Below are 57671 nucleotides of genomic sequence, written 5' to 3' on the forward strand. Positions count from 1 at the left end.
TAAAGGCAAAATTAAAAATGAGCCCGGTGCAATACCGGACTCATTTGGATCAAGCTGCCTAATGAAATAACCGTGTCTAACTTTTAGGGGTCACTTCAATACTATAGTTCGTTTTTCATCATGCTAAGCCTGATAAAGTCTCATTAACATTTTCTTTAATTTTTTGATGATACGATTTTTTAACATCTTCAATTATAGATTTGTACCCTCATTCCATATCCTTTAACCATTCTTCACGTAGAAATATACTCGTGCCTTTCGTCCGTCTGATGGGTTTGATTTGTCCCTTTTTCAATAGCGCATTCATACGAGCCATTGAAATCCTCAATATTTCAGTCACTTCCGAAGTCAATAAAATTTCTGTTTTGGCAAATTCCCTTTTATCGAATGGTTGCATTATATATACGTCGATCATAGCAATTACTCCTTATAAAAAATGGGCCTATGTTAAACATAGACCGTTGTATACCATTGTGCTGAGTAAGTGCTTGGGTTACCTCGTGAGATATGTTCAATTTGCTCAGCGGATTGAAAATCAAACAATTTTATTACATGCAGTAAATCACAGCATCTCGTTTCCTTGAGAATTTCCGCTACCAAACTTGCATCTTCTAACAGCCCCATTTCTACATAGCGCTCCATTGTTCTGATTCCTATTTCTGTATCTTGATGCACCTAAATATGGCCATCAAAGCATACACATTCATTTTTTAATCAATAAACCCAGTCATAAATAAAATTTGTTGTAATATCGGTCATATAGAATATTTGAGCATTTTGTGTTCCATGAAATGCTTTTATACTATTAAACATAAGAAGGAATTGATTCAATGATTTTGGGGCGTGAATTCTGTTTTACTTTACTATCAATAAATCTTTCGAATACGCGTTCAACAGAATATTCTTTTGAAATTTTGCTAGTTTTCCGTTTGTGGGGTTGTCGTTTTTTTACGATTTCTTTTTCTGTGAAGTATGTTAAAGACATAAAAAAAACTCCTGCATTCTCATTTAGAGTTAAAGGAGGAGTTTCGATCAAAACTTGAGCGGTACTCACCGTTAGTTTTGCTCAAAATATGAAATTATCAACAGTTGATACAAAAGGATATGATCCCGGAGAGGCTCGAACTCACGACCTCCACCCTGTCAAGGTGGCGCTCTCCCTGCTGAGCTACGGGATCTTCAAAATACGTATGTAATAGCATCTTTAATAATAATGCTAAAGCAATTATATATAATTAACTGAAATTTTACAATGTTCACACAGGAAGTTTTTAAAGATGGATCTTGTACAATCATGCTAGAAGTGAATAAAGGAATAATTAATAAGAAGGAAACTGAATAGAAAGTAGGTTTTAAATGTAGAGGTTATATTATTTACAATATTTATCCAAAGGGTTTTCATCGCTTAAATCAACAAGTAAAGGACATAGGAATAGCAAAGGTAAAGCAGCATTAGCATGATGAAAGGTATCGTTAGAAAGGTATTGCCTTCCAAAACAATACGGACAATCTTTTTCAAATGTCACAAGTATCGACCATACATCTTTTATTTTCCACTTCGTCTTACAATATGTACAATGTGCCATAGAATTCCTCCTCATTTTTAGTTTTTTTAATATATTCCATTTAATTGTACGAAAGCAAAGTGTATTTGATGTGATAAAATGTAAGTTGTGTTGTTTTTATACGGATGTATTTAGTAATGTATGACAAATTGTATAACGTGTGATGGCTATGTAGAATAAGGGATTTTCACTTTCGATATTCAAATTGGCCAATATATCCTTTTTACAATTTACTTAAAATCATGTATAACAGAAGTACAAGATTTTTTTACCCCGCATTAACGGGCAGTAAGATCCCCGCTCAAAATTCGGCGAAAGCAAAGAAGTTAGGTGGGAGATCAACTGCCCGTAAAAGCCCGATTGGTGAAGGCTAATAATCCGTGGGGGATGAAGAAAACCCCCACGGATTAAAGTTTCACTTTATAAATATTCAAGAGTAGAGGGAGAATTATTGTAATGGTAAGAAAAACGTTCAAGATGCGTGTTTCTAGAAATAGAACGATTTCGATTAATGGCTCGATTCTTGATGTAGATGTTACGCATGATGAGTTTTTGCAAGAGCTTGTTGAGTGGGTCGATTCTAAAGGTTGGTCATTTATGGGGATGACGGATGAGATTACGCCTGAGGAAGCAAGTCAGAAGTTAATAGATTCGTTGATTGATGAGAAGGATAAGAAAGAGTAATTCCTTCTTATTTTTTATTGTATAATTATGTCCTTCATCGTAAAAATATGATATAGTAAAAAATAGTGATTTTTCTTCCAATTTAATACAAATTACATATAGATTGGTAGATTCATTTTTTATTTGTAGGAGTAAAGTGAAAAGGGAGAGTCATATGGTAAATTTTAAGAAGATTTTGGCTTTTATTACAGTTATTAGTTTGTTTTTATTGACACCTATGACGTTGCGTGCTGAGACGAATATTGGAGTGAATCCGGAGCAAGTGGCACCACCACCTAAGGAAGGGCCAAATGTTTTTAGTCAGTTTGCAGCTACGATTGATGCGAAAACAGGTGATTTGTTGTATGACAAAAATGCACATCATCGTGCGTATCCAGCTAGTGTGACGAAAGTGTTAACAGCGATTTTGTTAATGGAGCATACGAAGCCAGAGGATCAGTTTACATTTTCGCAATTAGCATTAGATCAAGAGAAGAGCAATTATCAAATTGAGTTTCAACCCGGTGAGACGGTGAATAGAAATACCGCGCTTATGATTTTAATGGTGTTAAGTGCGAATGATGTGTCGTATGCGATTGCAGAGCATATTGGTGGAAGTGTTGAGAATTTTGCTAATATGATGAATGAAAAGGCAAAACAGTTAGGTGCTACAGATAGTCACTTTGTAACACCAAATGGACTGCATGATCCGAACCATTATACGACGCCGTATGATATCGCTATGATTACGAGAGGTGTGCAAAAGTATCCTGAAATTTTGCAAGCCATGAATACGAAAAGAACGACAGTTACTACATCTAGGCAGACGGTGTCTATTTTTAATAAATCTATTTATTTTGAGAACCCATATAGTATCGGCGGTAAGACGGGGTTTACGAATGAGGCACGTAATACGCTCGTTTTATTAAATGAGAAAGATGGAAATCGTATTATAAATGTAGTAATGGCTTCTCAAAGACCTGAAATCTATGAGGATTTAAAGCAGATGGCGGAATATTCTTTTGGGCAATTTACGAAACAAACGGTGCTAGATAAACATAGTTGGCATCAAAAGACAACGTATTTAAATAAAGATATTGATAGCGAACTTGAAAAAAGTGCAGAGCTTGTGCTTAAGAAAGATGAAGGGAAAAATGTGAAAACTATTTTTCGGGCCGCTTCATTAGATAAAGACTCTTTGTATCATAAGGGAATCCATCGTGGTGAGGTAGTTGGTGCAGTTGATATTACGAAAAATAATCAAACAATTGCGACGATAAATGTTCTTTCAAAAGAAGATGTTACTTTTGCGATGCCTAAAAAAGATACAATTGAGCCTGAAATAAAAGAGTCAAATGTGAAAGTGATAAGTATTGGGATAGGTGCGATTGTATTAGTTGGAGTCATTTTATATGCTGTGGTGCGCCATAATAGACAAGGAATAAAATCAGAAGAAAAGTAAAAAAAGCATGAGGACTGTGAAGAGATTTTGTCACAGTCTTTTTTATATACGGAAAAGAAGTTTAACTAATAATTGTAAATTTTCTTATTGCAATAACTCAAAGTTCGTTATATCATTTACTTGTGTTCTTGTTAAAGAACAAACGAAACATTGCATACTTCAAATAATATAAAACAACGGAGAGGGAGAGAGACGATGAAATTAATTTGGAAGATAATTAGCAACGCGATCTCATTTGTTTTATTTGCATTGATGGTTTTCTTAGCTTTTGTAGTCATTTCTTCAAAAGCGAGCGGTGGGGATCCGACAGTGATGGGATATCAGTTTAAGAGCGTTCTTTCAGGATCGATGGAACCGACGTTTTTAACAGGATCAATCATTGCAATAGAACCAAAGAAAGATGGTTCTAAATATGAAAAAGGTGATGTTATTACCTTTAAAGAGAAAGATCAAAAAATTATCACTCACCGTATTATCGGTGTGAAAGATACAAATGGAAAAGTAATGTATGAAACAAAAGGAGATAACAACAACGGACCAGATTTAGAACCAGTACTTGCAGAAAATGTAGTTGGGAAATATGCAGATATTACAGTTCCGTACGTTGGTTATTTACTGAATTATGCGAATTCAAAAGCGGGAGCAGCATTACTTCTTATTATTCCAGGTGTCTTTTTACTTGGTTATTCTGCGATTTCTATTTTTGGCGCTATTCGTAGCATTGACGGAGAAAAGAAAGATAAAAAAGTAGAACAATCCGTCTAGTTCGTTTGGTTATACTTTCCGTTTAGGAAGTTAACAAATATATATATTAAGGGGATATGGACATGACTTTAAAGAAAAAGTTAGGAATGGGTATCACATCAGCAGTACTAGGAGCAGCATTAGTTGGTGGAGGAACATTTGCGTTTTTCAGTGATAAAGAAGTGTCAAACAATACATTTGCGGCTGGTACACTTGATTTAGCATTAAATCCATCAACAGTTGTTAATGTATCGAATTTAAAACCTGGTGATACAATTGAAAAAGAATTTAAACTAGAAAATAAAGGCTCTTTAAATATTAAAAAGGTTCTACTGAAAACAGATTATAATGTAGAAGATGTAAAGAAAGATAATAAAGATGATTTTGGTAAACATATTAAAGTAACATTCTTAAAAAATGTAGATAAGCATGAGACAATTGTGAAACAAACTACATTAGATAAATTGAAGGGTGACACACTTACAGCCGTAGATAATGATTTAGCTGCTTGGTTCTGGGATGAAAAAGGTATTTCTGCAGGTAAATCTGATAAATTCAAAGTTAAATTTGAGTTCGTTGATAATGGAAAAGATCAAAATCAATTCCAAGGCGATAAGTTACAATTAAATTGGACGTTTGATGCACAACAAACAGCAGGTGAAGAAAGATAATAATAAAAAAAGGGCTATCATATGGATAGCCCTTTTTCTATTTTTCTAGTATATAGCTATCATTTTATATAGTTCTTTATTATAATAAAGATAATGTTCTGTATAAAGAACGGAATGTTCGATGGGAGAGATTAAGATGCTGAAAAGACCACGTAATTTAAAAAAGATGCTTATATTGCCGTGTATGTGCTCTATTACGTTTTATTTAGGATCTCAAGTTATGACGCATACAGAAGCGGCATTCATTCATGAAACGAAAGTAGAAGCGAGTATTTCTACAGCAATTATATTTCCGAAAACAGTTACTACATTAAAAGAACAGGCTGAGCAACATAAAAAGTTTATTGAGCATGAGTATGGAACAATGAAGGGGAAACTGAAAGTAACTTCTATTGAAGAAATAAAACAGGCAATTTCTGTATGGCAACAAGGTCGTGAGAAAATTGTTTCTGAGAAGGAAGCCTTGCAAAATGTATATACTGAAATAGAAGCTCCTTACAACCAAATACAGGAAGAATTAAAAGTAACTAAAGATGAGTCGATTCAAAAAGTAGCCTTATATGTGAATGAAGGCTTTCAGATTATAAAAGAGAAGCGAGATTATATTGAGAAAGAAGTTAGTTTGAAAGCTATTGATGAGCAAATTCAGGCTCTACAGCAACAATTAAACGTTGCACTTGAAGCAGAAGAACAAAAGAAAGTAGAAGAACAGAAGAAAGCAGAAGAACAAAAGAAAGTAGAAGAACAGAAGAAAGCAGAAGAACAAAAGAAAGCAGAAGAACAAAAGAAGGCAGAAGAACAAAAGAAAGTAGAAGAACAGAAAAAGCTAGAAGAGCAGAAGAAAGCAGAGGAACAGAAAAAATAGAAACAGATAAAAGCGGGGTAACTGCTTTAGTGAAACAGCTGGAAAACAAGAATGTGGTGCAAGAGATAACGAGCGAATAAGCAAAACGATTAATGTTTTATAGGAGTGTGAGGGAACGTTAGCCCTCACCTCTTTGTCTTTCTTTTTTCTTATAATATGAAATGTATTTGCGTGTGAAAAAAGTTATAAATTAGCATATATTATTTTCTGAAAAATCAAAACAATATTGAGAAATAAAAATAATTGAAAATACTAAAAAATGTTGTTGTATTTACATAAGTTTGTTCGTTATAATGAACTTAAGGTTTTTGAAAAAGAACAAATATTAGCTTCGCTAATATAGTTTTAGTTACACCTCTTATTTTGAAATAAGAGATAAAAATACAAAAAAACAGCTAGGGGGAATTGATTGTGAGTCTGAAAAAGAAATTAGGTATGGGAGTTGCATCAGCAGCATTGGGGTTATCTTTAATTGGTGGAGGAACATTTGCATTCTTTAGCGATAAAGAAGTGTCAAATAATACATTTGCAGCTGGGACGTTAGATCTTACATTAAACCCTAAAACGCTTGTAGATATTAAAGATTTAAAACCAGGGGATTCTGTTAAGAAAGAGTTCTTATTAAAGAACGACGGTACGTTAGCAATTAAAGATGTTAAATTAGCGACAAAGTACACTGTTACAGATGCAAAAAAAGATAATGCTGGCGAAGACTTCGGTAAGCATATTAAAGTGAAATTCCTTTGGAACTGGGATAAACAAAGTGAGCCTGTATATGAAACAACTTTAGCAGATTTACAAAATGTGGATCCAGACGTTTTAGCTAAAGACATCTTTGCTCCAGAGTGGGCAGAGAATGGTGGTCTAGCACCGAATTCAGAAGACTATCTATGGGTACAGTTTGAATTCGTAGATGACGGTAAAGATCAAAACAAATTCCAAGGCGATACATTGAACTTAGAATGGACATTCAATGCAAGCCAAACAGAGGGCGAAGAGAAATAATAAATAAAAAAAGCGGGAGATACCCGCTTTTTTTTATAAAGAAAAAAGGAGCGCTAGTCTTATGCGCTCCTTCCTATATATGTTATTTTTGATTTTTCTTCCACTGTGTAAATTCAAGAAATTCACGAAACTGTTCTTTAGAGACACCAGAGTTCATTGCGTCTTTAACGAGCTGTGTCCATTCGGAGTCTAGGCGAGCTTCCTTTTCTGTTTCGTCATGAAGTAAAGTATCAACTGGAATTTGTAGAACTGCTGCGATTTTTTCAAGAAACTGAATGGAAGGGTTTTTTTGTAAATTTCGTTCTATAGAACTAATGTAAGATTTAGCAACACCAGCTTTTTCGGCAAGTTCAGTTAATGAAATACCTTTTTGTAAACGAAGGCGTTTTATACGTTCTCCAATCATGTTTGCGCACCTTTCTATCAATATGTCGTCGTCTTATGATGTCATTATTATAACATAAACTTCGTTAAAAAGAACAAGGCTATTGAGCTTGACTTGATGGCTTCATACGTTGGAAAAAGTGTTCGATATCTTGTAGGGCGATACCAGCATCTAGAGCTTCAAGTATTAAATCAATCCATTCTTGATCCAGTGTGTCCGTCTTATCTTTGTACAATTGTAATTCCTCCCTAATTATCGGTCATAACTGCTGCTACAGAATAAATGATAATAAAACCGAATTTTTTATTTTATGTATCGAATTATCAAATATTGTGTAGGTAAAACAAAGATAAAATCCCCATTAAACTCCCTCGATGGAAATAATTATAAATTGTTCGATAAAAACTTTCAATATTTTCAGAAAACATTGTTGAATTGTGATATATCCGTATACTAACTATGAAATTTTTACAAATATATTAAAAAAATTACATAATATAACTAAATATTGAAAAAATATTGAATTTTTAATAAAATTCAAATTGTAATACATATTATTTATTAGGGGAGGAAATAAGGGATGAACAAGAAACCATTCAAAGTATTATCATCAATTGCTTTGACAGCTGTATTAGGTCTTTCATTTAGCGCGGGCACTCAGTCTGTGTACGCTGAAACGCCTGGGAATAAAGCAGCTACGAGCCCAGTTGATGACCATTTAATTCCAGAAGAGCGTTTAGCAGATGCACTGAAAAAACGTGGGGTAATTGATTCGTCAGCTTCAGAGAAAGAAACAAAGAAAGCTGTCGAAAAGTATGTAGAGAACAAAAAGGGTGAAAATCCTGGAAAAGAAGCAGCGAATGGGGACCCACTTACGAAAGAAGCATCTGACTTTTTAAAGAAAGTGAAAGATGCAAAAGCAGATACGAAAGACAAAGTAAATCAACCAGCAGCGGGTACACCTGCAGCGACAGGCCCAGTTAAAGGTGGACTAAATGGTAAAGTACCAACTTCTCCAGCAAAGCAAAAAGCATATAACGGTGAAGTTCGTAAAGATAAGGTACTTGTTTTACTTGTAGAGTACGCTGACTTTAAACATAACAATATCGATAAAGAGCCTGGATACATGTATTCTAATGATTTTAACAAAGAACACTATGAAAAAATGTTATTTGGTAATGAACCATTCACATTAGATGATGGAAGCAAAATTGAAACGTTTAAACAATATTACGAAGAACAATCCGGTGGTAGTTACACAGTGGACGGAACAGTTACAAAATGGTTAACAGTTCCTGGTAAAGCTGCTGATTACGGTGCAGATGCTGCTACAGGTCATGATAATAAAGGACCAAAAGGACCGCGTGATCTAGTAAAAGATGCATTAAAAGCAGCTGTAGATAGCGGCCTTGATTTATCACAGTTCGATCAGTTCGATCAATACGATGTAAATGGTGATGGAAATCAAAATCAACCGGACGGTTTAATCGATCATTTAATGATTATTCATGCGGGTGTTGGACAAGAAGCTGGCGGTGGTAAATTAGGTGATGATGCAATTTGGTCACATCGCTGGACAGTTGGACCAAAACCATTCGCAATTGAAGGTACGCAAGCGAAAGTTCCATATTGGGGCGGAAAGATGGCAGCATTTGACTACACAATTGAACCAGAAGATGGCGCAGTTGGTGTATTCGCACATGAATATGGTCATGATTTAGGCCTTCCAGATGAGTATGATACACAATATAGCGGTCAGGGTGAGCCGATTGAAGCTTGGTCTATTATGAGTGGCGGAAGCTGGGCTGGTAAAATCGCTGGAACGACGCCAACGAGTTTCTCACCACAAAATAAAGAATTTTTCCAAAAAACAATCGGTGGTAACTGGGCAAATATCGTAGAAGTAGATTACGAGAAATTAAATAAAGGTATCGGCCTAGCGACATATTTAGACCAAAGTGTTACGAAATCAGATCGACCAGGTATGATTCGTGTTAACTTACCAGATAAAGATGTAAAAACAATTGCACCAGCATTTGGTAAACAGTATTACTACAGCACAAAAGGTGACGATCTTCATACAAAGATGGAAACGCCACTGTTCGATTTAACGAATGCAACGACTGCAAAATTCGATTTCAAATCATTATATGAAATTGAAGCAGAGTACGATTTCCTTGAAGTACATGCTGTAACAGAAGATGGACAACAAACGTTAATTGAAAGACTTGGTGAGAAAGCAAATAGCGGAAATGCAGATTCGACAAATGGAAAATGGATTGACAAATCATATGATTTAAGTCAATTCAAAGGTAAGAAAGTAAAATTAACATTTGATTACATTACTGATGGTGGTCTAGCATTAAACGGTTTTGCGCTTGATAATGCTTCACTAACAGTGGATGGTAAAGTGGTATTCTCTGATGATGCAGAAGGTACACCACAATTTAAATTAGATGGTTTCGCGGTTTCTAACGGAACTGAGAAGAAAAAACATAACTATTATGTAGAGTGGAGAAACTATGCTGGGGCAGATAACGCATTGAAATTTGCTCGTGGTCCAGTATTTAACACTGGTATGGTTGTATGGTATGCGGATTCAGCTTACACTGATAACTGGGTTGGTGTACATCCAGGACACGGTTTCCTTGGCGTAGTTGATTCTCATCCAGAAGCAATTGTAGGAACTTTAAATGGTAAACCAACAGTGAAAAGTAGTACACGATTCCAAATTGCTGATGCGGCGTTCTCATTCGACAAAACGCCAGCTTGGAAGGTTGTATCTCCAACGCGTGGAACATTTACGTATGATGGCTTAGCGGGTGTACCGAAGTTTGATGATTCTAAAACGTATATTAATCAACAGATTCCAGATGCAGGACGTATTTTACCGCAGCTTGGTCTGAAGTTTGAAGTAGTAGGACAAGCTGATGATAATTCTGCAGGTGCTGTTCGTTTATACCGTTAATACCGTAAAACTACCGAGAGATTTTCTTTCGGTAGTTTTTTGTGAGCAATGAATTTTATATAAAAGAAAAAATTATATATAATGTAATTTTACGAGTAAAAAAGTTCTATATAAATAATGAAAGAATTGGATAAAAATAGTGGGAGAAGGTGAATAGATGAGCATTTCTTCTATTGTAAATAAACAAAAGCAATATTTTTATAATGGATATACGAGAAGTATAGAAACAAGAAAAAATAATTTAAAAAAGCTTTATGATGGAATTCAGCGTTTTGAAGAAGAGATATTTCAAGCATTGAAATTAGATTTAAATAAGTCAGTTCATGAGTCGTTTACAACGGAAGTGGGATATGCATTAAAAGAAATTTCTTTTCAATTGAAACATATGTCATCGTGGAGTAAACCGAAGCGAGTTCGAACAGCATTAACTCATTTCGGATCGAAGGGGAAGGTAGTACCAGAACCGTATGGTGTGACGCTTATTATTGCGCCATGGAACTATCCGTTTCAGTTAGCAATTGCACCTCTAGTAGGAGCGCTGGCAGCTGGGAATACAGTTGTTTTAAAGCCGTCAGAGTTAACGCCTAACGTTTCAAAAGTGCTTACGAGAATGTTAGAGGAATTATTCCAAGAAGAGCTTGTAGCGGTAATAGAAGGCGGGATAGAAGAGAGTACGGCATTGTTAAAGGAAAGGTTTGATTATATTTTCTTTACAGGTAGTGTTGGTGTTGGAAAAGTTGTGATGGAAGCAGCAGCCAAAGAGTTAACGCCGCTTACGTTAGAACTTGGCGGAAAAAGCCCATGTATTGTACATAAAGATGCAAAAATAGATGTAACAGCAAGGCGGATTGTTTGGGGTAAGTTTTTAAATGCAGGGCAGACATGTGTAGCACCGGATTATATGTACGTTCATTCTTCTGTGAAAGAACAGTTAATCGAGGCGTTAAGACATGAAATTACGGAGCAGTATGGAAAAGAGCCACTGAACAATGACAATTACGTAAAAATTGTGAGCGAGCGTCATTTTGAACGATTATGTCGATTCTTACAAGATGGTCAAGTCGTAATTGGCGGGAACTATAAAAAAGATACATTACATATTGAGCCGACAATAGTAACAGATATCACGTGGCAAGATGCTGTTATGGAAGATGAAATTTTTGGTCCGATTTTACCGATTATAGAGTATGACAAAATAGAAGATGTTATTGTCACAATTCAGCAACATCCGAAGCCGTTAGCGCTATATGTGTTTTCTGAAAATAAAGAAGTGCAAAAGAAAGTGACGAGTAATATTTCATATGGCGGAGGGTGCATTAATGATGTTGTCTATCATCTTGCAACGCCATATTTACCTTTTGGGGGCGTTGGAAGTAGTGGATTAGGTAGTTATCATGGGGAAGAAAGTTTTCGGACTTTTTCACATTATAAAAGCATTTTAGCCCAATCTACGGCATTCGATATGAAAATTCGTTACTCTTCTACAAAAAGTGCTTTAAAATTCATACGAAAGTTGTTAAAATGATGATGGTGTTTATCAGTAGGCGTAGCCGTATGATAATAGCCCCTTCGCAATGGAAGGGGTTTTTCTGTTCGACATTATGTATCATGAAAAAATGAATCAAACATACTACATAAAGAATAGAAGTGAACGCTTGCTAAATAACCATTTTGTTTGGATCGAAACAAAAAATAGTCTATAAAATATAAATATTTATTCATGAATATAAAAATTAAAATTTAAGGTAGATAGGACGGGAAAATGAAAAAAATTATTAAAGTTGAAGCAGTAGAAAAACATTTTGGAAATCAAGTGATTATCCCACCGCTTTCTTTAGATATTAAAGAAGGAGAGTTTTTAACAATTTTAGGGCCGAGTGGTTGCGGGAAAACGACGTTACTTCGTATGATCGCAGGATTTGAAACTCCAACTAAAGGGAATCTTTTATTAGATGATGAAAAGATTAACGATTTGCCGCCATATAAGCGTCATATGAACTTAGTGTTCCAACATTATGCACTATTCCCGCATATGAATGTGGAGAAAAATATTTGTTTCGGTATGAAAATGCAAAAAGTACCAGCGGCAGAACAGAAAGAACGTGCTGAAGAGGCAATGCGTTTAACGCAGTTACTAGAGTTCCGTAATCGTAAACCTATGAAGCTGTCTGGTGGGCAGCAGCAGCGTGTAGCAATTGCGAGAGCGATTGTAAATAACCCACGTGTATTACTATTGGATGAGCCACTTGGAGCGCTTGACTTTAAGCTAAGAAAAGATTTGCAACGTGAATTGAAAAACTTACAACGCAATTTAGGAATTACGTTCATATACGTAACGCATGATCAAGAAGAAGCGATGAGCATGAGTGACCGTATTGTCGTTATGAATAAAGGACATATTGAACAAATCGGAACACCGAAAGAAATTTATAATAAGCCGAAAACGTTGTTCGTTGCGACATTTATCGGTGAAAATAATATTGTGAAAAACGGGGAAGACTACGTAGCAATTCGCCCTGAAAATGTAAAGGTACGTTCGGTTGAAGAACCAATTTTAGAAGATTACCATCTTGGACATATTGAAGACATTGAGTTTGTTGGAAATATGGAAAAGCTTTATGTACGTGATGAGAAAACAGCAGAATTATTGATGGCGTATCAAACAGCTGAAGAAGCAGCACAGTGGAGCATTGGAGATAATGTATATGTAGGATGGGAGCAAGAGGACGAGGTGACCTTAAATTGAAAAAAGGGAAATTACTCGCACTACCTACAGTCGCGTGGCTGTTAATCTTCTTCCTAGTTCCACTTGTATTCGTATTGGGTTTTGCCTTCATGCAGCGCGGAGCATACGGAACAGTGGAAATGCAATTTACGTTAGATAATATAGTACGTGTGTTTGACCCATTGTATATGGGAACATTATGGGAAACAGTAAAGATTGCTGTTATTACAACAGTACTTTGTTTATTAATTGGTTATCCATTTGCGTATACAATTACAATTGTTGATCGTAAATATCGTTCTATTCTTTTATTATTGGCAACGATACCGTTTTGGATTAACTTCCTTGTTCGTTCATATGCGTGGATTGTTATTTTACGTTCACAAGGTCTTGTGAACACACTGTTATTAAAATTAGGTATTATTAGTGAACCGTTAAATTTACTATATAATACGCCTTCTGTAATACTTGGAATGGTATATTCTTTATTACCATTTATGATTTTACCAGTGTATGCAGCAATTGAGCAGCTGGATAAGCGTAAGCTAGAAGCAGCTTATGATTTAGGTGCAACACCAGTAAAAGCATTTTGGAATGTAACAGTACCAATGACGATGTCAGGAATTGCTACTGGTTCTATTTTAGTATTCGTTTCTTCTATCGGAATGTTTGTTGTATCAGACGTGATGGGTGGATCGAAAGTAGCATTGATCGGAAACGTAATCCAAAACCAATTCTTAGGTGCGCGTGACTGGCCGTTTGGATCTGCGTTATCTATGATTGTTGTTCTATTCTCTGTTCTGTTAATTTACTTATATTATCGTGCAACGAAAGTATATAAATATGATGGGAACGGAGGGGAATAGGCAAAAATGAAAAAGTTTTTAGTTTCTTATTCTTGGTTAATTTTATTGTTCTTGTATTTTCCAATGATGGTTTTAATGGTATATTCCTTCAATGATTCTCGAATTAATGCGGAATGGGAAGGCTTTACATTCCATTGGTATACAGATTTATTTCAAAAACAAGATGTTATTGATGCGTTTGTAAATAGTATGACGATTGCAGTTATAACAACAGTTGTAACAACGGTACTTGGTATGTTTTTTGCGATAGCATTACATCGTTACAAATATCGTTTTGAAGGGGCCATTAATGGTCTTGTATATTTACCTATTTTAATTCCTGATATATTAATGGGATTATCTTTACTTATCCTATTTAGTCAATTAGGTATGGAACTTGGACAAACAACAATTATTATCGCACATATTACATTTAGTATTTCATTTGTTGTTGTTATTTTAGCGGCCCGTCTTTCTAGCATGGGACGTGATTTAGAAGAGGCTGCAAATGATTTAGGAGCAACGCCATGGCAAACGTTTCGCCATGTGACGTTTCCGGCAATTGCACCGGGAGTTGTTTCAGCAGCGTTATTAACATTCACATTATCAATTGATGATTTTGTAATTAGTTTCTTCGTATCAGGACCAGGATCAACAACATTGCCATTATACATTTACAGTATGGTTAAGCGCGGAGTATCACCTGAAATTAATGCCCTTTCTACAATTTTAATTGTTGTTATTGTAGGATTAATGGTGCTATCGGAAATCTTCCGTAACAAAGGTGCAGATGGTGAAGAAAACTCTGGAGGACACCTTCCTTTATAATACGAACGATATAAAAAGTACGAGGGGGTAAAACCGATGAAATTAATGAAAAGAATAGCTGGCGCAGCAATTAGCTTTAGCCTTGTTGCTGGTGTACTTGCCGGTTGTGGTGAAAAGAAAGAAGAGTTAAACATTTATAGCTGGGCTGACAATTTTGATGAGCAAGTGCTAAGAGATTTTGAAAAGAAATATAACGTAAAAATTAACTATGATAAGTATGCAAGTAACGAAGAAATGCTTGCGAAATTACAAGCTGGTGGCGCAAAGTATGACTTAATTCAGCCGTCTGATTACATGGTTAAGACAATGGCGAAAATGGATTTATTAGCGCCGTTAGATAAGAAGAATATCCCGAACATCGAAAATATGATTTCTAATTTCAAAACGCCAGCATTTGACCCAGAGAATAAATATTCTTTAGTATACACTTGGGGCGTAACGGGGATTGCATACAATAAAAAGTATGTGAAAGAAGCACCTACAAGCTGGGCTGACTTATGGAACGAGAAATATAAAGGACATGTAACATTACTAAATGATTCTCGTGAAGTATTAGGAATGGGTCTTAAGAAGCATGGATTCTCAAACAGCACGAAAGACGATGCAGAGTTAAAGACAGCAGCTACTGATTTACAGAAGCTACTTCCAAATTTATTAGCATTTGATACAGATAACATTAAACAAAAGTTCATTACAGAAGATGCTTGGATCGGAACAGTTTGGTCTGGAGATGCAGCATTTATCGCAAAAGATAATAAAGATGTAGAGTACGTTGTACCAAAAGAAGGCGGCACAATTTGGGCCGACACGTTAGCAATTCCAAAAGGTGCAAAAAACAAAGAGCTTGCAGAGAAGTTTATGAACTATTTATTAGATGAGAAAGTAAGTGTGAAAAACTACGAGTCAATTGGGTACAGTAATCCAAATGAAAAAGCTCACCCTCTTCATAGTAAAGAATATCGTGAGAACCATATGATCTTCTTAACGAAAGAAGAATTAGATCGCACAGAATGGCTTGTTGATGTAGACGATAAGTTAAAAGACTATGATCGTTACTGGACAGAATTAAAAACAAAAGGTAAATAAGTAAGGAAATGCGGTTTCTAAAGTAGAAATCGCATTTTTTCATAGTAGGAGGAAATCGTTTGAAGAAGAAGTTACATCAGTATGAGGTAATATGTGTTATTTTATTACTTACGGTATTTAGTATTATTGCTTGGCGCGTACATGCAGGTGGCGTTACAGTGATGGATACATATGTCCGCGGATTAGTAAAGGGGTTACAAACGGAGAGCTCACTTACTTTTTTCTCATACTTTACAAAGTTAGGATCAGCAATTGGAATTGTAACTATACTTATTATAAGTTTGCTTGTTTTTTGGCAGAAACGTTATTATGCTGCAATGATCGTGTATCCAATGGGGATTTTGATCACACATCTCGTTAATAAAGGAATAAAAGAAATTGTGAAAAGGGAGCGTCCGTCGTTAAATGAAGCATTAGATGCACTTGGGTATAGCTTCCCTAGTGGGCATGCAATGTTATCTATTATGACATTCGGTTTTCTTACTTATATCATTGCGGCAAATTTGAAGAGTGTAACTGGGAAATATGTTATAACCATTTTGATGGGTATATTAATTGTATCGATTGGATTAAGTAGAGTTATTTTAAATGTACATTATCCAACTGATATTTTAGCAGGTTATTGCATAGGTGGTATTTTGTTAATTATCGCGATTTATTATCATCGTTTACTTACTAAGAGGCTTCAGCTCAATAAAGAGAGATAAAAAACGTCTGGAAAAACTATCATTATAGTGTTTCCAGACGTTTTTTGTTTGTATGAAGATGTGATACAGTATAAGTGATAATTGAATTATTTAAAGTAGGTGAAAATGTGTGAAGACAAATGTACATAAAGTGGATAAGTGGGGGAAGTTAGGAACTTTTTTGTATCAGTTTCGTTATACAGTAATTGTAGCGCTACTATTGCTTGCGATAGCACTCGGTATTTTTGCTCCAAAGCTACCGGGAGTATTAGGTGGTGATGGTTTTCAAACGGAAGGGGACTATCAAAAGACGAAAGAAATTTTAGATAAAGATTTTAAGAGGTCTCAAGATACGCTCCTACTCGTTTTTGAAAGGAATAAGGATGCTTCACATGAGGATTTTAAAAAGCAAATAGAGGGCATTGTAAAGAAGATTGAAGAGAACGAGAAATATGAATCTTTCCATCATCCAGTGCAAAATAAAGAAATGTTACAAGATAATATCGGTTATGCGACAATATTATTTTCTGGGAAAACAAATAAAGAACGTATGGAAAAGACATTACAGTTCGCTGATACTATTGAGAAGGAAAGTAATACAGCATTAAAAGTAACACCTACAGGATTTCCAAAAATTAATCAAGAGATTAATGAAAGAACACAAAATGATTTAAAAGTAGCAGAGATGATTGGTTTACCAATTGCATTTCTCGTATTACTATTTTCATTTGGTAGCCTTTTGGCATCTATTTTACCGATTGTAAATGGCGCGCTTAGTGTCATTAGTACGATGGGGATTTTATATTTTATAGGTAGCGACAAAGAGTTATCTATTTTCGTATTAAATGTTGCACCGATGATTGGACTTGCACTATCCATTGATTTTGCACTGTTATTTGTGAATCGTTTTCGAGAGGAAGTTGCGAAGAGAACGGTGAAAGAAGCGATAGCGATTACGTATCAAACGGCAGGACGTGCGATCGTATTTTCAGGATTATGCGTATTCGTTGGTTTATCAGGCTTATTTTTCTTTAAAATTGATTATATTCAGTCTGTTGCCATAAGCGGGATGATTGTTGTGATTATGAGTATTTTATTCTCACTTACACTTCTTCCAGCACTATTATCTTTAATTGGAAAACGAATATTAAAAAAGAATCAAGTAGCACATACACCGGCAAAGGCATGGCGTAAATTTGCACAATTTGTAATGAAACATCCAATCATAATGATTATTGCTGTTACAACATTTATTGTTATTTGTTTATTACCGCTACGTACAGCTAATTTGCAGTTTCCTGGTGTTGAAGCGTTACCTGAAAAGAGTGACACTAGAGTTGCTTATGAGAAATATGAAGAAGCATTTAATAAAACGGTCCAAACACATGCTGATGTTACATTAGTAGTAGAGACGAAAAAAAATATAAAAGAAAAAGAGAGTTTACAAAAGATAGAAGAAGTTGTTCAAAAGTTAAAAGATGATGAGAAAGTATATGAGGTAAGAAGTTTATACGATGGGTTAACCGGAATGAAAGCAGATCAAGTGGCTGGTATATTGCAGTCGCCAGAAGCGGCAAAAATAGCTCCTGTATTTGAAGCGTACTCAAAAGGAAATAAGACAATAATAGAAGTCTTTTTGGATACGAAGCCTCGTACAGAAACTGCGAAACAGTGGGTTCGTGATTTCAAAAGTAATTATAAAGAAAATGATGTTACGTACTACCTAGGCGGAATGACGACGTTCCAAAAAGAGTTAGAAGATGAAATTAAAGATAAAGTTGCAATTGGTATGTCAGTTATATTCGGATCAACCTTTGTCATTTTATTATTCGCATTCCGTTCTATACTCATTCCAATTAAGGCAATTATTATGAACGTACTTAGTTTAAGTGCAACAATTGGAATTGTCGTTTGGTTATTTGAGGGTGGTCATTTTGGTTTAGAAGCGAGTCCTGTTTTATTTGTATTACCAATCTTCATTTTCGGCCTTGTATTTGGGCTTAGCATGGATTATGAAGTATTTCTTATTTCACGTATTCATGAGCTTTATGAAGAAACAGGAGATAATGATCAAGCAACGTTAGAAGGGCTCGTTTCAACGAGTAGAATTATAACGTCAGCTGCTTTAATTATGATCGTTGTAACGGGTGCGTTCGCATTTACTGATATTTTACCAGTAAAGCAAATGGGTCTTGGCGTGGCATTAGCGATATTCCTTGATGCAACCGTTATTCGTCTTATGCTTGTACCAAGCTTAATGAAGTTGTTTGGAGACTGGAATTGGTGGCTGCCATTTCGGAAAAAACGAGAAAAATCATCATAAAAAATACTCATCATATAGATGAGTATTTTTTTATGAATAGCAAGGCCTACATTTTGCAAATAGTATGTGATAAGAACATTACATATAAGTAGGTGAAGGCAATGTTTCGTTATTTCAAATTTAAGCTAAATGATACAGTACAATTTTCAGAAAACGATGGGCATATGTATCGCATTGTCGGTTATCGATTAGAAAAAGGATTTTATCCAAAAGATGAATGGACTCATATCATTTATGAACTGCTTAGAGAGTTTGATGGATATACGATGGACGCGGAAGAGGAGGAACTTGTAAAGGTTATTCAAGTAGAGGATGAGTATTACAAAATACAAGAGCTATCGGGCTATCGGTATCCAGTAAAAATGAAGCAAAAGCAGCAAGTTATGAAAGGAGAGAAAATAGACGACTTATTAGATACATACAACGACTATAAACGATTGGCGGATTTCTTCAAAGATTTATCGTATGAGCAAAAAGCTGAAGAAGTATTGCAGGAAATGAAAAGGCTTAGAGCGTGAGGGGCAGTCGATTATAAGGCTGTCCTCTATTTTTGACGATGCATCAAAGCGTGTTTTCCGTTACAATGAGAGAATCAATAGAAATAAGGTGATATAGTATGGAAACAAAGAAGAAGGGCGAATGGTGCGAAATTACTGTACCGGCTAAATGGAATGGTATAAGTATCGAATCGTTATTAAAAGTAGAATGGGAACTACCGAAAAAGTTATTACATCAGCTTCGTATGGAAAAAGGTGTTACTGTTAACGGTGAACAGAGAAGATGGAATGAGCTTTTAAAAGAGGGCGATAAATTCCAAGTTCACATGTTTATGGAGGAAGAGTACGGTGTAGAGCCAGAATATGGTGAGTTACATGTAGTATATGAAGATGATCACGTACTTATCGTAAATAAACCAGAGAAAATGGACACGCACCCTGCCGAAAAAGGTGGAACGGGAACACTTGCAAACCTTGTTGCTTTTCATTTTCAAATGCAAGGTTTAGAGACGAAGGTTCGCCATATTCATCGTTTAGATAAAGATACGACAGGTGGTGTCGTGTTTGCTAAACATAGAATTGCTGGCGCGATTATGGATCGTTTATTAATGGAACGAAAAATAAAAAGAACGTATGCTGCGCTTGTTGAAGGGAAAGTGAAAAAGAAGAAGGGTACAATTGACGCTGCTATTGGAAGGGATCGACATCATGCTACGAGACGTCGTGTTTCCCCAAAGGGTGATGAAGCTATTACATACTATAAAGTAGAAAAGTATTTTAAAAAGCACAATACAACCTTTGTAACCTTACAATTAGAAACAGGTAGAACGCATCAAATTCGTGTGCATATGAGCCATAATGGTAATCCGCTAGTTGGGGATGTGTTATATGGTGGACAAACAACATATATGTCAGGGCAAGCGTTACATGCAATGAAAATTAATTTCTTGCATCCAATTACGAAAGAAGAGATCGAAATTGATGTACCGTTTCCTACAAAATTAAACAATATAATGAAAGAATTTCAAAGGGAAAATGTGTAAAGTGTAAGTTTTAATTTGAGAAAAGTAAATTTTTGCAGGAATTTCTCTAAAAGAAGCGAAGCCGTAAAGAGAAAAGAGAGGTGAGAATTACTTGGTCAAATATAAATATATACTAGGAATATTTTTCGCTTGTCTTTTATTTACCCTATGCATCTATCCATATTTACCAGAACGTTTGGCAGTACATTGGAACGAAAATGGTGGGCCGAACGAATTTATGAGTAAACAAGTTGTTGTTGCATTTATTCCGGTTCTTATTATTTTTTTACATGGATTTGTGTATATTATTTCACATAATATATATAAGTTTAATGGAGGAGAGCATTTCATTATAGGCGGATTTATAAAGACGATTACTTTATTTATGTTGTTTATTCATATGCTTATTCTCGTTATTAATTTTGGAAGTTTTATATCCTTTCAGACAGGATTAACGATCGGGATTAGTATGTTTCTTTTTATGCTTAGCAAAGATTTTAAAAAGATAAAGGGTAAAGAAAAAGATCCAATTAAATTACAAAAAATTCGTTTAGTGAGTAGACGAATTTTTCAAGTGATGACATGTGGTATACTGTTTTCCTTGTTTTTGAACTTGAAGTGGGGATTTTATGTATTGCTTAGCGTAATAAGTTGCGGATCTATTTTGTTTATGTCCTACATTTTATATTCATATATAATAGAAAGTTACGAAACTTAAAAAGAGTCTTCTCATTATGAGAAGACTCTTTTTATCTATTTACTTCGTAATAAATTGTTGTGTCCAGTAGTTACCGCTTTCTACATAACCAACACCGATGTGAGTGAAGCCGTTATTTAAGATGTTTGCACGGTGTCCAGCACTGTTCATCCAAGCTTGTACTACCTCTTCAGGTGTACGTTGGCCTTGAGCGATGTTTTCACCTGCAGATGTATAAGAAATACCAAATTTCTTCATCATGTCAAACGGAGACCCGTATGTAGGGCTGTTATGATCAAAGTAGTTATTTTTTTGCATATCTTCAGATTTAACACGGGCTACTTTGCTTAATTCAGTATCGATTTTTAGTGCTGGTAAGCCTTGTTTTGTACGCTCAGCGTTTGTTAATTCAACAACACGTTGTTCGAACTCGCTTAAAGATTTTGCTTCTTCAGCAGGCTTTTGCTCAGCTGGTTTTTGTTCTGTAGGTTTTTGCGTATTGTTGTTTTCAGCAGGCTTTTGAGTTTCTGGTTTTTGAACCTCTTCAGCAGGTTTTTGCTCAGCTGGTTTTTGTTCAACAGGCTTTTGAGTTTCTGGCTTAGCTGTTGGTTGCTCAGTTACAACATTTTCAGTAGGTTGTTGACCAGGAACGAAGCAATTTGGTTGGAAGTTTCCTTGTTGCCATTGTGCTAATGATTCAACTCCCATAGATTGTAAGAATGCTTGTAACTCTTGTTGGTTCATTTGCTTCATCATCACTTTTGAATGCTGAATATTTTGAACCTTTATGTTAGATGGTTGTACTGTTGCAGCTTGTGCATCTAAAGAAGATACTCCTAAAGTAAGAGCTGTTGCAGCAGCTACAGATAATAAAACACGCTTTTTCATGATGTGTGTCCCCCTATATAAAGTTTTAATTTGTTTTCACACGATTTGTTTTTGACAGCCTGTCTGACTGACAAATCCATCGTAGCATACAATTTACGAGAAAAAAGATGGAAAAAAATTCATAGACTTAAAATTTACCTAATTTATCCTAAGGAGAGAAAAGGAGAGAAATAAGAGAAACGTAGAGTGTAAAAGGAATTTTCAGCATTTTTATACTTCGTTTTAATAGGAGGTTTTTGGATAAATGTACCTATATTGAAAATGAAGAATCCTATTGTATCAATGGTTTGAACGTTTTTTTAAGGAATATACTGGATTGTTTTTTACAAAACTGTAATGTTTCTGTTGTTCTTTTTTATAATAAAGTAACATATTTTTAATGTTGTAGCAGACAAAAAAGCGGCTATCTCTTTACATAGACGAAGGAGATAGCCGTTTTCCTATTATTACGTATGTTACGAGTTATTACGAGTTAGTTTCAATTGCTTCTAATAATAAATCTACAATGTGAATTCCTCTCATTTTATGAGAAAGACCTTCACGTTCAATACCTAGTTTCATTTGTAATAGGCACCCTGGATTTGCAGTGACAATTGTTGCTGCATCTGTTTCATGTACACGGTCCATTTTATAATCTAGAAATTCCATTGATAATTCTGAGTGTACAATGTTGTATATACCAGCCGAACCACAGCAGCGATCCGCATCTTTCATTTCACGGTATGTTGCGCCTTGAATGGCTTCTAGTAGCATACGAGGTTCAGAAGATGTTTGCATAACGTTACGTAAATGGCAAGAATCTTGATACGTAATAATTTGCGGCGTGAGTCGTAAGTCAGTTCGTTTATGGAAATCTAGTTCTACTAGAATCGCGGTAATGTCTTTAATTTTAGAAACAAACTGCTTTGCACGTTCAGCCCATTCTGGATCATCTTTTAGAAGATAATCATAGTCTACGAGGTAAGCCCCGCAACCACCTGCATTCGTAATAATATAGTCGATGTTTAAGTCTTCGAATGCTTTTATATTTCGTTTCGCTAATTCTTTTGCTCCACTCTTTTCACCAGCATGTCCATGTAATGCACCGCAGCAACTTTGTGTTTGCGGGATAACGATATCACAACCGGCTAATTGAAGAAGTTTCATCGTTGCGTTATTTGTTTCTAAAAACATCGTATCCATTAAACAGCCTGTGAAGAATGCAACTTGTTTTTTCTTTGTACTTTCAGCAGATAAAAATGTAGGACGATCTTTCATTGCTTTCATTTTAGGGACTTTTGGTAAAACGAGATCCATCGTTGCAAGTGTTTCAGGGAATAACTTTATAATACCTGTTTTATGAGTTAACATTTGTAAGCCGGAACGTTGGTAAAATCCGATAAGTCCAGTTAAAGTTCTCATTCGATTTTGATGTGGGAATAATCCTTCAAAAACGATTTTACGAACGGCTTTCACTGGCATAGAGAATTTTTTATTTTGATTAATAATATCACGAGCTTCTTCTAATAAATGTCCATAATTCACACCAGATGGACAAACAGGTTCACAAGCACGACAGCCAAGGCAAACGTTTAAAGTATTTTCAACATCTTCATCTGGCTCGATTAAACCATCAACGACAGCTTTCATTAATGCGATACGTCCGCGCGGCGAATGTGATTCTTTATACCCAGATTGAATGTAAGTAGGGCAAGTAGGTAAGCAGAACCCGCAGCGCATACAGTTTAGTAGCTCATCTTCACTTAATCGTTCTTTAAATTCCTTTTGAATGTTTTCTTTATTTAATGTTGTCATCGCTCAACCACCACTCTTTTACGAGTGTCTTTCGCGAACATCTTTCCAGGATTCATAATGTTATTTGGATCGAAGGCTTGTTTAATCCCTTGCATAGCGGCAATACCTTCTTTACCTAATTTCATTTCTAAATAGGGAGCTTTCATCGCACCAACACCATGTTCACCAGTAATCGTACCACCAAGCTCAATTGCTTTCGCAAATATTTCAGCAAAAGCTTGTTCAGCACGGTGCATTTCTTCTTCATTACGGGCATCTGTCATACAAGTTGGATGTAGGTTTCCATCACCAGCGTGTCCAAACGTACAAATAGGAATATTAAATTTTTTTGCGATGGCATTAATAGCTTCAACCATCGGAGCAATTTGTGAACGAGGTACTGTTGCATCTTCTAATATTGTCGTCGGTTTTAATCTTGCAAGTGCTGATAGTGCGCTACGGCGTGCTGTACGAAGTGCATCTGCTTCCGCTTCATCTTTTGCAACGCGAACATCAACTGCATTCATAGAGTGGCAAACGTTAGCCATTTTTTCAATATCTCGATCGACCACTTCGGGTGGACCATCTTGTTCAATTAATAAAATTGCTTTTACGTCAGTTGGTAAACCGATTTGTGCAAACTCTTCTACAACTTCAATTGTCGGTTGGTCTAAAAACTCAAGTGTCGCTGGAATAATTTTATTTGCAATAATAGAAGAAACAGCACGTGCAGCTTCATTAATATCTTCGTAGAGTGCCAGCATTGTTTTCTTCGTTTCAGGCATAGGAACAAGTTTTAATATGGCTTCTGTTACTACTCCAAGTGTTCCTTCAGAACCGATAAATAGACGAGTTAAATCGTAACCAGCAACATCTTTTGCTAATTTACCACCAGTACGAATGATATCACCATTTGGTAAGACAAGTTCAAGACCCATTACATAATCACGTGTTACACCATATTTTAACCCACGTAATCCGCCTGAGTTTTCATTAATATTACCGCCGATTGTAGAAATTTTCATCGAGCTTGGATCTGGCGGATAAAATAATCCCTTTTCTTCTACTGCTTTAATAATATCAAGTGTAATGACACCAGCTTGTACGGCAATTGTTAAATTTTCTTCATCAATCTCTAAAATATTGTTCATATGGCGGAAAATAAGGACGATACCGCCTTCTAGTGGACAAGTTCCTGCGCAAAGGTTTGTTCCAGAACCACGAACATACACAGGGATTTTGTGAGAGTTACATACTTTTAACACTTCAGCTACTTCATTTGTATTACGAGGAGCAATGACTGCATCAGGCATTGCTTGGAAGTTTGGAGTGGCATCATAACTATAAGTTAAGCGCCCCATATTGGATGTATCTACATTATCTTCGCCAACAATGGATACGAATGAATGAATAATTTGCTTTTCTAACATTGGAAATCCCCCTCAAACTGTTAACGTGTTTAGTCATAATAAAAACGTTGTAACAGTGCTTTCATTATAATGATAAAAAAGTTGGAGGATTCTTTCTATGTATAATCATCTGAAGATTAATCTGTTTTATCGTTCTTTTTTGTATGATTATCTAATAAAAGGAGTGCGAAGTATAAAACATTTAAATCTTTGAATTGTTTCGGATCAAGTCCGGTATGTTCTTCAATTTTTTTTAGTCGGTAATGCAATGTATTAATGTGTATATGTAATTGCTCAGCTGTCTGTTTATAAGATTGGTTATAATCGATAAATAAACGTAAAGTGTGCATGAGCTCAGGAGATTGTAATAAGTTTTCAATGGTACGCTCTAGAAACTGTTCTCGCGTTTCGATAGAAATATCTTGTAAGCACATTTCTAAACGTAAATCTTCATTAAATACAATTTTTTTCGTTTCAAGTGACACAGAAAGCGCTCGTAGTGCTTGTTCATATGATATGTACATCTTGCTTGGCGTAACGGTTTGCCCAATCCCGATATATAAAGGGATAGAAAATAAAGTTTCACAGTCATGTTTTAACCGTTTTAAAAATAGGTAAGTTTGTTCTTTAGAGCTCATCGCTGAAAATAAAATAAATCGATCATTCCCCCAGCGAACAAATAGATGTTCTTTTGCTAATAGATTGCGAATATGTTGCCAAACTTTACGCTGGAGCATCGTATCATTTTGATCAATCGAAAACAAAATAAGTTGTTTCTTCTTATATAAATCAACGCCAAGTGTTTTTGCACGATCGAGAAAACTTGAAGACCAGTCTGTATTTTGAAGCCAATCAAAGACAAATGCTTCATAAGAACGGTGTTCAAGTTCTAATTGCTCTAAAAAGTAGTTTTCATGAATTAATAATTCGGTCATCTTCCGTAATATTTCTCCGTATTGTGAAATATTGTCGGGTTCTCCTGTAATTCCAATAACACCAATTACTTCGTCATGAAATAGTAAAGGAAGATTCATCCCGGCTTTTACACCTTGCAACCGTCGTTCATCTTCTTTTGTAATGATGACGGTTTTCTTTTGTTTCGCGCAGCGGAGTGCTCCCTCATGAAATTGACCGATTCTTTTTGCATCTGTACTGGCGATAATAACACCTTGTATATTAATGATAATAATATTTTCTGTAATTAGTCTGCGTACTTCCCGTACAATTTTATTCGCTAAATCAGGAAAAAGCATAATTTGCACACCTCAAATTCGATTTGTTGTACATTATATATGTAAGTTGAATAAGAAAGGAAGATTTCACACTTTCCACACATTTATTTGTTATTTTACAATTATAACGAAATCATTCGAAAATGGAGGGAATCTTTTGAGAAATTATGTTTTTCTTCTCTGTTTTTTATTTCTATTAGTAGGGTGTCAAGGAAGTTCATATACACCAATTACTGAAGATAAAAGTATTATTATAACAACGAATATAAAAGAAGGCAGTATTAGTTTTATTGATAAAAAAACTAATAAATTAATTACGACATGGGAATTAAATGAACCGATGGCAGGAATTGCACTACTTCCAAACGGCGAGGACATACTTGTATATGGTAAGCAGTTAGAATACATGTATGTATATTCACTAGCAGAAGGAAGGCAAGTGGAAAAATATAAAACTGGAAAAGGCATTGTAAATGTGGTTGTATCAGAAGATAAAAAACAATTGTTTGCCGCCGATCAAAATGCACAAAAGGTAAGGTTCTTTACGATAGAAGGGAAAGAGACAGGAAGTGTTTCAACAGGAAAAGGACCGATAACCCTGGTAGAGTATCATAACCAGTTATCTGTACTAAACTTTTATGATACGAAGCTAACGACAATTGATACAAAGAAAAAAGAGGTTATACAATCCTTTATGATTCCACCAGCATCAACAGGAGCAACGATTAGTCCGGATGGAAAAGAGATATGGATTGGCGGACATGGTGATGGAAATCAAGTGAATGAGAAAGTATTAGTGTATTCTTTACAGAGCGGCGAAATGGTACGTTCTTTACACGCCCCGTTTATGCCTGTGAACATAACGAAAGATAATAAGTACGTATATGCATTAAGCCATGGTTCGAATACGCTTAGAAAATTTGATATTAGTACGTATAAAGAGGTAGCTTCCGTTGAAGTAGGCTCAAATCCATTTGCATTTTTGAAAAGCAGGGCAGAAGGATATGTAGCAAGTTATGATAGTGATGAAGTGTGCGTCATGGATATGAAGAGTATGAAAATAAAACAAACAATTAAAGTCGGAAAAGGACCATTTCAACTCATAGAGAGGGAAGGGAAGGACAATGGGTAAATATAGAGTGCTAGTTGTAGATGATGAAAGTGACATGAGGCAACTTGTCGGAATGTACTTAGATAACTTCGGATACGAGTGGGGAGAAGCTGAAAATGGAAAAGAGGCTCTTAAAAAATTAGAGTCAGATCATTATGATTTCGTTGTATTAGATATTATGATGCCAGAGATGGATGGACTTTCAGTTTGCAAAGAGATTCGAAAAACGTCAGATGTGCCAATTATATTTTTAACGGCAAAAGGTGAAGAGTGGAATAGGGTGAACGGTTTACGCATGGGAGCAGATGATTATATTGTAAAGCCGTTTAGTCCAGGTGAATTAATTGCTCGTATGGAAGCTGTACTAAGACGTTATACAAAGCAAGAACAGCAAGAGGAGATTCAATTTGGTCCCATTCTTATTAATGAAAAAAGTAGGAGGATTGAGGCAGATGGCGATCCGATTTCTCTTACAGTAAAGGAGTTTGATTTACTATATTTCCTTTGCCAACATACAGGACAAGTATTTAGCCGGGAACAATTGCTTGAAAAGGTGTGGGGGTATGATTATGCGGGAAGTACAAGAACAGTAGACACACATGTGAAAACGATGCGTTTGAAACTTGGAGAAAGTGGAAACTACATTCAAACTGTTTGGGGTGTAGGCTATAAATTTGAGGTGTAACGTATGTTTACGATGGTACAAAAGCTTTGGCTTACAGTAGTATGTGCAGTATGTGTAACAGTTTCCTTTCTTTATTTTGTATCTTTATACTCGTATGAAAAGTTATACGTTGATAATTTAAAAGACTCATTAGTAATGGAAGGAAAGCGTCTTGCAACGCAATATGATAAGAATGAAGGAATGTCAACTTTTGAAGAGAAAGTAAGAGCATTTGATCAAATATCTAGTTCAGACGTTCTTTTCGTTTCCAATCCACGTGATCTAAGCGCATGTTTGCCTTTTGATGTGCATCATCATTCTCTTATAAGTGAAGGGGATAGACAAACACTACTAGATGGTAAAACGGTGACAAAGGTAGGATATGAAGAACATTTTGATCGGAATATTATGGGTGTTGTTATCCCTGTTTTAGATAATAAAAAGTTAGTTGGAATTGTATATTCTTATATTCCTTTAAAAAGTATAAAAGACTTAATATATGATATGGGTCTTATTTTAGCCCCGCTAGCAATTGCTATGATTTTAATTACGATATGGATTGGGAGAAAAATTATTATAGCGATTACGAAGCCGCTTTCGCAAATGGAGCGGGTTGCCAATCATTTCGCTACTGGAGATTTCTCGGAGCGGATTACCATTTCTTCAGAAGATGAAATTGGACGATTAGGAAAAGCATTTAATAAAATGGCGCATTCTTTAGAAACAGAAGATGTAAAGCGTAAGGAATTTTTGGCTAACGTTTCGCATGAACTTAGAACACCGCTTAGTTATATAAAAGGATATAGTGAAGCTATCTTAGATGGTGTAGCAAAGGGACCGCAGCAAGAAAAAGTGACGCAGCTTATTCATAAAGAAGCGGATCGTATGCAGCGTCTCGTTCATGATTTATTAGATTTAGCGCAACTAGAAGGTGAACATTTTCCTCTAAAGAAGCAACCTATTGTGTTCTCGCAGCTTATTGAAGATGTGTTAGATACGTATGAACTAAAGTTTATAGAAAAAAAACTTCGTATTTCAACGAATTTAAATCCTGAAATTATCGTAATGATTGATGAAGATCGTATGCAACAAGTTCTTCATAACGTGTTAGATAATGCGATACGGTATACAAATCAAAACGGGAATATCATAATAACGCTAGAGCAAATAGACGATTACTGTGAGTTGAAAATAAAGGATACAGGAATAGGTATTGATGCAGAGCATTTAGAGAATCTTGGTGAGCGTTTTTACCGAGTTGATAAAGCGAGAAGTCGCCAACATGGTGGAACAGGTTTAGGTCTTGCGATTGTAAGGCAAATTGTTCATATACATGATGGTGAGTGGAAAATAGAAAGTGAAAAAGGTAAGGGAACAACAGTATTTATTAAATTAAAAATACAAGATGAAGAAAGCATGTTCTAATGTGAAGGACATGCTTTTTCAATTGAATGTAAATGAATATAGGAATAGATATAAATTAATAGCAAATAAATATTAAAAATTTGACTATTTTATGAACAAAACATTTGTACTTCTTACCAATTCGTTCTAAAATAGGTATGGATGCTAAGTTCTTATAAATCGTTTCAATTGTTGTTTGGAAGATACTGAGGTGATTTAACTGGAGTACAAATCTATTAAACCGAAAAAAATTTACGAAGAAGTATCTGAAGCTATTTTAACAATGATTAAAAATGGTACGTTAAAACCTGGTGACAAGCTACTTCCTGTGCATCAATTAGCTGAGCAGTTTCAAGTTGGCAGATCTGCTGTTCGTGAAGCGTTAAGTGCGCTAAGAGCGATGGGCTTAATTGAAATGAAGCAAGGAGAAGGCACATATGTGAAGAACTTTGATTCTTCTTCATTAACAAAATCATTAAACAATAGATTATTAATGAAGAAAGAAGATATTTTGAATTTATTAGAAGTGCGAAAGGTGCTTGAAGTGGGGGCAGTTCGAGCAGCAGCGGCAAAACGTACGGAAGATAATTTGCAAAATATGAAACATTGGTTAGATGAAATGGCAAAGAGCATTGGAGATGAAAAGGCTGGCGAAAAAGCAGATTTTCAGTTCCATATGGGAATTGCAGAGTCTTCGCATAATAGCATTTTGCTTGAACTCATGAATCATGTTTCAGAGATGATTGCTGAAACGATTGGTGAATCAAGACGCATTATTTTATATGGTGAACAAACGACATCAGAACGACTTATAGAAGAGCATCAAGTTATATATGATGCGGTTTTAAAACAAGATGTAGAATTAGCGCAGCAAGCAATGCTAGATCATTTAACAAATGTAGAACATATTGTCACAGGTAGAAACGATATAAATTCGTAATTTAATCTTTAAAAAATCTAATTTTCTGATAAAATAGAGAAAGATTAAGTAAGCGTTTTCTTTAGAAAAGGGAGAGGATAGGTCATGGTTGAGCCTATTTCTTTTCTCTTAAGTCATCTGATGACCATATGTTTGTTGGCGAAGTTGTAAAGAGGGGGAGTAATAATTATGAAAGTTACTTTATTTGTTACTTGTTTAGTCGATATGTTTGAAACAAATGTCGGTAAAGCAACAGTTGAAGTATTGGAGCGTTTAGGTTGTGAAATTGAATTTCCGGAAGCACAAGTTTGTTGTGGTCAGCCTGCTTATAATAGCGGCCATGTAGAAGCAGCAAAAGAAGCGATGAAACATATGATTGAGACTTTCGAAGATGCAGAATATATCGTTACGCCATCTGGCTCTTGTGCGACAATGTTTCATGAGTATCCGCATGTTTTTAAAGATGACCCGAAATGGGCTAAACGTGCACAAAAGGTTGCTGATAAAACATATGAATTTACACAATTTATTGTAGATGTTTTAAAAGTGACAGATGTGGGTGCAAGTTTACCAGGAATAGCTACTATTCATAAGTCTTGTCATATGACACGCCTGCTTGGAGTAAAAGAGGCACCAGGAATTTTATTGTCTAATGTAAAAGGATTAACTGTGAGAGAACTGCCAAACGTGCAAAATTGTTGTGGGTTTGGGGGAACGTTTTCAGTTAAGATGACTCCGATTTCTGAGCAAATGGTAGATGAAAAAGTAGATAGTGTAATGGAAACAGGTGCTGATTATTTAATCGGTGCAGATTGTGGGTGTTTGTTAAACATTGGCGGACGAATTGAGCGTTTAGGAAAAGAAGTAAAAGTAATGCATATTGCTGAGGTACTGAATAGTCGCTCATGAAGGGGGAACATAAGCTATGTCTATGAAAATCAGTGAGAAAAAATTTAATGATCGCGTAGGCGATGGAATTCAAGATTCGTTTATGCGCGGAGCAGTATCTTCTGCACAAACGCGTTTATATACGAATCGATTAAAAGCAGCGGACGAATTGGGAAACTGGGAAGAGTGGCGTGAACTAGGTGAACAAATTCGTCAACATACGTTAGAAAATCTTGATTATTACTTAATGCAGTTAAGTGAAAATGTATCAAAAAGAGGCGGCCATGTGTACTTTGCGAAAACGAAAGAAGAAGCAGCAAAGTATATTCAAGACGTCGCGAAAAAGAAACAAGCGAAAAAAGTAGTGAAATCAAAGTCGATGGTAACAGAAGAAATTAGTATGAACCATGCGCTTGAAGAAATTGGTTGTGAAGTGTTAGAAAGTGACTTAGGAGAGTATATCTTGCAAGTAGATAACGATCCACCTTCACATATTATTGCGCCTGCACTTCATAAAAATAGAACGCAAATTCGCGATGTATTTAAAGAAAAACTTGGCTATGAAAATTCTGATGATCCATATGAGATGACAAAGTTTGTTCGTAAACAACTTCGTGAGAAATTTATGGATGCAGAAATTGGTGTGACGGGTTGTAACTTCGCTGTTGCAAATACGGGATCTCTTTGTTTAGTAACGAACGAAGGTAATGCGGATCTTGTTATGTCGATTCCGAAAACACAAATAGCAGTAATGGGTATGGAACGTATGGTTCCGACGATGGAAGAGTTAGATGTTTTAGTTGGTTTACTATGCCGTAGTGCGGTAGGTCAAAAGTTAACAAGTTATGTAACAGTAGCAGGACCAATTCAAGAAGAGGAAGTTGATGGACCTGAAGAGTTCCATTTAGTTGTTGTTGATAATGGTCGTTCTCAAATTCTTGGATCTGAATTCCGTTCAGTATTGCAATGTATTCGTTGCGCAGCTTGTGTAAATGTATGTCCTGTATATCGTCACGTTGGTGGACATTCATATGGATCGATTTACTCAGGACCAATCGGTGCGGTATTAACACCACTTTTAGGTGGATATGATGATTACAAAGAGCTTCCTTATGCATCTAGTTTATGCGGAGCATGTACAGAGGCTTGTCCAGTAAAAATTCCATTACATGATTTATTATTAAAGCATCGCCAAGTAATTGTTGAACAAGAAGGACGTGCGCCACTTGCAGAAAAATTAGCGATGAAAATGTTTAGTATGGGTGCTTCTTCAGCTGCATTATACAAAATGGGATCAAAAATGGCACCAGCAGCAATGAGTCCATTCACATCTGGTAACCGTGTATCAAAAGGTGTTGGACCACTTAAAAACTGGACGGATATTCGTGAATTCCCAGCGCCAAGTAAAGAAAGATTCCGTGATTGGTATAAAGATCATAAGAAAGGCGGGAATAAATAATGGCAGGACTAATTCAAAACCGTGATTCCTTTCTAGATAACATTGCAAAAGAACTTGGGCGTGCGCGTAAAAGAGAAGGTGTCGAGCGTCCAGTATGGAAAAGTAATGTGAATATAGAAACGTTAAAAGATTATTCACAAGAAGAATTACTAGAAGTATTTAAAAAGCAATGTACAAACATTCATACAACTGTAGTAGAAACGACAAATGACTGTTTGTATGAAGACCTTCAAAAAGTAATCATGGAAAACGGCGGGGGACCTATTTTATTATCAGCAGATGAACGCTTTGATGCATATGGTTTAACATCTTTATTTAAAGAAGAACTTCCAAAGCGAGATATTGAAGTAAACGTATGGGATCCAGAGAGAAAAGACGAAAATATGCGTATAGCTGAAAAAGCGAATATCGGTATTGCATTTAGTGATTATACATTAGCTGAATCTGGTACAATTGTTGTACAAAGTCATAAAGGGCAAGGACGTTCTTTACACTTTTTACCGACTGTATACTTTGCTATTATTCCACGTGAAACACTTGTGCCTCGTATTACGCAAGCAGTTCAGGATATGAACTCACGTGTAGAAAATGGCGAGACAGCGGCATCTTGTATTAATTTTATTACAGGACCTAGTAACTCTGCTGACATTGAAATGAATCTTGTTGTCGGAGTACACGGACCATTAAAAGCGGTATATTTCATCGTATAAAAGAGGGGAAAGCAGGCCAGAAAATGGCCTGCTTTTTTAGTAGAATAAAGGATAATATGAAGTAGAAGTTCTCTCCTTTTTTTGTTATGTTCTTTTGGAAAGGAGAGGAAGGGATGTTCACTTATATATATGCATTGTTAGTGGGTATGGTGTTTGGTTCTTTTTTTATGCTAATCGCAATAAGGGTTCCTTTAGGCGAGTCTATTATTACACCGCGTTCGCATTGTCATTATTGTAAGTATGTACTAAAGCCAAAAGAACTAATTCCAATCATTTCATTTTGTATACAAAGAGGGCGCTGTACGAATTGTAAGAGGGGAATTCCGATTCTGTACGTAGTATTTGAATTTGTAACCGGTACAATATTTTTTCTTACTGTATATATGATTGGAGTAGAACGAGAGCTTCTCATCATTTTATCGCTTTTTTCGTTACTTCTTATTATTTCCGTTACAGATTATATATATATGTTAATTCCTGATCGTATTTTAATTTCGTTTGCTTTTCTGCTTATTTTAGAATGCATTTTTGTACCGTTAGTTACGTGGATAGATAGTATAGTTGGTAGTGGGGTTATACTCTTTTTGTTATATTGTATGCAAAAGATATATCCAGAAGGGCTTGGTGGAGGGGATATAAAATTACTCTCGCTACTTGGATTTATAGTGGGATTGAAAGGGGTTTTTATTATTTTATTTTTAGCGTCTTATTTTAGTCTTTGTTTTTTCGGGATGGGTATTTTATTAAAGCGTATAGAAGCAAGTAAACCAATTCCATTTGGCCCTTTTATTAGTCTTGGAGCAATATGTTATGTATTAATTGTGTATTCAAAATAGAGGGGGATAGAGAATGAATATATATATGGATGATCAAAGAAGTTGTCCGTTCGGATATGTGCCCGCAACTACAGTAGAAACTGCCTTGCAATTTGTTAGGGAGAATGAGGTAAATATTATTTCTCTCGACTTTAATATGGGATGGCGGCAGAGTAATGGATTTGATTTCGTAAATATTTTTTGTAAAGAGGGATTATATGTTAAGGAAATCCACTTTCACACAAATGATGTCATTGGTATGGATAAGATGAAACAAAGAATAGAGGGTGGAAAAGAACAAGGAGAGATTGAAGCAAGTATTATTGTGAAATATGTGGGGAGCTAAAAACTCCAAAGTTTAACTTTGGAGTTTTTAATGTTTCATATGTGCTTGTAAAGGAATAATCTCTTCTTGTTGAGCTGCTGCGATTACAGTCTCTTCCTGTTTAACATCAGGTGTTTTCTTTGTTAAGTAGTGATATACCATACCGACAAATACGGACCCGCCAATAATGTTACCGATTGTAACTGGAATTAAGTTATGAATAGCGCCTGCAAAAGAAATTGTCTCAGGATGTGGTGATACTAAAGATAAAGCAAACAGTGATAAGTTTGCAATGCTATGCTCATAACCAGATAAAAAGAAAGTGAAAACGAGCATCATCATCATTAATATTTTGGCTGTGTCACCTTTCACTTGAGAAGGTAAGAAGCAGGCAAGACAGACAAGCCAGTTACATAAAATTGCTTTAAAGAATAATTGCATTGTAGGTGTATTCATCTTTCCTTCAACTACTTTATTCATTAAATGACCGTGATCAATCGCTTCGAAAATGCCAGTTGCGTAAAATAGTAAGGCAAAGAATAAAGCGCCCGCTAAGTTACCTGCATAACATGCAATCCAGTTGCGAAGTGTATCAGAAATCGTTGTTTCTTTTCTTAAAGTTGCTACTGTGAAGTACATTGTATTTCCAGTAAATAATTCAGCACCACCATATATAATAAGTACGAGGGCAATCCCGAAAAACATGGAAGCAGCTAAATAAGTTGCTGGTGAATCTGCAATGTGAAAAAAGTTACCTAATTTAAAACATAGTACAATAATAAAACCGATATAAATGCCCGCAAGTGCAGCACGAATGAAATATTGCATCGGATTTATATCTAGCATTTTCTTTTTGCTCTTAGCCAGTTTGACAACATAATCTAATCCTTGTTCTAGCATGAGTCATACGCTCCTTTAGTAAATCTTCTATAAATACTCCTTATATGAATAAAGTACATGGATTCGTTCACAGTTTCAATAAGTTTGTGCAATGTTTCACAAAAAGGACATACATAAAATAAGAAAGCGATTACAAAAGGTAGTATAATGGAATTTTTTCTAAAAATAGAGAGGGAATTGAAATAAAAAAGAAAAAGCGCTGTAATTACAGCGCTTTTTCGTCTAAATTCTTTTCTACTTTTACTTCTACTTCTTTCGAGAAGAACCAACCGCCAACTGCGATTCCAACTAATACAATCCAGAATGTAAGTTTCCACGGAGTAGATTCTGGGAATGAATGCGGAATTACATTTAATGCAGGGTGTGCTAATGTATAGATTGCTAACTTCACACCAACCCAACCTACAATTAAGAATGCTGCAGTTTCAAGTCCTGGTTTACGTTTTAATATTTGTACGAAAGCAGTTGCTGCAAATCGCATAATGATTAATCCAATAAGTCCACCTACAAAGATAACAACGAATTGCCCAGTATCAAGACTACCAATTGTACCTAGTCCTGTTTTCGGTAAAGTCATTGCTAATGCAACAGCAGCTAAAATTGAATCAACTGCAAAGGCGATATCAGCAACCTCGACTTTAAATACAGTCCACCAAAAATTCTCTTGTTTTTTCTTTGCTTCTTTTTCTTCTGTGTCTTCATCCGTATTCTTTTTAACATACGTTTTAAATAAGTGATTACCAGCGATAAACATAAGGTAAATAGCACCGATTGCTTGCACTTGCCATACATCGACTAAGAACGAAATCATAAATAACGATCCGAATCGGAAAACAAATGCCCCCGCTAATCCGTAAAATAGTGCTTTTTTACGTTTTTCTTCTGGTAAATGTTTTACCATAATTGCAAGAACAAGCGCGTTATCAGCCGCTAAAATCCCCTCAAGTGCAATCAGGATGAGTAATACCCAACCATACTCCAATAATAATGATACATCCATGTACATTCTCCTCTCATTTCTATAAGTACTAAATAAGTGAAGAATTTCCCCACTATTTAGTTTCCCCATACTCCTGCCTATTAACTTTGGAAGAATTTGGTAATGAATACAAAAAAGACCTCTGCCGTTAATAGGCAAAGGTCTTGCTAGACATATGTAATAAAAATGCCAACAAAGCCGGAAGAACTAAGTTCTACGTAATGACGACTTTGTTTCCAAGAAATATTCTTGGACGCTACTCCCCTTTGGAGATATGCTATTGTACTCTCATTATATGGATAATTTATACGGTTGTCAACCTGTTAAAATATCTTCGTTCGGATATTTTATTTTCCGGTTCTTTTTACGTGCAAATGAAAAAGCCAATGTTAACGGTCCCATTTTTCCAAAAAACATCATAAAGATAATAATAGCTTTTCCAATTATCGTTAAGTGTGGTGTTAAATTCATACTGAGACCGACTGTTCCAAATGCTGAAAATACTTCGAAAGCACTCATCAATAGAGGAACTCGCTCAGTAATACTTAAAATTAAAATAGCAGCAAAGATAAATGAAATGGAAATAATAGTAATGGTCAATGATTTGACAATGAGCGTATCTTTAATGGATTTTTTAAACACAACAATATCATCTTGTTCTTGTAAAAATTTAAATACGCCAAAAAACATAATTAAAAATGTTGTTAACTTAATTCCACCACCAGTTGAAGCACTACCAGCACCAATAAACATAAGAAGCATCATTAATAAAAGGGAAGGTTTTGTTAATGCAGAAATATCAACGGTATTAAATCCGGCAGTGCGCGTTGAAATTGCTTGGAAATAAGCAGCCATTCCTTCTTCAAATGGGGTAAAACCTCTCATAGAAAAAGAATTATGAAACTCGAATATGAAAATAAAAACGGTAGCAATAATATTGACGATTAGAGTAGAAGAGAGCATGAGTTTTGAATGTAATGTAAGGTTTTTAAAGTTCTTTTTTCGTTTTATATCTATGATCACTGTAAAACCGATTCCACCTAAAATAATGAGAGAAGAAATAACGAGATTGACGAGAATACTATGAGAATGGGACATTAAATTATCGCTCCACACAGAAAAACCGGCGTTGTTAAAGGCAGAGATCGAATGAAAAAAACTATAATAGAACCCTTTAGCAATTCCGTATTTTGGTACCCATTCAAAAGAGAGGAGCAAAGTAGCAATACATTCTACTGTAAAAGAGAATAGAAATAATGCTTTGGCAAGACGAATGACACCGCCAATATTCGTTTGATTTAGTGCTTGTTGTAACAAAATTCGGTTCTGAAGACCGATTTTTCTGCCAAGCATAATTGCAATTAAAACAGCAAAGCTCATAATGCCAAGACCGCCAACTTGTATAAGTGTTAAAATTACACATTGGCCAAATAAGGTAAATACTTTTCCAGTGTCCACAACACCAAGCCCTGTAACTGTACAAGCAGAAACCGTTGTAAATAAGGCATCGAGCCATGAAATAGATGTTGTTGTAGCAATTGGTAGTTTTAATAAGCATGTGCCGACAAGTGATAATACAATAAAAGATAAAGTAAGAACACGAGGAGGGCTCATGCTAATATTAATCCGTTTCATCTCACATATCGTTCCTTTCAGTTTGTTCTTACTAGTATGTGAAAAAGCACTATTATGTATGTTGCAAATAGAAAGAGGCAGAGAATATCTGCCTCTAAGCCAAATGTTATAGTATTATCCGCGTAATTGTTGTTGAGCTAAAGAAACAAGACGTTTTGTTACTTCGCCGCCAACTGAACCGTTAGAACGAGATGCTGTATCTGAGCCTAAGCTAACACCGAATTCTTGTGCAATTTCATATTTAAATTGTTCAAGTGCTTGTTCTGCACCTGGAACTAGTAATTTGTTTGTTTTTACCATGTTGACACACATCCTTTTGAGTAGTCCAGTTCAGCTAAGTTAAGTACTATCTAAACTGGTAATGTTATTTTATGTGGAAACGATGTACTCATACCCGGAAGTAATCGGTGTGATTAGAAGTTCTTGGATAGAAAAAAGAGTAGCAAAATTGCTACTCTTTTTTCAGTATTGTCGCTGTACCTTCCACGACAATATCATTGGATTGATTGTAGATGTTTGTTTGTAATGTAATGATTTTTTTATCATCCCGTTTTTTAATGACTTCTGCCACTACACGAAGTGTATCGCCGATTTTGACAGGAGCACGGAATGAAACGTTTTGGGATAAATAAATCGTATTTTTGCCTGGGAGTTTCGTTCCAAGAACGGTAGAAATAAAACTTGAAACGAGCATACCGTGAGCAATACGTTCTTTAAACATTGTCGTTTTTGCAAAAGAGTCTAAAATATGAATAGGATTTACATCTCCAGTCAATTTTGCAAAATTGATAACGTCCTCATCCGTAATTGTTTTTGTTAGAGATGCTTGATCACCGACTTGAATCTCATCATAACGAAGCTCCGGAACAGTTTGTGCTTCTTGGAATGGATTCATTTTGTCCTCCTTCTTTTCCATATCGAAAAATGTAAGCCATCTTGATGTAGTAGGAGGAAGAAAGAGTTTTGTTTGTGCTGCAGTTAGTTGCCACATTTTTCTTACTTGATGGAAGTAAATAGATTTTTTGAGTTTTCCTCGAACTGCTTTGCGAGTTCTAGTTGTTTGGACTTGAACTCTCCCAAAAAAACTTCTAACTGTTTTTGAACCTCTTCGCGTTGCGATTGTTGTTGTTCTATAAAGTGTTTTGTTGTTTCTTCAAATTGACCGCTAGTTTGAGTAAGAATAGACAAAGATGTTTTTGTAGGAGAAACAGTAAGTTGATGCATTTGAGTAGAAAGCTCATTCCATTTCCCTTGCCACTCGTTAATTTGATCATTTAAGGAGTTTCCAGTTAATTGCTTCACGTAATCTGTATATTGGTTATTGAACTGAGCTGTGAATTGTTGTAGTTCTTTTTCTAGTTCATTTACTCCTGATGTTAATTTATGCAAAGCGTCTTGTTGTTGTTTTAACGTTTCTAAAGTAAGTTGCTCTAATTGTTTCCCAGCTGAAGAGAAGAGGGAAAGAGATTGAGACCAGTTTTTCCAAAATGCATCGACTAATTCGTATGGTTTAGTTTCCATTGTTTGACCTCCAAATGTTTTTTTGCATATTGTGAACGCAGATTACTCTGCTGTACCACCAGGTGAAGATGAAGAATCCTTTTCATCCTTTTCTGGAGAAGTAGAAAATGGAAAGAATGCATTGGTGTATAACGTGAAAAACGTCCGCAACATATTTTGATAATGTTCAAAAGAAGTCGCACATGTTGATAAATATTGCTCTCCATATTCAGTTAAAGAATAAATTCTTTTTGCTGGCCCTCCATCGCTTGTATCCCAAGTAGAAGAAATAAGGTTTTCTTTTTCTAACTTGCGTAGTGTTCTATAAACATTACCTTGGTCAACAGAAGAAAAGCCGATGTCCATTAGCATTTGAATGAGTTTGTAACCATGAAGACTCCAGTCTTTTAGACAGAGAAGTAAGAAAGGAACTAAGAAGTTTTTTGGCATGGAGTTTGGTTGTTTCGCTTGGTTTTTTTCCAAACTTTCTGGGTGTTCTGGTTCATTATGTAGCATGATTGTGCATCACCTCATGAATCAGTTAGATGGAATTTTTTGCTTATAAGTGCAATTTACACCTATCTGTTTTTAATGTCAATACATTTGTTGGAAAATAAAGAAAAATAAAATATAGACTTGAAGTTTTATTCAGAATATTAGAAAATAGTGAATAGGTTGAATTGTTTCAAAAACAAAAAAGGGAGTGTAGGCGAAGTGATTGATCAAAAATTCGATCCATTGCAAGCATGGAAAAATGCTTATGAACAAACCGAAACATTTTGGGGAAAAGCGCTCAATGAAACAATTAAAACAGAAGAATATTCTGCTTGGATGGGCAGCGTTCTAGACTTGAATTTGTTTTATCAAAAAGCATTAAATGATACGACAAAAAGTTATTTAGAACAAGTGAACGTGCCAACGAAAGAGGATATCGCTAGAGTAGCTACGCTTGTTATTAACTTAGAAAATAAAGTTGATAATATTGAGGAAGTTCTAGAAGAGAAAGTGGATTCGTTAGGACAAGCTCCTACATTAAAGCGTGATGTTACGAAAGTAAAACAAGATATTCGCACGTTAGAAGCGAAAGTTGATCAAATTTTAGAATTGCTAGAAAAGCAAAATGCAGTACTAGCTAAACTACAAGTACCTGTAAAAGAAGAAGTAAAGCCGGCGAATAAGCCAGAAAATAAAAAATGATAATAGCGTTTGTTTACAACGTGTAAAAGAGAGAGGGAGAATCTCTTTTTCACGTATAAACAACGAAACATAATTAATATATGGACTCTATTAGTATGAGTACCAAAATGATTCATAATAATCGTTCACAAATTCATTTAAGGGGGAAAAGAAATGGTTCAATTAAATGGCAAAGTAGCAATCGTAACAGGTGGGGCAAAAGGAATTGGAAAAGCAATTACAGTAGCATTAGCACAAGAGGGAGCAAAAGTAGTTATTAACTATAACAGCAGTAAAGAAGCAGCTGAAAACTTAGTAAATGAACTAGGAAAAGAAGGGCATGACGTTTATGCAGTTCAAGCGGATGTTTCTAAAGTAGAAGATGCAAACCGACTTGTAGAAGAAGCTGTGAATCATTTTGGTAAAGTGGATATTCTTGTTAATAATGCTGGTATTACAAGAGATCGTACATTCAAAAAATTAAATCGTGAAGATTGGGAACGCGTAATTGACGTGAACTTAAGTAGTGTATTTAATACGACAAGTGCGGTACTTCCATACATATCGGAAGCAGAAGAAGGAAGAATCATTAGTATTTCTTCTATTATTGGTCAAGCTGGTGGATTTGGACAAACAAACTACTCAGCAGCAAAAGCAGGTATGCTAGGATTTACAAAATCATTAGCGTTAGAACTTGCAAAAACAAATGTAACTGTAAACGCAATTTGCCCAGGATTTATCGATACTGAAATGGTAGCAGAGGTACCAGAAGAAGTGCGTCAAAAAATCGTTGCGAAAATCCCGAAAAAACGTTTTGGACAAGCTGATGAAATTGCAAAAGGTGTAGTATACCTATGCCGTGACGGTGCGTATATCACTGGTCAGCAATTAAACATTAACGGTGGATTATACATGTAATGAAGTAAGAAAAAAGTGCATATCCATATCAGGAATGCACTTCTTTTTTTAGAAAGAAATCGACCGAAAAGGAGATAGAAAAATGACTACATTCGTAACAGAATGGGAAAAGCAATTGGAGTTGTACCCAGAAGAATATCGCAAAGCATATCGCCGTGTGAAAAGAGCGAGCGAAATTTTATTACGCGAACCAGAACCACAAGTTGGTTTAACACCGAAAGAGGTTATTTGGACGAAGAATAAAACGAAGCTTTATCGTTACATTCCAAAACAAGAAAAAACACAGAGAGTCCCAATCTTATTAATATATGCTCTTATTAATAAGCCATATATTATGGATTTAACTCCTGGAAATAGTTTAGTGGAATATTTAGTAGATCGTGGTTTTGATGTGTATATGCTTGATTGGGGCACATTTGGTTTAGAAGATAGTCATTTGAAATTTGATGATTTCGTGTTCGATTATATTGCAAAAGCAGTGAAAAAAGTAATGCGAACTGCAAAATCGGACGAGATTTCTTTACTTGGTTATTGCATGGGTGGAACGCTAACGTCTATTTATGCGGCACTTCATCCGCATATGCCAATTCGTAACTTAATTTTTATGACAAGTCCTTTCGATTTCTCTGAAACAGGATTATATGGTCCTTTATTAGATGAGAAATATTTCAATTTAGATAAGGCGGTTGATACATTCGGAAATATTCCGCCAGAAATGATTGATTTCGGAAATAAGATGTTAAAACCAATTACGAATTTTGTTGGTCCATACGTTGCTTTAGTTGATCGTTCAGAAAATGAGCGCTTCGTCGAAAGCTGGAAATTAGTTCAAAAGTGGGTTGGCGATGGCATTCCGTTCCCGGGTGAATCATACAGACAGTGGATTCGTGATTTTTATCAAAATAATAAATTGGTTAAAGGTGAACTCGTTATTCGTGGACAAAAGGTAGACCTTGCAAATATTAAGGCGAATGTCTTAAATATTTCCGGGAAACGTGATCATATCGCTCTGCCATGTCAAGTGGAAGCTTTACTAGATCATATTTCTAGCACAGATAAACAATATGTATGTTTACCAACAGGGCATATGTCTATCGTTTACGGTGGAACAGCTGTAAAACAAACATATCCGACGATTGGAAATTGGCTTGAAGAGCGTTCCAATTAAAAATAAAAAATCCAACTAGCGTTGTGTTAGTTGGATTTTTTTATGGAAAATAACAAAACATAGAAAGGAGAAATTTACATTTTAGGAGTATAATTATGAAGCTTATGACTGGTAAGTTGTTTTGGAATAGAGGAGTTTCTGTACCTTGTTATCCAACGTTAGAAAATGATATGATATGTGATGTGCTCGTAGTCGGAAGTGGCGAAGCGGGTGCTCATATAGCGTATTCATTAGCGAAGATAGGAATGCGTGTTACGCTCATTGAAAAAAGAGCAATTGCATGTGGTAGCACAGCTGCCAATACAGGTTTATTACAATTTCTTCATGATAAATCGTTAACCTCTCTTATTCATACATTTGGGAAAGTAAAAGGGGTACGAGCATATAGGCTTTGTTATGAAGCCCTTAGAACAATGGAGAAGGTTGTACCGACTCTCGATATTAATCCCCATTTTATTCCGCGAAATAGTTTGTATTATGCGAGTAGAGATGAGGATATTTCATTTTTACAAGAAGAATATAATACGTTACGCTATTATGAATTTCCGGTTGAATATTTTACAGAGTCTGATATTAAGAAACGTTATTCATTTGCAAAACAAGCAGCATTATATACAAGCGGTGACGCAGAAGTGAATCCATATTTGTTAGCACATAGTCTTTTGCATAAAGCAAAGCAAATGGGTGCTACTATATATGAATATACAGAGGCAATACATATTAAACGAATGCAAAATGATCTAATTTGTTACACGAAGACAGGAAATAAAATAGCAGCAAAGAATATTATTATGGCGACAGGTTATGAAGCGCTTTTTGGAAAGAAAGAAAAAAATACAATAGTAGAAACGTCTTATGCAGTTGTTACAAATAAGATAGATCAGTTCGAAGGTTGGCATGAGCAATCATTAATTTGGGAAACGGCACGGCCTTACCTATATTTTCGAACGTATCAAAACCGCATTATTGTAGGCGGGTTAGATGAGGTGCTGAAAATTCAAAATATCGGTGATTCGAAATTATTGCATAAGCGTGATATCCTTATTAATATTGTAAAAGAAATGTTCCCGCAATTTAATAATATACAGGCAGAGTACTATTGGGCAGCAGCATTTGGTGGTAGTCATGATGGTCTTCCTATTTTAAAAGAAGATAAAAAGATACATAATTTATATTACGCACTGCCATATGGGGGAAATGGAACTGTATACGGAATGGTATTTGCAAAACTATTTCAGCAGTTATTTACAAATAAAGAAAGTGATGATTTTTCTTTATTTAATCGATAGAAAAAAGGTAGCGAAGTGATGGAATGAGAGATATAAAAAAGTTTTTACAAAAATTACGTCCCGTACAACTTATTGTTTTGTTTTATTTATTAGCAGTAGTCGTATCGGTAATATTACTTAGTTTACCGTTTGTTACGAAGGCTGATGTGAAATGGACATTTATCGATGCCCTATTTACATCTGTTAGTGCGGTAAGTGTTACAGGACTTTCAGTTGTTACGATTTCAGATACGTTTACAACAGCAGGAATTATTGTATTAGCTCTAATTTTACAATTAGGCGGATTAGGCATCATGGCACTTGGCACATTCGTTTGGATTATAACGGGTAAAAAGATTGGTTTGCAGCGAAGAAGATTAATTATGGCAGACCATAATCAAGGAAATTTATCGGGTCTTGTAGAATTAATGCGTTCTATTTTAATTGTAATTATTTCGATAGAAATCATTGGAGCGATCCTGTTAGGTACAAGATTTTTACTGTACTTTCCGACTTGGCAAGAAGCTTATTTTCACGGTTTCTTTGCCGCTGTTAGTGCAACGACGAACGGTGGATTCGATTTAACAGGACAATCGCTAATCCCGTACAAAAAAGATTATATCGTTCAAATGATTCATATGTTACTCATTATTTTAGGAGCGATTGGCTTCCCTGTGTTAATGGAAGTGAAGCAATTTCTTAGTAAGAAGAGAGAACAACTTTTTCGTTTTTCGTTATTTACAAAATTGACGACAACAACATTTTTTGCACTTGTTGTTGTTGGAACCATCATGATTTTTTTACTAGAACGAAATCATTTTTTAGTAGGAAAGTCATGGCATGAAACGGTTTTCTATACGTTATTCCAATCTGTGACAACGCGAAGCGGTGGACTCGCTACAATGGATATACGTGAATTGTCACAACCAACGCTTTTGTTTATGAGTATATTAATGTTTATTGGAGCATCTCCAAGTTCGGTTGGGGGCGGGATACGTACGACAACATTTGCGGTTAGTATATTATCGTTATATACATTTGCAAGGGGCGGTAGAACGGTTCGAGTCTTTAAAAGACAGCTACATGAAGAGGATGTATTAAAAGCATCTGTCGTTATGACAATGGGAATATTATTATGTGCCACGGCACTATTTATTTTATCCATTACGGAAAATGTACCGCTTATGAGTTTGATTGTTGAAGTTTGTTCTGCTTTCGGGACGACAGGTTTATCGACAGGTATTACGCCAGATTTAACAACTGTTGGTAAACTTGTACTTATTGTACTCATGTTTATCGGACGCGTCGGTATTTTAACATTTATATTAGCTAGTGGTGGAAGAGAACAACCACCTCGCTATAAATATCCGAAAGAAAGAATTATTATTGGATAGCATGAAGCCATTCTACCTGCGTTAGGTAGAATGGTTTTTTTAATCGTTAATTCCGAATTGGGGATGCATAAAAGCGTCATTTTTATTATCAACTTCTTTTTTAAGTAATTCTTGATTTTCTTCTGCAATCCACCCGATATCATTTGTAGGATGGATCCATTCATCCCCAGCCATAATGGCAGGGTCTACCTCATCACTCCAATTGTTTAAGGGGCTGTTCTCGGAATTGTATTTACTGTCTCCAATTACAACATCATATTGATTTACAAAAGGTTGTTGCATCTTTTTTCCTGTTCCTTTAAAAGAAGGGAAGTTCATTTGATGAGGGAGCGTCTCGTCTAAAATTGGCGATTGGATTGTTTCTTTCTCTTTCAAAGTAATCGCTCCTTTTTGTAATGGTTTGTTCGTATGTAGTATTTCCATCTATAAGCTCTTATGTACTTGTTAACACTTGCCAGTAATAGTTATTTCAGATTGCTCCAAACTAGAGTAGAAAGTAATTTCTTGAAAGCAGGTGAACGTATTGGTAAAAAGAAAAGTGAAACAAAATGCGGCAATTAACAATAATAAAACTCCGAAAGAAAGCTTACCAGATGCAGAATTTGCATTAGAGTATGAAGGAGAAAACAGTGCAAAGTATGCAAATCGAAATTCAAAAAAAGGTAAACAAAAATGAGGCGTTTTTTACAAACGCCTCATTTTTTTGTGGGATTATAAAGGTTTTTTTAATTATTTGTAAATTTAATATTTTCTATTAGCAGAAAAATGTGAAAAAACATAGAAGTAGCAACGTATTACACAAAAACAAACAACAAACAAAAGATTAATGTTGGTTTAATACTGCTTTTACACTAATTGTTTATATTTGAGTTGTACATAAGATTTGTAAAAGGAGAGAGAGACAGTGAAAAAAACAATCTTTAAAGCTGTAGCAACTGGAATGGTATTTTCGTTATTAATGGGGTGTGGTGCAAAGAAAGAAGAAAGTGCTGGAGCAAAAGTGAAAGATGATAAATTATCTGGATCGTTAACTGTTTACACAGCGATTGAAGAAGAGCTTGTACCGATTTATCTTGATTCTTTCAAAAAGAAATACCCGGATGTGAAGTTGAACATTGTTCGTGATTCAACAGGAGTTATTACAGCGAAATTGCTAGCTGAAGGAAAAAATACACAAGCAGATGTTGTGTGGGGAACTGCGGCGTCTAGTCTATTAGCTTTAGAGAAAAAAGATATGTTAAAAGAATACTCTCCAAAAGGATCGGATCGTGTCCTTCCGCAATTTAAAGATGATAAGAAACCTGAAAAATGGGTAGGTAATACTGCGTTTATGACGGGGATTGCTGTAAATAAAGAAGAATTAAAGAAGAAAAATTTACCGATGCCAGAATCATATGAAGATTTAACGAAACCAGAATATAAAGGAACACTTGTTATGCCACATCCAGCTTCTTCTGGAACAGGATTTTTAACAGTTTCTGCATGGTTGCAAATTATGGGTGAAGATAAGGGCTGGGATTACATGAAAAAACTTCATGATAATATGGCATCTTATACGCATTCCGGTTCAAAACCAGCGAAATTAGCAGGTGCAGGTGAATATCCAGTTGGTGTGTCAATGGTTTATAGCGCTTTAAAAGAGAAACAAAAAGGTGCACCAGTTGAAGTTGTACTGCCGAAAGAAGGACTAGGCTGGGAAGTAGAAGCGAACGCACTTATTAAGAAAGAAAATGCGAAAAATGATAAATTAGCACAAGCGTTTTTAGACTGGGCAATTACAGATGATGTAATGAAGTTATACTTCGAGAAAAATGGATTTGCGACAATTAAAAATGACTATAAACTTCCAGATGGATTCCCGAAAGATGTGACAGAAAAGTTATACAAAAAGAATGACTTTAAATGGGCAGCAGAAAATCGCGACAAAATTTTAGAGCGTTGGGAAAAAGAGTTTGGTCAAAAAGCAGAACCGAAAAAGTAAGTGAGTGGGAGAGAGAAAAATGAGCGAATATTTATCAATTCAACACATTCAAAAACAGTTTGATGCATTTACAGCGTTAAAAGATATTTCTTTTACAGTGAAAAAAAATGAGTTTGTTTGTTTATTAGGCCCGAGTGGTTGTGGGAAAACGACGTTGCTTCGCATTTTAGCAGGGTTAGAAGAAGCGACAACAGGTAGTATAGCTGTGAATGGGAAAGATATTACAGCATTGCCGCCTGGTAAGCGGAATTTCGGAATGGTTTTTCAATCGTATGCATTATTTCCGAATTTAACGGCGCTTGAAAACATTGAATACGGCTTAAAGACAAAAAAATATGGAAAAGCAGAAGTAAAAGAGAAAGCGCTATTGGCGTTAGAACTTGTTGACTTACTGAATGTAAAAGATAAATATCCTGCTCAAATATCTGGTGGACAACAGCAGCGAGTAGCACTTGCACGTGCGCTCGCTCTGTCTCCCGATATTTTGTTACTAGATGAGCCGTTATCTGCTTTAGATGCAAAAGTGCGTGAAAAGTTGCGTAGAGAAATGCGTGATTTGCAAGAAAAAGTCGGAGTAACAACTATTATGGTAACGCATGATCAAGAAGAGGCATTAACGATGGCTGATAAAATTGTTGTAATGAATCATGCGGAAATTATGCAGATTGGAACACCAGAGGAGATTTACCAAAGACCAGCCAATCCGTTTGTGGCAGATTTTATTGGTTCTATTAATTTCTTTTCGAAAAATAATGAAGAACATGCAATTCGTCCTGAACATGTAACAGTTGTGCACAATAATGGTATGAAAACTGTTGTAGAAAGCATGGAATTCCGGGGGGCTGTATACCGGACGGAAGTGCGGGTCATAGAAGAGAAAACACACCTTTATAACGAGAAAATCGTAGTGGATATATTGGCATCAGAAGTAGAAGCAACTTCTATTAGGAAAGGAAAGCAAATTCAAATCTCTTTCTCAGAAAATCATATGTTGTCATATGGAAAGAAGGTCATTGTATAGATGGAGATGTTAGAAAATTATCAGGTAGAAAATACGAAAAAAAAGATTAAGAGACGTATCGGTAAAGAAGAGTGGATACAGAGACTAGTAATTATCGGTATGCTTCTTTCATTTCTTATCATACTTGTATTGCCTTTATTACAATTGTTTACACAAGCCTTTTACGATAAAGATGGAGCTTTCGTTGGTGTTGCGAATTTCAGTAAATATTTCACAACATCAACTTTAGTTCAATCATTACAAAATACGATATGGATTTCGGGCGCGACAACAATTATTTCCGTTACACTCGCTTTCATTTACGCATATGCGATCGCTCGTACGAATGTTTTTGGAAAGCACATATTTCAGTACGTAGCGTTATTACCATTATTCGCGCCAACGATGATGCACGGTATAGCACTTACATATTTATTTGGTAATCAAGGATTAATAACGAAAGGGATGTTTGGTTTATTTGAAGGAATCCAAATACCGTTATATGGACCGGTAGGAATTGTAATGGCTGAAGTTATGTATACATTTCCGCAAGCATTCCTTATTTTATTAATTGCTTTTCAAGGATCTGACTATCGTTTATATGAAGCTTCTAATATGTTAGGAGCGAGTAAAACAAAGCAGTTTCTTACTGTTACTTTACCTAGTGTAAAGTACGGATTAATTAGTGCAATGTTCGTTGTATTTACACTTAGTTTCACTGATTTTGGGGCGCCAAAAATTGTAGGAGGACAATATAATGTGCTTGCTACTGACGTATATAAACAAGTAATTGGACAGCAAAATATGCCAATGGGGGCAACTGTCGGAATGATTTTATTAATCCCAGCTATCTTTGCTTTTGCAGTTGATCGTATTACGCAAAGAAAACAGGCGAATTTTTTATCTTCAAAAGCAGTACCTTACAGAATAATAAATAATAAGAAAAGAGATGTTATTTCGTTCGTATATTGTAGCGTAATAACGCTTATGATTATTCTTTTATTCGTTGCAGTTGGTATTGCTGCAAGTGTAAAAGTATGGCCGTATAATATGAGTTTTACATTTGAGCATTTTAATTTTTCAAGTTTAACGGGAGATGGACTTGAAGCGTTTAAAAATAGTGTAATTGTTTCAGCGGTTACAGCGGTTATTGGGGCAATTTTAACATTTGTATTCGCGTATGCAATTGAGAAAATAGACCAGCTACAATTTTTCCGAAAAACAGGTTACTTTTTCTCTATCGTACCTTTAGCAATACCAGGTTTAGTACTTGGGTTAGGCTACGTTTTCTTCTTTAGTCAACCAACAATACAAATATTTGGACTTTCCGTAACGAACCCGTTTCATTCTCTATACGGAACAATTGCTGTGTTAGTACTAGTTAATATCATTCATTTTTATTCTGTAACATTTGTTACGGCAACGACAGCTTTAAAGAAATTAGATCGAGAGTTTGAACTAGTTTCACAGTCAATGGGGATCCCGTTTTATAAAACATTCTTTCGAGTTACGGTACCGATGTGTCTACCAGCCATTTTAGAAATGGTAATGTACTATTTCGTAAATTCCATGGTGACTGTCTCGGCAGTTGTATTCCTATACGCAGCTGATTTTAAACTAGCTGCTGTGTCAATTGTAAATATGGATGATGCAGGAAATGTGGCACCAGCAGCTGCGATGAGTGTACTTGTTGTTGTTACTAATATTGTAGTAAGAGTTGTATATGAATGGGGAACGAAAGCACTTCGTAACCGAACGTCAAAATGGCAACAAAGATAAAGTGAAACTTTAATCAGTGGGGGGGCATCCCCCGCTGATTAATAGTTGAACCAATCGGAATTTTAAGGCAGCATGATTCCCGCCTAACTTCTTTGCGAGGGGGAGTCTTACTGCCTGGCGAACAGCGAGATAAATAAGAAGGGTGATGGATAGAATGAAAATAGAAGCAGTTATTTTTGATTGGGCAGGTACGACAGTTGATTACGGATGTTTTGCACCACTGGAAGTATTCATGAAAATTTTTCATAAACGTGGTGTTGAAGTTACAGCAGAAGAAGCACGTAAGCCAATGGGATTATTAAAAATAGATCATGTAAGAGCACTAACAGAAATGCCTCGTATTGCGAATGAGTGGAAGCGTGTTTTCGGACAATTACCAACAGAAGCAGACATTCATGAGATGTATAAAGAATTTGAAGAAATTCTCTTTGCTATTCTGCTAAACTATGCCACGCCAATTGATGGGATAAGAGAAGTGATGGCTTCATTACGTAAAAGAGGCATTAAAATTGGCTCAACAACTGGCTATACGAGAGAAATGATGGATATTGTTGCAAAAGAAGCAAAATTACAAGGGTATAAACCTGATTTTCTTGTGACGCCAGATGATGTTCCAGCAGGTCGTCCGTACCCGTGGATGTGCTATAAAAATGCGATGGAACTTGGTGTGTATCCGATGAATCATATGATAAAAGTGGGAGACACGGTGTCAGATATGAACGAGGGCAGAAATGCTGGGATGTGGACTGTTGGCGTAATTCTCGGTAGTAGCGAGCTCGGCTTAAGCGAGTGGGAAGTTGAAACTATGGATCCGGTAGAACTTCATGAAAAGATGGAAATAGTTCGTAATCGTTTCGTTGAAAACGGAGCTCATTTTACGATTGAAACGATGCAAGAACTCGAGAACGTAATTGAACATATCGAGAAACAAGAACTTATTATTTCATAAAAGGGGCAAAGGATCATGAATGGAAATCACTACTTATTATTAACGCCAGGACCATTGACGACAACAAAAACGGTAAAAGAAGTTATGCTATACGATTGGTGTACATGGGATGTTGAATATAACACAATGGTGCAAGATGTAAGAGCTAAACTTGTATCGTTAGCAACGAAAGAAGAAGAGAAATATACAACGGTTTTAATGCAAGGAAGCGGTACGTTTTCAGTTGAAGCAGTGATTGGTTCTGTCGTTCCTAAAAATGGAAAGCTTCTTGTTTGTACAAATGGTGCATACGGTAAGAGGATTGTGCAAATGGCAGAGATGTTACATATAAATGTGGTCGTGAGCCAAACAGAAGAGTGGGAACCTACTAATATTGCAGAAGTAGAAAAGTTATTGCAAGAAGATAAAGAGATTACTCATATTGCAGTAGTTCATTGTGAAACAACTACAGGTATTATTAATCCAATTGTAGATGTATGTAAATTAGGAAAGCGATACGAGAAGGTTACAATTGTTGATGCAATGAGTAGTTTCGGCGGGATTGAAATAGACATTGCTGATTTGCAAATTGATTTTTTAATTAGTAGTGCGAATAAATGTATTCAAGGTGTTCCTGGATTTGGTTTTGTTATCGCAAATCGTGATGAATTACTAAAGTGTAAAGGGCAAGCACGCTCTTTATCTCTTGATTTATATGATCAATGGGAAACGATGGAAGAGCAAAATGGGAAATGGCGTTTTACTTCACCTACGCATGTTGTACACGCTTTTTATCAAGCCTTGCTTGAACTAGAAAAAGAGGGCGGAGTAAGAGCACGTTGCAATCGATATTATAACAATCAAAAATTATTGGTCAACAGAATGAAAGAAATTGGATTTAAGTCATTAGTAGATGAAAAATATCAATCTCCTATTATTACATCGTTTATTTACCCACAGGGATTTGAATTTCAGGAGTTATATAACGAGTTAAAGAAGTATGGATTTGTAATTTATCCAGGGAAAATTTCGAAAGTAGATACGTTCCGTATTGGAAATATCGGTGATGTACATGAGGAAGATATAAATCGTTTAGTTGATAGTATCGCCAAAGGAGTTGTTATAGGTTGAAAGTATTTTGCTTAGGTGGAGCAGGTAAAATTTGTCGTGAAGCGATTTTGGATTTAGTTCAATTTTCATCTTTTGAGACGATTACAGTAGCCGATTTTAACGAAGAAGAAGGCCGTAAAGTAGTAGAATGGCTCAACGATCCTCGTGTTGATTTTGTGAAAGTCGATGTGACAAATCATGAGGATACAGTTGCAAAAATGAAAGGCTATGACATTGTAATGGATGGTACGACGATAAAGTTAAATGGATTGTCTACTCGTTGTATTGCGGAAGCTGGGTGTCACGGTGTGAATTTGAATGGATTTGGTGAAGAAAATGCATCACATGCTATATTTGTTCAAAATGAAAAAACATGTTTACCCGGATTTGGTATGACACCAGGTGTAACGCAAATGATGGCCATGCATGCAGCAAAGCAGCTAGATACTGTAGAGTCTGTTCGTGTAAGTCACGGTTCGTATCGTCCAATTGCTTTTTCTGCATCAATTACAGAAACAACGACATATGAATATGATCCAAATTTACCATCGCGTACAGTATATGAAGATGGTAAGTTTAAGCAAGTACCTCCTTTTGCGCGACCAAGAGAAATTGAATTGCCAGCGCCTTATGGTAAAACAATGCAGTATATCATTCCGCATTCTGAAACGATTACGTTAGCAAAGGCACTAGAAAATAAAGGTGTCAAACTGATAGAGACGAGAGGAACTTGGCCAAAGAAAAATATGCAGCTCGTACGTGCTTTATATGATTACGGCATATTGCGTAATGATCAAATTGAAATAAACGGGAAAGAAATTGGCATTATGGATTGTATTTCGCAGTATTTATTACAATCGAAAGAAGGTCAAGAGACGGAAGTATACGGTTATGCACTTCATGTAGAAGTAGTAGGTATGAAAAACAATGAGAAACAGAGACATGTATTATATCATACACATCCGTTATCTGATGGATCTATTGTAGGATGGGAAAATTTAAGAGCTTATACGAGAAACGTCGGTATTCCATTTGGAATTGCTACCGAGTTAATTGCAAATGGGAATGTAAATAAAATGGGTGTTGTTACGCCTGAAGAAGCTTTCGAAAATCCACAACTTGTTTTTGATGAACTAGAAAAGCGCGGCATTTATATTCATGAAGAGGTTTTCACTGAAAAAGAAAATTATAATTTTGTATAAGCAAGGAACTTTATGAGGTAGATACAAATGGGGTGAAGCTATGTCTGTAGTAGGAGAAGAAAGAAAGCGGACTATTCTTGAAAAAGTAGAGTTTAAAGGAAAAGTAAAGGTTTCAGAATTAGCGAGAGAATTCGCTGTATCAACAGAAACAATTCGTCGATATTTAGAAGAGTTAGATCGTGAAAAAAAGTTGAAGAAAGTGTATGGTGGAGCTGTTCAACTTCCAGGTGCCGGGATAGAGGCGCCGATGTTAGAAAGAGAAATGCTACATATAGAAGAGAAGAAAAGAATTGGTTATAAAGCAGCAACATTTGTAGAAGATGGTGATGTCATTGCAATTGATGACGGAAGTACACCACTTCAGATGGTTCCATATCTTGTTCATCGAAAAAATTTAACGATTGTTACGAGTTCTTTTCCAGTAGCGACACAATTAATCTCTTCTATTAATAAAAAGATGTTTCACGGTGAAGTTTTATTTATTGGTGGAAAAGTATCCCCAAAGCATTCGCGTGTATCAGGATCTATTTCTCAGCAAGTGATTCATCAATTTCATTTTCATAAAGCGTTTGTTTCGATTGATGGGTTATTACCTAGTTTTGGCGTTTCCAGTTTTGAATTAGAAAAAGCAAAACTGTCGGAAGCGATGATGAAATTAGCTGAGAAAACATATATTTTATGCGACCATACAAAAGTAGGTGTAAAAGGGAATTATAGAATAGCAGGATTTTCTCGTATTCAACATGTTATTTGTGATAAGAAAATGCCATATAGTTTTGAAGAAAAAGTTAAGAAGCATAATATTCAATGGACAGTGTGTTAAATAAAGTGAAAGCAGTAATGAAATAAAAGGTTTGCATTCATGCAAAAAGTGGACACATTTTCTCATTTCCTTCATATAATTTACCAATATAAAAAAGTTGGCTGAAGGAAAGAAGGGAGAATATGTCAGAGCGCATATATAATAAACTTGTATTGTATGCAAATATTTTACAAAAAATTGGTTTTATTAATGAGAAAGAAAAAAGTGAAATTCTTCATACGATAGGTAAAAAATCCCTTTGAATAAAGGGATTTTTATTGTGTATCGCTAGAAACATATTTTACATGTAATATTGCAGTTATCAATATAAGGGAATTTTATTTTGAAAAAATTATATTAAGGCGCTAGTAGTAGTAACATTAGGCGACAAAGAAACAGAGAAAGCAGATGATAACTCTAATTCATGCCATACGGAAACAAAGAATCAAGTAGATAGCCAAAATATGATAACAGATAAATAATTAAGAGAATTTGTTAATAAAAAAGTATGTAATAGAAAAGATTTAAATACACCAATTACGAAAGAAGAGTTATTGCAAGTAAAGGACTTGTTTTTAAATACGAATGAGATTATTGATTATCGTACATTGAAATATATGCCGCATTTTAAATTTTTAACAGTTGCGAATGCGAAGATAAAAGATCCGTCATTCTTTACGAACTTAAAGCAAATGAGAAAAATACGTTATTCTTTCATTAGAAGAATAACGTATTTTTTATTGTAAAATGAAGTAGGACATGGACGGCGGGATTGGTATGTGAGTAGCCTATTTTTACGAGGAGCGTTGAAATCATATTGACAAAAAAGCATTCTCATGTGATAATTCAATTAAATTTTTAGAATAATCAAAAAATATTCCTTTTACATAGAAAGGATTCGAACATTATATAAATATTACGACGGGGGTGACGAAATGTTATTTTTTCTGAAGAAATGGAATGAATTAAAAGATGTGAAATCTGAATTGGCACTTCGTGATTGGTTTTATGGTACAAAAATTAGTTTATCGTTATGTACGTCAAAAGAGCCATTAACATTTTTAGTGAATGTCGAGGGAAGAGATAAAGGATTGTTTTCAGAAGAGGATTTTATTGTTGTCAATTGCATGTGTGAGCCAGTGTTTGAAAACGAGGAAAAACCAGCGGTAGAGTCATTTATGCATGCGGATATTTATAAAAAAAGCAGTGCGGAATGTATTTTACAAGTACAGACTGTAGATAGCCATTTAATATCAGAGTTATACGGAGAAGAAAGAGAAGTAACATTCGATAAACGTAGCGTGGAACGTGTTTTTGGAAAAGAAGGTATAACAGAAATGACAATTCCAATTGTAGAAGATGAAAAGAAATTTGCTGATTTGTTAGAAAGTAATGTTCCGAATTTTATTGAAGGTGGAGGAGTAGTTCTCGTTCATAATTACGGCATGATTGTGTGGGGGAAAACGCCAGAAGAAGCGAAAAAATGGCTAGAGGGTATAGAATATTTAATGAACTATCATGTAAAGTTGTTAATGATAAAAGGTGCGAAGAGCTCTGTTATATAAAAATGTTTGCGATGTCGTTACAATTCCATAAATAAATGAAAGCGTTTTAAAAATAATTTTACTCATAAAATATAGGTCTCCTTATTATATATAGATTACATGTTGACATGTAAGGAGGAACATATTTTGCGAGTTAAATATCATTTTCTGCCAAAACAGCAGGTGACTTATTGCAAGATAAATGATACTGGTGAAAAAGCATTACAAATTATGAATGAAACGGGATTTCGAGCAATCCCTGTATTAGCAGAAGATGAGAAGCTATTCATGGGGATTATTTATAAAGTAGATTTATTAGAAAAGAAGTGTAATAGCGGATTAGAGCATGTAAGTGCAGGAGATATGTTAGAAAATTCCTCTGCATTTATTTTTGAAAAGGATTCTTTCTTCAGAGCTTTTTATGTGATTCGTCGTCTCCCATTTTTAGCGGTGCTAAATGATTATAATGAATTTGTTGGTATCTTAACACATTCCAATGTATTTGATGTTATTGAAGACTCATTCGGTATGCGGACGGGTGGTTATATATTAACAATTGCAACACAAGATTGTAAGGGAACGATTAAAGAGCTTGGGACATTGTTAAAAGCATATAATATCGGTGGGTTGTTTACGCTAGATAACGGTGATCAATATATTCGCCGTATTATCGTAAATATATCAGATGAGTTAGATGAAAAAAGATTAAAGAAATTAATCGAAAAAATAGAAAAAAAAGGATTCAGAGTGAGTCATGTAGATTATATTTAAGTGAAAAGGAAAGGTACCAATCTGCTATATGTAGAGTGGTACCTTTTTTTTCGTGTAAGTGATGAATTGTCTCCCACTATTTTTGGGAGCACCGCCGCCCGTAAACGCCCGATTGGTGAGGGCTAATAATTAGTGGTGAATGCCCCGCTAATTAAAGTTTCACTTTATTTTGAAACAGCAGGTGGAGATAATGCTAAATCAGACAAAAAAATAAAGTCTGCATGCTCGCGAATTTTGGGAATAGAGGTTTCTATAACACGTGATGTAATTTCACCTGGAGGCCCAACGTGTCCGATAGCTACCATAATTGGTTTTTCTTGAATTTTTTTGATAAGTAATTGAGCTTGTTTTGAAATATGTCCTGCTGTATAAACATCATCAAAAAATAGTTGGTTTTCAATAATAGGCACCCCTAATTCTTTTCCGATTTGTGGGACGACACTATTAGGGTTTGTTTTGCTATCTAAATAAAATAAACCGTGTTTTTTACAAGCTGTAAGTATAAGACGTACAATTCTTTCGTCAGCTGTTACTTTTGATCCCATATGATTGTTCATTCCAATTGCATGCGGTACTTCTTTAATCGCTTGTTCGAGTCGGTTGTTTATTTCTTCATCGCTTAAATCAGTTGTAAGTGCTTTTGGTCCAAGCCATTCTTTTTTACCTTTAATAGGTTCCATTGGCATATGTATAATAACTTCATGGCCTTTTTTATGGGCTGCTATTGCATCTTCTTTTGTAGAAGGAAGGAAAGGCATAACAGCAACAGTCAGTGGAATGGGAAGTGATAACATTTTATCAGTTCCCTTCATATTATTTCCGAAGTCGTCAATGACAATAGCTACTTTATTTGTATGGGCATTGGCTTGAATCGGAAACAAGAAGGATGGTAAGAACATAGTAAAAATGAGCAATGCAATCGTATATTTGTGCATATAAATATTTCCTTTCTATTTTATCCCGCTATTTGCGGGCAGTAAGA

The 57671-nt window shown here is 35.4% G+C and carries 60 protein-coding genes, 1 tRNA gene, 1 pseudogene and 1 riboswitch; of the genes and pseudogenes, 42 read left to right on the forward strand and 20 right to left on the reverse strand.

The features are described from left to right. Positions 1-208: 208 nt before the first annotated feature. The 5 genes from JDS81_RS21725 to JDS81_RS21745 form a co-directional block, all read right to left on the reverse strand. On the reverse strand, positions 209-415 hold the full coding sequence (locus JDS81_RS21725; protein ID WP_000568080.1) for a hypothetical protein: 207 nt from the start codon (positions 413-415) through the stop codon (positions 209-211). 32 nt (positions 416-447) lie between these two features. Further along, on the reverse strand, positions 448-642 hold the full coding sequence (locus tag JDS81_RS21730) for a hypothetical protein (RefSeq protein ID WP_000443120.1): 195 nt from the start codon (positions 640-642) through the stop codon (positions 448-450). A gap of 163 nt (positions 643-805) precedes the next feature. Then, positions 806-985, reverse strand: coding sequence for a hypothetical protein (locus JDS81_RS21735; protein WP_016108044.1), 180 nt, complete (start codon positions 983-985; stop codon positions 806-808). Between the two features lie 120 nt (positions 986-1105). Beyond that, positions 1106-1178, reverse strand: a tRNA-Val gene (locus JDS81_RS21740). A gap of 192 nt (positions 1179-1370) precedes the next feature. Beyond that, complete coding sequence (locus JDS81_RS21745; protein ID WP_000929645.1) at positions 1371-1586, reverse strand: hypothetical protein; 216 nt, start codon at positions 1584-1586, stop codon at positions 1371-1373. A gap of 435 nt (positions 1587-2021) precedes the next feature. Between JDS81_RS21745 and JDS81_RS21750 the strand changes: the two genes are divergently transcribed. From JDS81_RS21750 to calY, 6 genes are all read left to right on the forward strand, one after another. Further along, positions 2022-2249, forward strand: a complete 228-nt coding sequence (locus JDS81_RS21750) for a hypothetical protein (RefSeq protein WP_000251867.1) — start codon at positions 2022-2024, stop codon at positions 2247-2249. 154 nt (positions 2250-2403) lie between these two features. Then, a complete protein-coding gene (locus JDS81_RS21755) occupies positions 2404-3690 on the forward strand; it encodes a D-alanyl-D-alanine carboxypeptidase family protein (RefSeq protein ID WP_097954229.1) in 1287 nt (428 codons plus the stop codon). A gap of 195 nt (positions 3691-3885) precedes the next feature. Beyond that, complete coding sequence (gene sipW, locus JDS81_RS21760) at positions 3886-4455, forward strand: signal peptidase I SipW (protein WP_000767788.1); 570 nt, start codon at positions 3886-3888, stop codon at positions 4453-4455. Positions 4456-4517: 62 nt separating this feature from the next. Beyond that, positions 4518-5105: a CalY family protein gene (locus tag JDS81_RS21765; RefSeq protein WP_000172853.1), complete on the forward strand. Its 588-nt coding sequence runs from the start codon at positions 4518-4520 to the stop codon at positions 5103-5105. A gap of 136 nt (positions 5106-5241) precedes the next feature. After that, on the forward strand, positions 5242-5970 hold the full coding sequence (locus JDS81_RS21770; RefSeq protein ID WP_242481383.1) for a DUF4047 domain-containing protein: 729 nt from the start codon (positions 5242-5244) through the stop codon (positions 5968-5970). Positions 5971-6381: 411 nt separating this feature from the next. Beyond that, positions 6382-6975 (forward strand): biofilm matrix protein CalY, encoded by a 594-nt coding sequence (gene calY, locus JDS81_RS21775; protein ID WP_000053723.1) that lies wholly within the window; start codon positions 6382-6384, stop codon positions 6973-6975. A gap of 82 nt (positions 6976-7057) precedes the next feature. Here calY and JDS81_RS21780 read toward each other — a convergent pair whose 3' ends face one another. Then, complete coding sequence (locus JDS81_RS21780) at positions 7058-7381, reverse strand: helix-turn-helix domain-containing protein (protein WP_000578873.1); 324 nt, start codon at positions 7379-7381, stop codon at positions 7058-7060. A gap of 79 nt (positions 7382-7460) precedes the next feature. After that, positions 7461-7595, reverse strand: coding sequence for an anti-repressor SinI family protein (locus JDS81_RS21785; RefSeq protein WP_000276222.1), 135 nt, complete (start codon positions 7593-7595; stop codon positions 7461-7463). Positions 7596-7940: 345 nt separating this feature from the next. On the opposite strand from JDS81_RS21785, the gene inhA1 reads away from it, so the two are divergent. From inhA1 to JDS81_RS21840, 11 genes are all read left to right on the forward strand, one after another. Then, positions 7941-10328: a M6 family metalloprotease immune inhibitor InhA1 gene (gene inhA1 / locus JDS81_RS21790; RefSeq protein ID WP_097954228.1), complete on the forward strand. Its 2388-nt coding sequence runs from the start codon at positions 7941-7943 to the stop codon at positions 10326-10328. 157 nt (positions 10329-10485) lie between these two features. After that, the gene (locus tag JDS81_RS21795; protein ID WP_097954227.1) at positions 10486-11853 is read left to right on the forward strand and encodes an aldehyde dehydrogenase; all 1368 of its coding nucleotides are present in this window, start codon (positions 10486-10488) and stop codon (positions 11851-11853) included. 237 nt (positions 11854-12090) lie between these two features. Next, positions 12091-13074, forward strand: a complete 984-nt coding sequence (gene potA, locus JDS81_RS21800; protein WP_000720326.1) for a spermidine/putrescine ABC transporter ATP-binding protein PotA — start codon at positions 12091-12093, stop codon at positions 13072-13074. After that, on the forward strand, positions 13071-13919 hold the full coding sequence (gene potB, locus JDS81_RS21805) for a spermidine/putrescine ABC transporter permease PotB (RefSeq protein WP_000715502.1): 849 nt from the start codon (positions 13071-13073) through the stop codon (positions 13917-13919). The genes potA and potB overlap by 4 nt, the downstream gene beginning before the upstream one ends. 6 nt (positions 13920-13925) lie before the next feature. Continuing rightward, a complete protein-coding gene (gene potC / locus JDS81_RS21810) occupies positions 13926-14726 on the forward strand; it encodes a spermidine/putrescine ABC transporter permease PotC (RefSeq protein WP_097954226.1) in 801 nt (266 codons plus the stop codon). A gap of 36 nt (positions 14727-14762) precedes the next feature. After that, positions 14763-15812: a spermidine/putrescine ABC transporter substrate-binding protein PotD gene (gene potD / locus JDS81_RS21815; protein WP_000772488.1), complete on the forward strand. Its 1050-nt coding sequence runs from the start codon at positions 14763-14765 to the stop codon at positions 15810-15812. Positions 15813-15871: 59 nt separating this feature from the next. Beyond that, positions 15872-16519 carry a phosphatase PAP2 family protein gene (locus JDS81_RS21820; RefSeq protein WP_142311434.1) on the forward strand — a complete coding sequence of 216 codons (648 nt, stop codon included), beginning with the start codon at positions 15872-15874 and terminating at the stop codon, positions 16517-16519. A 109-nt stretch (positions 16520-16628) separates the two neighbouring features. Further along, entirely contained in the window at positions 16629-18821 is a 2193-nt protein-coding gene (locus JDS81_RS21825) for an MMPL family transporter (protein ID WP_097954225.1), read from the forward strand. Positions 18822-18922: 101 nt separating this feature from the next. Continuing rightward, positions 18923-19339, forward strand: coding sequence for a hypothetical protein (locus JDS81_RS21830; RefSeq protein WP_000490306.1), 417 nt, complete (start codon positions 18923-18925; stop codon positions 19337-19339). 98 nt (positions 19340-19437) lie between these two features. Beyond that, positions 19438-20361 carry an RluA family pseudouridine synthase gene (locus JDS81_RS21835; protein WP_000448340.1) on the forward strand — a complete coding sequence of 308 codons (924 nt, stop codon included), beginning with the start codon at positions 19438-19440 and terminating at the stop codon, positions 20359-20361. A 91-nt stretch (positions 20362-20452) separates the two neighbouring features. Further along, positions 20453-21058 carry a DUF1648 domain-containing protein gene (locus JDS81_RS21840; RefSeq protein ID WP_097954224.1) on the forward strand — a complete coding sequence of 202 codons (606 nt, stop codon included), beginning with the start codon at positions 20453-20455 and terminating at the stop codon, positions 21056-21058. 39 nt (positions 21059-21097) lie between these two features. Here the strand turns inward: JDS81_RS21840 and JDS81_RS21845 are convergent, their stop codons facing one another. From JDS81_RS21845 to JDS81_RS21860, 4 genes are all read right to left on the reverse strand, one after another. Then, positions 21098-21925, reverse strand: a complete 828-nt coding sequence (locus tag JDS81_RS21845; protein ID WP_097954223.1) for a CAP domain-containing protein — start codon at positions 21923-21925, stop codon at positions 21098-21100. A gap of 465 nt (positions 21926-22390) precedes the next feature. Then, a complete protein-coding gene (locus JDS81_RS21850) occupies positions 22391-23719 on the reverse strand; it encodes a (Fe-S)-binding protein (protein ID WP_097954222.1) in 1329 nt (442 codons plus the stop codon). Continuing rightward, positions 23716-25128, reverse strand: coding sequence for a glycolate oxidase subunit GlcD (glcD, locus tag JDS81_RS21855; protein ID WP_097954221.1), 1413 nt, complete (start codon positions 25126-25128; stop codon positions 23716-23718). Before glcD ends, JDS81_RS21850 begins: the two co-directional genes overlap by 4 nt. Before the next feature lie 116 nt (positions 25129-25244). Next, positions 25245-26360 (reverse strand): CdaR family transcriptional regulator, encoded by a 1116-nt coding sequence (locus tag JDS81_RS21860; RefSeq protein ID WP_097954220.1) that lies wholly within the window; start codon positions 26358-26360, stop codon positions 25245-25247. 136 nt (positions 26361-26496) lie between these two features. Between JDS81_RS21860 and JDS81_RS21865 the strand changes: the two genes are divergently transcribed. The 9 genes from JDS81_RS21865 to JDS81_RS21905 all read left to right on the forward strand — a co-directional run bounded on the left by JDS81_RS21865 (position 26497) and on the right by JDS81_RS21905 (position 34655). Beyond that, positions 26497-27471: a YncE family protein gene (locus JDS81_RS21865; protein WP_097954219.1), complete on the forward strand. Its 975-nt coding sequence runs from the start codon at positions 26497-26499 to the stop codon at positions 27469-27471. Next, positions 27464-28135: a response regulator transcription factor gene (locus tag JDS81_RS21870; RefSeq protein WP_000521658.1), complete on the forward strand. Its 672-nt coding sequence runs from the start codon at positions 27464-27466 to the stop codon at positions 28133-28135. The genes JDS81_RS21865 and JDS81_RS21870 overlap by 8 nt, the downstream gene beginning before the upstream one ends. 3 nt (positions 28136-28138) lie before the next feature. After that, positions 28139-29539, forward strand: coding sequence for a sensor histidine kinase (locus JDS81_RS21875; RefSeq protein WP_097954218.1), 1401 nt, complete (start codon positions 28139-28141; stop codon positions 29537-29539). A gap of 229 nt (positions 29540-29768) precedes the next feature. Continuing rightward, complete coding sequence (locus JDS81_RS21880) at positions 29769-30458, forward strand: FadR/GntR family transcriptional regulator (RefSeq protein ID WP_254903113.1); 690 nt, start codon at positions 29769-29771, stop codon at positions 30456-30458. 168 nt (positions 30459-30626) lie between these two features. Then, positions 30627-31346 (forward strand): (Fe-S)-binding protein, encoded by a 720-nt coding sequence (locus JDS81_RS21885; RefSeq protein ID WP_000869145.1) that lies wholly within the window; start codon positions 30627-30629, stop codon positions 31344-31346. A 16-nt stretch (positions 31347-31362) separates the two neighbouring features. Further along, on the forward strand, positions 31363-32784 hold the full coding sequence (locus JDS81_RS21890) for a LutB/LldF family L-lactate oxidation iron-sulfur protein (RefSeq protein WP_000061931.1): 1422 nt from the start codon (positions 31363-31365) through the stop codon (positions 32782-32784). Further along, positions 32784-33494 (forward strand): LutC/YkgG family protein, encoded by a 711-nt coding sequence (locus JDS81_RS21895; protein ID WP_097954217.1) that lies wholly within the window; start codon positions 32784-32786, stop codon positions 33492-33494. The genes JDS81_RS21890 and JDS81_RS21895 overlap by 1 nt, the downstream gene beginning before the upstream one ends. 86 nt (positions 33495-33580) lie before the next feature. Further along, positions 33581-34330, forward strand: a complete 750-nt coding sequence (locus tag JDS81_RS21900; protein WP_015000258.1) for a prepilin peptidase — start codon at positions 33581-33583, stop codon at positions 34328-34330. Positions 34331-34343: 13 nt separating this feature from the next. Then, the gene (locus JDS81_RS21905; protein WP_001028944.1) at positions 34344-34655 is read left to right on the forward strand and encodes a cyclic-phosphate processing receiver domain-containing protein; all 312 of its coding nucleotides are present in this window, start codon (positions 34344-34346) and stop codon (positions 34653-34655) included. A gap of 27 nt (positions 34656-34682) precedes the next feature. Here the strand turns inward: JDS81_RS21905 and JDS81_RS21910 are convergent, their stop codons facing one another. From JDS81_RS21910 to phaQ, 7 genes are all read right to left on the reverse strand, one after another. Continuing rightward, on the reverse strand, positions 34683-35534 hold the full coding sequence (locus JDS81_RS21910; RefSeq protein WP_000893032.1) for a formate/nitrite transporter family protein: 852 nt from the start codon (positions 35532-35534) through the stop codon (positions 34683-34685). Positions 35535-35739: 205 nt separating this feature from the next. Continuing rightward, on the reverse strand, positions 35740-36534 hold the full coding sequence (locus tag JDS81_RS21915; RefSeq protein WP_000383309.1) for a TerC family protein: 795 nt from the start codon (positions 36532-36534) through the stop codon (positions 35740-35742). Between the two features lie 90 nt (positions 36535-36624). Continuing rightward, positions 36625-36790: riboswitch (yybP-ykoY riboswitch) on the reverse strand. 38 nt (positions 36791-36828) lie between these two features. Further along, on the reverse strand, positions 36829-38148 hold the full coding sequence (locus tag JDS81_RS21920) for a TrkH family potassium uptake protein (RefSeq protein WP_000822354.1): 1320 nt from the start codon (positions 38146-38148) through the stop codon (positions 36829-36831). A 114-nt stretch (positions 38149-38262) separates the two neighbouring features. Beyond that, positions 38263-38448: an alpha/beta-type small acid-soluble spore protein gene (locus JDS81_RS21925; RefSeq protein WP_097954216.1), complete on the reverse strand. Its 186-nt coding sequence runs from the start codon at positions 38446-38448 to the stop codon at positions 38263-38265. A 151-nt stretch (positions 38449-38599) separates the two neighbouring features. Further along, positions 38600-39043 (reverse strand): MaoC family dehydratase, encoded by a 444-nt coding sequence (locus JDS81_RS21930; RefSeq protein WP_097954215.1) that lies wholly within the window; start codon positions 39041-39043, stop codon positions 38600-38602. 101 nt (positions 39044-39144) lie between these two features. Then, positions 39145-39669: a polyhydroxyalkanoic acid inclusion protein PhaP gene (gene phaP / locus JDS81_RS21935; protein WP_000448600.1), complete on the reverse strand. Its 525-nt coding sequence runs from the start codon at positions 39667-39669 to the stop codon at positions 39145-39147. A gap of 42 nt (positions 39670-39711) precedes the next feature. Then, positions 39712-40164, reverse strand: coding sequence for a poly-beta-hydroxybutyrate-responsive repressor (gene phaQ, locus JDS81_RS21940; protein WP_000903016.1), 453 nt, complete (start codon positions 40162-40164; stop codon positions 39712-39714). A gap of 198 nt (positions 40165-40362) precedes the next feature. Between phaQ and phaR the strand changes: the two genes are divergently transcribed. The 5 genes from phaR (at position 40363) to JDS81_RS21965 (ending at position 45572) form a co-directional block, all read left to right on the forward strand. Next, positions 40363-40845, forward strand: a complete 483-nt coding sequence (gene phaR / locus JDS81_RS21945; RefSeq protein WP_000566959.1) for a polyhydroxyalkanoic acid synthase subunit PhaR — start codon at positions 40363-40365, stop codon at positions 40843-40845. Between the two features lie 153 nt (positions 40846-40998). Next, the gene (locus tag JDS81_RS21950) at positions 40999-41742 is read left to right on the forward strand and encodes an acetoacetyl-CoA reductase (protein WP_000250411.1); all 744 of its coding nucleotides are present in this window, start codon (positions 40999-41001) and stop codon (positions 41740-41742) included. 82 nt (positions 41743-41824) lie between these two features. Then, on the forward strand, positions 41825-42910 hold the full coding sequence (gene phaC, locus JDS81_RS21955; RefSeq protein ID WP_000206839.1) for a class III poly(R)-hydroxyalkanoic acid synthase subunit PhaC: 1086 nt from the start codon (positions 41825-41827) through the stop codon (positions 42908-42910). Positions 42911-43005: 95 nt separating this feature from the next. Then, positions 43006-44199 (forward strand): NAD(P)/FAD-dependent oxidoreductase, encoded by a 1194-nt coding sequence (locus JDS81_RS21960; RefSeq protein WP_097954214.1) that lies wholly within the window; start codon positions 43006-43008, stop codon positions 44197-44199. Between the two features lie 23 nt (positions 44200-44222). Then, positions 44223-45572, forward strand: a complete 1350-nt coding sequence (locus JDS81_RS21965; RefSeq protein ID WP_001204697.1) for a TrkH family potassium uptake protein — start codon at positions 44223-44225, stop codon at positions 45570-45572. A gap of 39 nt (positions 45573-45611) precedes the next feature. Here JDS81_RS21965 and JDS81_RS21970 read toward each other — a convergent pair whose 3' ends face one another. Next, positions 45612-45995 (reverse strand): DUF3905 domain-containing protein, encoded by a 384-nt coding sequence (locus JDS81_RS21970; RefSeq protein ID WP_000404293.1) that lies wholly within the window; start codon positions 45993-45995, stop codon positions 45612-45614. Positions 45996-46095: 100 nt separating this feature from the next. Between JDS81_RS21970 and JDS81_RS21975 the strand changes: the two genes are divergently transcribed. The 11 genes and pseudogenes from JDS81_RS21975 (at position 46096) to cbpA (ending at position 56689) form a co-directional block, all read left to right on the forward strand. Next, positions 46096-46248 carry a hypothetical protein gene (locus JDS81_RS21975; protein ID WP_000240799.1) on the forward strand — a complete coding sequence of 51 codons (153 nt, stop codon included), beginning with the start codon at positions 46096-46098 and terminating at the stop codon, positions 46246-46248. Positions 46249-46476: 228 nt separating this feature from the next. Then, on the forward strand, positions 46477-47553 hold the full coding sequence (locus tag JDS81_RS21980) for a putative 2-aminoethylphosphonate ABC transporter substrate-binding protein (RefSeq protein ID WP_097954213.1): 1077 nt from the start codon (positions 46477-46479) through the stop codon (positions 47551-47553). Between the two features lie 19 nt (positions 47554-47572). After that, positions 47573-48574 (forward strand): putative 2-aminoethylphosphonate ABC transporter ATP-binding protein, encoded by a 1002-nt coding sequence (locus tag JDS81_RS21985; RefSeq protein ID WP_088055439.1) that lies wholly within the window; start codon positions 47573-47575, stop codon positions 48572-48574. Next, positions 48575-50332 (forward strand): putative 2-aminoethylphosphonate ABC transporter permease subunit, encoded by a 1758-nt coding sequence (locus JDS81_RS21990; protein ID WP_142312452.1) that lies wholly within the window; start codon positions 48575-48577, stop codon positions 50330-50332. A gap of 154 nt (positions 50333-50486) precedes the next feature. After that, positions 50487-51281 carry a phosphonoacetaldehyde hydrolase gene (phnX, locus tag JDS81_RS21995; RefSeq protein ID WP_097954212.1) on the forward strand — a complete coding sequence of 265 codons (795 nt, stop codon included), beginning with the start codon at positions 50487-50489 and terminating at the stop codon, positions 51279-51281. A gap of 15 nt (positions 51282-51296) precedes the next feature. Continuing rightward, on the forward strand, positions 51297-52391 hold the full coding sequence (gene phnW / locus JDS81_RS22000) for a 2-aminoethylphosphonate--pyruvate transaminase (protein ID WP_097954211.1): 1095 nt from the start codon (positions 51297-51299) through the stop codon (positions 52389-52391). After that, positions 52388-53572: a saccharopine dehydrogenase family protein gene (locus tag JDS81_RS22005; RefSeq protein WP_097954210.1), complete on the forward strand. Its 1185-nt coding sequence runs from the start codon at positions 52388-52390 to the stop codon at positions 53570-53572. Before phnW ends, JDS81_RS22005 begins: the two co-directional genes overlap by 4 nt. Before the next feature lie 40 nt (positions 53573-53612). Beyond that, positions 53613-54395, forward strand: a complete 783-nt coding sequence (locus JDS81_RS22010; protein WP_097954209.1) for a DeoR/GlpR family DNA-binding transcription regulator — start codon at positions 53613-53615, stop codon at positions 54393-54395. A gap of 356 nt (positions 54396-54751) precedes the next feature. Then, a pseudogene (locus tag JDS81_RS30545) lies at positions 54752-55078 on the forward strand (NEAT domain-containing leucine-rich repeat protein); the annotation flags it as partial. Between the two features lie 231 nt (positions 55079-55309). After that, on the forward strand, positions 55310-55939 hold the full coding sequence (locus JDS81_RS22020) for a class II aldolase/adducin family protein (RefSeq protein ID WP_000896003.1): 630 nt from the start codon (positions 55310-55312) through the stop codon (positions 55937-55939). Positions 55940-56065: 126 nt separating this feature from the next. After that, the gene (gene cbpA, locus JDS81_RS22025) at positions 56066-56689 is read left to right on the forward strand and encodes a cyclic di-AMP binding protein CbpA (RefSeq protein WP_001264225.1); all 624 of its coding nucleotides are present in this window, start codon (positions 56066-56068) and stop codon (positions 56687-56689) included. A 164-nt stretch (positions 56690-56853) separates the two neighbouring features. Here the strand turns inward: cbpA and JDS81_RS22030 are convergent, their stop codons facing one another. After that, positions 56854-57624, reverse strand: a complete 771-nt coding sequence (locus JDS81_RS22030) for a divergent polysaccharide deacetylase family protein (protein ID WP_097954208.1) — start codon at positions 57622-57624, stop codon at positions 56854-56856. Between the last annotated feature and the right edge of the window lie 47 nt (positions 57625-57671).

The organism is Bacillus cereus group sp. N31 (genome assembly GCF_016483245.1).
Taxonomy (GTDB): domain Bacteria; phylum Bacillota; class Bacilli; order Bacillales; family Bacillaceae_G; genus Bacillus_A; species Bacillus_A toyonensis.

Coding starts and splice junctions, on each gene's coding strand:
- JDS81_RS21725 (WP_000568080.1), bottom strand. CDS start 415: ATGATCGACGTATATATAATGCAACCATTCGATAAAAGGGAATTTGCC.
- JDS81_RS21730 (WP_000443120.1), bottom strand. CDS start 642: ATGGAGCGCTATGTAGAAATGGGGCTGTTAGAAGATGCAAGTTTGGTA.
- JDS81_RS21735 (WP_016108044.1), bottom strand. CDS start 985: ATGTCTTTAACATACTTCACAGAAAAAGAAATCGTAAAAAAACGACAA.
- JDS81_RS21745 (WP_000929645.1), bottom strand. CDS start 1,586: ATGGCACATTGTACATATTGTAAGACGAAGTGGAAAATAAAAGATGTA.
- JDS81_RS21750 (WP_000251867.1), top strand. CDS start 2,022: ATGGTAAGAAAAACGTTCAAGATGCGTGTTTCTAGAAATAGAACGATT.
- JDS81_RS21755 (WP_097954229.1), top strand. CDS start 2,404: ATGGTAAATTTTAAGAAGATTTTGGCTTTTATTACAGTTATTAGTTTG.
- sipW (WP_000767788.1), top strand. CDS start 3,886: ATGAAATTAATTTGGAAGATAATTAGCAACGCGATCTCATTTGTTTTA.
- JDS81_RS21765 (WP_000172853.1), top strand. CDS start 4,518: ATGACTTTAAAGAAAAAGTTAGGAATGGGTATCACATCAGCAGTACTA.
- JDS81_RS21770 (WP_242481383.1), top strand. CDS start 5,242: ATGCTGAAAAGACCACGTAATTTAAAAAAGATGCTTATATTGCCGTGT.
- JDS81_RS21780 (WP_000578873.1), bottom strand. CDS start 7,381: ATGATTGGAGAACGTATAAAACGCCTTCGTTTACAAAAAGGTATTTCA.
- inhA1 (WP_097954228.1), top strand. CDS start 7,941: ATGAACAAGAAACCATTCAAAGTATTATCATCAATTGCTTTGACAGCT.
- JDS81_RS21795 (WP_097954227.1), top strand. CDS start 10,486: ATGAGCATTTCTTCTATTGTAAATAAACAAAAGCAATATTTTTATAAT.
- potA (WP_000720326.1), top strand. CDS start 12,091: ATGAAAAAAATTATTAAAGTTGAAGCAGTAGAAAAACATTTTGGAAAT.
- potC (WP_097954226.1), top strand. CDS start 13,926: ATGAAAAAGTTTTTAGTTTCTTATTCTTGGTTAATTTTATTGTTCTTG.
- potD (WP_000772488.1), top strand. CDS start 14,763: ATGAAATTAATGAAAAGAATAGCTGGCGCAGCAATTAGCTTTAGCCTT.
- JDS81_RS21830 (WP_000490306.1), top strand. CDS start 18,923: ATGTTTCGTTATTTCAAATTTAAGCTAAATGATACAGTACAATTTTCA.
- JDS81_RS21835 (WP_000448340.1), top strand. CDS start 19,438: ATGGAAACAAAGAAGAAGGGCGAATGGTGCGAAATTACTGTACCGGCT.
- JDS81_RS21845 (WP_097954223.1), bottom strand. CDS start 21,925: ATGAAAAAGCGTGTTTTATTATCTGTAGCTGCTGCAACAGCTCTTACT.
- JDS81_RS21850 (WP_097954222.1), bottom strand. CDS start 23,719: ATGACAACATTAAATAAAGAAAACATTCAAAAGGAATTTAAAGAACGA.
- glcD (WP_097954221.1), bottom strand. CDS start 25,128: ATGTTAGAAAAGCAAATTATTCATTCATTCGTATCCATTGTTGGCGAA.
- JDS81_RS21860 (WP_097954220.1), bottom strand. CDS start 26,360: ATGCTTTTTCCTGATTTAGCGAATAAAATTGTACGGGAAGTACGCAGA.
- JDS81_RS21870 (WP_000521658.1), top strand. CDS start 27,464: ATGGGTAAATATAGAGTGCTAGTTGTAGATGATGAAAGTGACATGAGG.
- JDS81_RS21875 (WP_097954218.1), top strand. CDS start 28,139: ATGTTTACGATGGTACAAAAGCTTTGGCTTACAGTAGTATGTGCAGTA.
- JDS81_RS21885 (WP_000869145.1), top strand. CDS start 30,627: ATGAAAGTTACTTTATTTGTTACTTGTTTAGTCGATATGTTTGAAACA.
- JDS81_RS21890 (WP_000061931.1), top strand. CDS start 31,363: ATGTCTATGAAAATCAGTGAGAAAAAATTTAATGATCGCGTAGGCGAT.
- JDS81_RS21895 (WP_097954217.1), top strand. CDS start 32,784: ATGGCAGGACTAATTCAAAACCGTGATTCCTTTCTAGATAACATTGCA.
- JDS81_RS21900 (WP_015000258.1), top strand. CDS start 33,581: ATGTTCTTTTGGAAAGGAGAGGAAGGGATGTTCACTTATATATATGCA.
- JDS81_RS21905 (WP_001028944.1), top strand. CDS start 34,344: ATGAATATATATATGGATGATCAAAGAAGTTGTCCGTTCGGATATGTG.
- JDS81_RS21910 (WP_000893032.1), bottom strand. CDS start 35,534: ATGCTAGAACAAGGATTAGATTATGTTGTCAAACTGGCTAAGAGCAAA.
- JDS81_RS21915 (WP_000383309.1), bottom strand. CDS start 36,534: ATGGATGTATCATTATTATTGGAGTATGGTTGGGTATTACTCATCCTG.
- JDS81_RS21920 (WP_000822354.1), bottom strand. CDS start 38,148: ATGAAACGGATTAATATTAGCATGAGCCCTCCTCGTGTTCTTACTTTA.
- JDS81_RS21925 (WP_097954216.1), bottom strand. CDS start 38,448: ATGGTAAAAACAAACAAATTACTAGTTCCAGGTGCAGAACAAGCACTT.
- JDS81_RS21930 (WP_097954215.1), bottom strand. CDS start 39,043: ATGAATCCATTCCAAGAAGCACAAACTGTTCCGGAGCTTCGTTATGAT.
- phaP (WP_000448600.1), bottom strand. CDS start 39,669: ATGGAAACTAAACCATACGAATTAGTCGATGCATTTTGGAAAAACTGG.
- phaQ (WP_000903016.1), bottom strand. CDS start 40,164: ATGCTACATAATGAACCAGAACACCCAGAAAGTTTGGAAAAAAACCAA.
- JDS81_RS21950 (WP_000250411.1), top strand. CDS start 40,999: ATGGTTCAATTAAATGGCAAAGTAGCAATCGTAACAGGTGGGGCAAAA.
- phaC (WP_000206839.1), top strand. CDS start 41,825: ATGACTACATTCGTAACAGAATGGGAAAAGCAATTGGAGTTGTACCCA.
- JDS81_RS21960 (WP_097954214.1), top strand. CDS start 43,006: ATGAAGCTTATGACTGGTAAGTTGTTTTGGAATAGAGGAGTTTCTGTA.
- JDS81_RS21965 (WP_001204697.1), top strand. CDS start 44,223: ATGAGAGATATAAAAAAGTTTTTACAAAAATTACGTCCCGTACAACTT.
- JDS81_RS21970 (WP_000404293.1), bottom strand. CDS start 45,995: ATGGAAATACTACATACGAACAAACCATTACAAAAAGGAGCGATTACT.
- JDS81_RS21985 (WP_088055439.1), top strand. CDS start 47,573: ATGAGCGAATATTTATCAATTCAACACATTCAAAAACAGTTTGATGCA.
- JDS81_RS21990 (WP_142312452.1), top strand. CDS start 48,575: ATGGAGATGTTAGAAAATTATCAGGTAGAAAATACGAAAAAAAAGATT.
- phnX (WP_097954212.1), top strand. CDS start 50,487: ATGAAAATAGAAGCAGTTATTTTTGATTGGGCAGGTACGACAGTTGAT.
- phnW (WP_097954211.1), top strand. CDS start 51,297: ATGAATGGAAATCACTACTTATTATTAACGCCAGGACCATTGACGACA.
- JDS81_RS22010 (WP_097954209.1), top strand. CDS start 53,613: ATGTCTGTAGTAGGAGAAGAAAGAAAGCGGACTATTCTTGAAAAAGTA.
- JDS81_RS22020 (WP_000896003.1), top strand. CDS start 55,310: ATGTTATTTTTTCTGAAGAAATGGAATGAATTAAAAGATGTGAAATCT.
- JDS81_RS22030 (WP_097954208.1), bottom strand. CDS start 57,624: ATGCACAAATATACGATTGCATTGCTCATTTTTACTATGTTCTTACCA.